General features: G+C 69.3%; 52 protein-coding genes and 2 pseudogenes (2 of these 54 cut by a window edge). 33 read left to right on the top strand and 21 right to left on the bottom strand.

The features are described from left to right. Both OG407_RS09240 and OG407_RS09245 read right to left on the bottom strand, forming a co-directional pair. A protein-coding gene (locus OG407_RS09240) for a response regulator (protein ID WP_405856781.1) crosses the window boundary here: on the bottom strand, positions 1-629 show its 5' portion. 79 nt of this gene lie to the left of the window's left edge; only the first 629 of its 708 coding nucleotides appear in the window; it begins with the start codon at positions 627-629; its stop codon lies beyond the left edge, outside the window. Next, positions 626-1,930 carry a sensor histidine kinase gene (locus OG407_RS09245; RefSeq protein WP_405856783.1) on the bottom strand — a complete coding sequence of 435 codons (1,305 nt, stop codon included), beginning with the start codon at positions 1,928-1,930 and terminating at the stop codon, positions 626-628. Before OG407_RS09245 ends, OG407_RS09240 begins: the two co-directional genes overlap by 4 nt. A gap of 199 nt (positions 1,931-2,129) precedes the next feature. On the opposite strand from OG407_RS09245, the gene OG407_RS09250 reads away from it, so the two are divergent. The 4 genes from OG407_RS09250 to OG407_RS09265 all read left to right on the top strand — a co-directional run bounded on the left by OG407_RS09250 (position 2,130) and on the right by OG407_RS09265 (position 6,995). Further along, the gene (locus OG407_RS09250) at positions 2,130-2,867 is read left to right on the top strand and encodes an ABC transporter ATP-binding protein (protein WP_405856785.1); all 738 of its coding nucleotides are present in this window, start codon (positions 2,130-2,132) and stop codon (positions 2,865-2,867) included. Continuing rightward, the gene (locus OG407_RS09255) at positions 2,864-5,215 is read left to right on the top strand and encodes an FtsX-like permease family protein (protein ID WP_405856787.1); all 2,352 of its coding nucleotides are present in this window, start codon (positions 2,864-2,866) and stop codon (positions 5,213-5,215) included. The genes OG407_RS09250 and OG407_RS09255 overlap by 4 nt, the downstream gene beginning before the upstream one ends. A 106-nt stretch (positions 5,216-5,321) precedes the next feature. After that, positions 5,322-5,681, top strand: a complete 360-nt coding sequence (locus OG407_RS09260) for a DUF779 domain-containing protein (RefSeq protein ID WP_405856789.1) — start codon at positions 5,322-5,324, stop codon at positions 5,679-5,681. Positions 5,682-5,843: 162 nt separating this feature from the next. Beyond that, positions 5,844-6,995 carry a phosphodiester glycosidase family protein gene (locus OG407_RS09265; RefSeq protein ID WP_405856791.1) on the top strand — a complete coding sequence of 384 codons (1,152 nt, stop codon included), beginning with the start codon at positions 5,844-5,846 and terminating at the stop codon, positions 6,993-6,995. A gap of 38 nt (positions 6,996-7,033) precedes the next feature. Here OG407_RS09265 and OG407_RS09270 read toward each other — a convergent pair whose 3' ends face one another. From OG407_RS09270 to OG407_RS09295, 6 genes are all read right to left on the bottom strand, one after another. Further along, complete coding sequence (locus OG407_RS09270; protein WP_405856793.1) at positions 7,034-7,228, bottom strand: hypothetical protein; 195 nt, start codon at positions 7,226-7,228, stop codon at positions 7,034-7,036. Positions 7,229-7,368: 140 nt separating this feature from the next. Continuing rightward, on the bottom strand, positions 7,369-8,232 hold the full coding sequence (locus OG407_RS09275; RefSeq protein WP_405856795.1) for a phosphatidylinositol-specific phospholipase C/glycerophosphodiester phosphodiesterase family protein: 864 nt from the start codon (positions 8,230-8,232) through the stop codon (positions 7,369-7,371). 179 nt (positions 8,233-8,411) lie between these two features. Then, positions 8,412-9,485 carry an acyl-CoA dehydrogenase family protein gene (locus OG407_RS09280; RefSeq protein WP_405856797.1) on the bottom strand — a complete coding sequence of 358 codons (1,074 nt, stop codon included), beginning with the start codon at positions 9,483-9,485 and terminating at the stop codon, positions 8,412-8,414. After that, the gene (locus OG407_RS09285; RefSeq protein WP_405856799.1) at positions 9,482-10,687 is read right to left on the bottom strand and encodes an acyl-CoA dehydrogenase family protein; all 1,206 of its coding nucleotides are present in this window, start codon (positions 10,685-10,687) and stop codon (positions 9,482-9,484) included. The genes OG407_RS09280 and OG407_RS09285 overlap by 4 nt, the downstream gene beginning before the upstream one ends. Further along, positions 10,684-11,661, bottom strand: a complete 978-nt coding sequence (locus OG407_RS09290; RefSeq protein ID WP_405856801.1) for an NADPH:quinone oxidoreductase family protein — start codon at positions 11,659-11,661, stop codon at positions 10,684-10,686. Before OG407_RS09290 ends, OG407_RS09285 begins: the two co-directional genes overlap by 4 nt. Positions 11,662-11,834: 173 nt before the next feature. Next, positions 11,835-12,416 carry a helix-turn-helix domain-containing protein gene (locus tag OG407_RS09295; RefSeq protein WP_405856803.1) on the bottom strand — a complete coding sequence of 194 codons (582 nt, stop codon included), beginning with the start codon at positions 12,414-12,416 and terminating at the stop codon, positions 11,835-11,837. 46 nt (positions 12,417-12,462) lie between these two features. On the opposite strand from OG407_RS09295, the gene OG407_RS09300 reads away from it, so the two are divergent. The 9 genes from OG407_RS09300 to OG407_RS09340 all read left to right on the top strand — a co-directional run bounded on the left by OG407_RS09300 (position 12,463) and on the right by OG407_RS09340 (position 20,664). Next, positions 12,463-13,458 (top strand): NAD(P)/FAD-dependent oxidoreductase, encoded by a 996-nt coding sequence (locus OG407_RS09300; RefSeq protein WP_405856805.1) that lies wholly within the window; start codon positions 12,463-12,465, stop codon positions 13,456-13,458. Positions 13,459-13,487: 29 nt separating this feature from the next. Beyond that, positions 13,488-15,026 carry an ATP-dependent DNA ligase gene (locus tag OG407_RS09305; protein ID WP_405856807.1) on the top strand — a complete coding sequence of 513 codons (1,539 nt, stop codon included), beginning with the start codon at positions 13,488-13,490 and terminating at the stop codon, positions 15,024-15,026. Further along, positions 15,023-15,499: an NUDIX domain-containing protein gene (locus OG407_RS09310; protein ID WP_405856809.1), complete on the top strand. Its 477-nt coding sequence runs from the start codon at positions 15,023-15,025 to the stop codon at positions 15,497-15,499. Before OG407_RS09305 ends, OG407_RS09310 begins: the two co-directional genes overlap by 4 nt. A gap of 79 nt (positions 15,500-15,578) precedes the next feature. Next, positions 15,579-16,964, top strand: a complete 1,386-nt coding sequence (locus tag OG407_RS09315; RefSeq protein ID WP_405856811.1) for an NADP-dependent succinic semialdehyde dehydrogenase — start codon at positions 15,579-15,581, stop codon at positions 16,962-16,964. 25 nt (positions 16,965-16,989) lie between these two features. Continuing rightward, positions 16,990-17,226 carry a DUF6213 family protein gene (locus tag OG407_RS09320; RefSeq protein WP_317880821.1) on the top strand — a complete coding sequence of 79 codons (237 nt, stop codon included), beginning with the start codon at positions 16,990-16,992 and terminating at the stop codon, positions 17,224-17,226. 141 nt (positions 17,227-17,367) lie between these two features. Further along, positions 17,368-17,727, top strand: coding sequence for a hypothetical protein (locus OG407_RS09325; RefSeq protein WP_405856812.1), 360 nt, complete (start codon positions 17,368-17,370; stop codon positions 17,725-17,727). Between the two features lie 124 nt (positions 17,728-17,851). Next, the gene (locus OG407_RS09330; RefSeq protein ID WP_365307291.1) at positions 17,852-18,916 is read left to right on the top strand and encodes a type III polyketide synthase; all 1,065 of its coding nucleotides are present in this window, start codon (positions 17,852-17,854) and stop codon (positions 18,914-18,916) included. A gap of 4 nt (positions 18,917-18,920) precedes the next feature. Next, the gene (locus OG407_RS09335; RefSeq protein ID WP_405856813.1) at positions 18,921-20,135 is read left to right on the top strand and encodes a cytochrome P450; all 1,215 of its coding nucleotides are present in this window, start codon (positions 18,921-18,923) and stop codon (positions 20,133-20,135) included. Positions 20,136-20,142: 7 nt separating this feature from the next. Then, complete coding sequence (locus tag OG407_RS09340) at positions 20,143-20,664, top strand: cupin domain-containing protein (protein WP_405856815.1); 522 nt, start codon at positions 20,143-20,145, stop codon at positions 20,662-20,664. Positions 20,665-20,802: 138 nt separating this feature from the next. Here the strand turns inward: OG407_RS09340 and OG407_RS09345 are convergent, their stop codons facing one another. Further along, positions 20,803-22,032, bottom strand: coding sequence for an acyl-CoA dehydrogenase family protein (locus OG407_RS09345; RefSeq protein ID WP_405856817.1), 1,230 nt, complete (start codon positions 22,030-22,032; stop codon positions 20,803-20,805). Positions 22,033-22,203: 171 nt separating this feature from the next. Between OG407_RS09345 and OG407_RS09350 the strand changes: the two genes are divergently transcribed. Continuing rightward, on the top strand, positions 22,204-22,848 hold the full coding sequence (locus tag OG407_RS09350; protein WP_019070916.1) for a TetR family transcriptional regulator: 645 nt from the start codon (positions 22,204-22,206) through the stop codon (positions 22,846-22,848). 275 nt (positions 22,849-23,123) lie between these two features. Here the strand turns inward: OG407_RS09350 and def are convergent, their stop codons facing one another. Continuing rightward, entirely contained in the window at positions 23,124-23,663 is a 540-nt protein-coding gene (gene def / locus OG407_RS09355) for a peptide deformylase (protein ID WP_405856818.1), read from the bottom strand. 154 nt (positions 23,664-23,817) lie between these two features. Between def and OG407_RS09360 the strand changes: the two genes are divergently transcribed. From OG407_RS09360 to OG407_RS09390, 7 genes are all read left to right on the top strand, one after another. Next, complete coding sequence (locus OG407_RS09360; protein WP_403593624.1) at positions 23,818-25,056, top strand: MurT ligase domain-containing protein; 1,239 nt, start codon at positions 23,818-23,820, stop codon at positions 25,054-25,056. Between the two features lie 21 nt (positions 25,057-25,077). Further along, positions 25,078-25,806: a type 1 glutamine amidotransferase gene (locus tag OG407_RS09365; RefSeq protein ID WP_405856820.1), complete on the top strand. Its 729-nt coding sequence runs from the start codon at positions 25,078-25,080 to the stop codon at positions 25,804-25,806. 202 nt (positions 25,807-26,008) lie between these two features. Continuing rightward, positions 26,009-27,034 carry a 6-phosphofructokinase gene (locus tag OG407_RS09370; RefSeq protein ID WP_328684801.1) on the top strand — a complete coding sequence of 342 codons (1,026 nt, stop codon included), beginning with the start codon at positions 26,009-26,011 and terminating at the stop codon, positions 27,032-27,034. 104 nt (positions 27,035-27,138) lie between these two features. Then, entirely contained in the window at positions 27,139-28,089 is a 951-nt protein-coding gene (locus tag OG407_RS09375; protein WP_405856822.1) for a cytochrome c oxidase assembly protein, read from the top strand. A 368-nt stretch (positions 28,090-28,457) separates the two neighbouring features. Beyond that, complete coding sequence (locus tag OG407_RS09380; RefSeq protein WP_405856824.1) at positions 28,458-29,444, top strand: DUF6777 domain-containing protein; 987 nt, start codon at positions 28,458-28,460, stop codon at positions 29,442-29,444. A gap of 25 nt (positions 29,445-29,469) precedes the next feature. Continuing rightward, positions 29,470-31,314 (top strand): protein kinase domain-containing protein, encoded by a 1,845-nt coding sequence (locus OG407_RS09385; protein ID WP_405856826.1) that lies wholly within the window; start codon positions 29,470-29,472, stop codon positions 31,312-31,314. Positions 31,315-31,327: 13 nt separating this feature from the next. Beyond that, a complete protein-coding gene (locus tag OG407_RS09390; protein WP_019070924.1) occupies positions 31,328-31,486 on the top strand; it encodes a hypothetical protein in 159 nt (52 codons plus the stop codon). 6 nt (positions 31,487-31,492) lie between these two features. On the opposite strand, the gene OG407_RS09395 is transcribed toward OG407_RS09390, so the two are convergent. From OG407_RS09395 to OG407_RS09410, 4 genes are all read right to left on the bottom strand, one after another. Continuing rightward, the gene (locus OG407_RS09395; protein WP_405856827.1) at positions 31,493-32,698 is read right to left on the bottom strand and encodes a sensor histidine kinase; all 1,206 of its coding nucleotides are present in this window, start codon (positions 32,696-32,698) and stop codon (positions 31,493-31,495) included. Between the two features lie 67 nt (positions 32,699-32,765). Then, positions 32,766-34,484: a cation acetate symporter gene (locus OG407_RS09400; protein WP_405856829.1), complete on the bottom strand. Its 1,719-nt coding sequence runs from the start codon at positions 34,482-34,484 to the stop codon at positions 32,766-32,768. A 5-nt stretch (positions 34,485-34,489) separates the two neighbouring features. Next, positions 34,490-34,849: a hypothetical protein gene (locus OG407_RS09405; RefSeq protein ID WP_365307303.1), complete on the bottom strand. Its 360-nt coding sequence runs from the start codon at positions 34,847-34,849 to the stop codon at positions 34,490-34,492. 2 nt (positions 34,850-34,851) lie between these two features. Next, positions 34,852-35,601, bottom strand: a complete 750-nt coding sequence (locus tag OG407_RS09410; RefSeq protein WP_405856831.1) for a LytR/AlgR family response regulator transcription factor — start codon at positions 35,599-35,601, stop codon at positions 34,852-34,854. A gap of 77 nt (positions 35,602-35,678) precedes the next feature. Between OG407_RS09410 and OG407_RS09415 the strand changes: the two genes are divergently transcribed. From OG407_RS09415 to rocD, 3 genes are all read left to right on the top strand, one after another. Continuing rightward, positions 35,679-36,182 (top strand): Lrp/AsnC family transcriptional regulator, encoded by a 504-nt coding sequence (locus tag OG407_RS09415; protein WP_327405706.1) that lies wholly within the window; start codon positions 35,679-35,681, stop codon positions 36,180-36,182. Between the two features lie 123 nt (positions 36,183-36,305). Beyond that, positions 36,306-37,118, top strand: coding sequence for a dimethylargininase (gene ddaH / locus OG407_RS09420; RefSeq protein ID WP_393753720.1), 813 nt, complete (start codon positions 36,306-36,308; stop codon positions 37,116-37,118). Next, positions 37,115-38,341 carry an ornithine--oxo-acid transaminase gene (gene rocD, locus OG407_RS09425; protein ID WP_405856833.1) on the top strand — a complete coding sequence of 409 codons (1,227 nt, stop codon included), beginning with the start codon at positions 37,115-37,117 and terminating at the stop codon, positions 38,339-38,341. The genes ddaH and rocD overlap by 4 nt, the downstream gene beginning before the upstream one ends. 266 nt (positions 38,342-38,607) lie before the next feature. Here rocD and OG407_RS09430 read toward each other — a convergent pair whose 3' ends face one another. Further along, positions 38,608-38,841 (bottom strand): hypothetical protein, encoded by a 234-nt coding sequence (locus OG407_RS09430; RefSeq protein WP_405856835.1) that lies wholly within the window; start codon positions 38,839-38,841, stop codon positions 38,608-38,610. 779 nt (positions 38,842-39,620) lie between these two features. Between OG407_RS09430 and OG407_RS09435 the strand changes: the two genes are divergently transcribed. From OG407_RS09435 to OG407_RS09470, 8 genes are all read left to right on the top strand, one after another. Continuing rightward, positions 39,621-40,910, top strand: coding sequence for an EfeM/EfeO family lipoprotein (locus OG407_RS09435; RefSeq protein ID WP_405856837.1), 1,290 nt, complete (start codon positions 39,621-39,623; stop codon positions 40,908-40,910). Continuing rightward, a complete protein-coding gene (gene efeB, locus OG407_RS09440; RefSeq protein ID WP_405856839.1) occupies positions 40,907-42,127 on the top strand; it encodes an iron uptake transporter deferrochelatase/peroxidase subunit in 1,221 nt (406 codons plus the stop codon). The genes OG407_RS09435 and efeB overlap by 4 nt, the downstream gene beginning before the upstream one ends. 205 nt (positions 42,128-42,332) lie before the next feature. After that, the gene (locus OG407_RS09445) at positions 42,333-44,222 is read left to right on the top strand and encodes a phospholipase C (RefSeq protein WP_405856841.1); all 1,890 of its coding nucleotides are present in this window, start codon (positions 42,333-42,335) and stop codon (positions 44,220-44,222) included. 612 nt (positions 44,223-44,834) lie between these two features. Continuing rightward, positions 44,835-46,355, top strand: a complete 1,521-nt coding sequence (locus OG407_RS09450) for a transcriptional regulator (protein ID WP_405856843.1) — start codon at positions 44,835-44,837, stop codon at positions 46,353-46,355. After that, positions 46,352-46,921, top strand: coding sequence for a helix-turn-helix domain-containing protein (locus OG407_RS09455; RefSeq protein WP_405856845.1), 570 nt, complete (start codon positions 46,352-46,354; stop codon positions 46,919-46,921). Before OG407_RS09450 ends, OG407_RS09455 begins: the two co-directional genes overlap by 4 nt. 187 nt (positions 46,922-47,108) lie before the next feature. Further along, on the top strand, positions 47,109-47,822 hold the full coding sequence (locus OG407_RS09460) for a ParA family protein (protein WP_405856847.1): 714 nt from the start codon (positions 47,109-47,111) through the stop codon (positions 47,820-47,822). 494 nt (positions 47,823-48,316) lie between these two features. Beyond that, positions 48,317-48,658 (top strand): hypothetical protein, encoded by a 342-nt coding sequence (locus OG407_RS09465; RefSeq protein WP_405856849.1) that lies wholly within the window; start codon positions 48,317-48,319, stop codon positions 48,656-48,658. 174 nt (positions 48,659-48,832) lie between these two features. After that, the gene (locus tag OG407_RS09470) at positions 48,833-49,117 is read left to right on the top strand and encodes a hypothetical protein (RefSeq protein WP_405856851.1); all 285 of its coding nucleotides are present in this window, start codon (positions 48,833-48,835) and stop codon (positions 49,115-49,117) included. Positions 49,118-49,187: 70 nt separating this feature from the next. Here the strand turns inward: OG407_RS09470 and OG407_RS09475 are convergent, their stop codons facing one another. From OG407_RS09475 to OG407_RS09490, 4 genes are all read right to left on the bottom strand, one after another. Then, a complete protein-coding gene (locus tag OG407_RS09475) occupies positions 49,188-49,889 on the bottom strand; it encodes a site-specific integrase (protein WP_405856853.1) in 702 nt (233 codons plus the stop codon). Positions 49,890-50,598: 709 nt separating this feature from the next. Beyond that, a complete protein-coding gene (gene istB, locus OG407_RS09480; protein ID WP_405856855.1) occupies positions 50,599-51,426 on the bottom strand; it encodes an IS21-like element helper ATPase IstB in 828 nt (275 codons plus the stop codon). Then, on the bottom strand, positions 51,427-52,707 hold the full coding sequence (gene istA / locus OG407_RS09485; RefSeq protein WP_405856857.1) for an IS21 family transposase: 1,281 nt from the start codon (positions 52,705-52,707) through the stop codon (positions 51,427-51,429). Positions 52,708-53,102: 395 nt separating this feature from the next. Further along, positions 53,103-53,876, bottom strand: a complete 774-nt coding sequence (locus tag OG407_RS09490) for a tyrosine-type recombinase/integrase (protein ID WP_405856859.1) — start codon at positions 53,874-53,876, stop codon at positions 53,103-53,105. Between the two features lie 806 nt (positions 53,877-54,682). On the opposite strand from OG407_RS09490, the gene OG407_RS09495 reads away from it, so the two are divergent. Beyond that, positions 54,683-54,898: a transposase family protein gene (locus OG407_RS09495; protein WP_405856861.1), complete on the top strand. Its 216-nt coding sequence runs from the start codon at positions 54,683-54,685 to the stop codon at positions 54,896-54,898. Positions 54,899-55,177: 279 nt separating this feature from the next. On the opposite strand, the pseudogene OG407_RS09500 reads toward OG407_RS09495, so the two are convergent. Further along, positions 55,178-56,587 (bottom strand): annotated as a pseudogene (locus OG407_RS09500) (SpoIIE family protein phosphatase); the annotation flags it as partial. A gap of 384 nt (positions 56,588-56,971) precedes the next feature. After that, positions 56,972-57,362, bottom strand: a pseudogene (locus tag OG407_RS09505) (SAV_2336 N-terminal domain-related protein); its annotated part runs 986 nt beyond the window's last position; the annotation flags it as partial.

Below are 57,362 nucleotides of genomic sequence, written 5' to 3' on the forward strand. Positions count from 1 at the left end.
ACCGCCTGGGCCCGGTCGCGCAGGGAGAGCTTGGCGAGGATGTGGGAGACGTGGGTCTTGACCGTGGCCTCGGAGAGGTGGAGCCCGGTGGCCAGTTCGGCGTTGCTCAGGCCCTGGGCGAGCAGGCGCAGGACGTCGAGTTCGCGAGGCGTGAGGGCGGCCAGGTCGCGGTGGAGGGAGGCCGTTTCCGGGGCCCGGCGGGCGAACCGCTCGACCAGTCGGCGCGTGATGGCGGGGGCGAGCAGCGCGTCACCGGTGCGGACCGTGCGGACGGCGGCGACGAGGTGTTCCGGGGTGACGTCCTTGAGGAGGAAGCCGCTGGCTCCGGCGGCCAGCGCCGCGTAGACGTAGTGGTCGAGGTCGAACGTGGTCAGCATGACCACGCGCGGCGCGTCCGCGGCGCCAACATCCTTGAGAATGCGCCGTGTTGCCTCCAGGCCGTCCATGTCCGGCATGCGGATGTCCATCAGCACCACGTCGGGCCGGGTGCGCCGGACCGCGTCGACGGCTTCGGCGCCGTCGGTCGCCTCGGCGACCACCTCGATGCCGTGGGCGTCGAGGATCAGCCGGAAGCCGGTACGTACGAGAGCCTGGTCGTCGGCGACCACGACGCGCGGGGCGCGGTTCACAGGTCCTCCAGGGGGATCAGGGCCCGCACGCGGTAGCCGCCGAGCGGGCGGGGGCCGGTGCACAGGGTGCCGCCGTAGACGGCGAGGCGTTCACGCAGGCCGATCAGTCCGCGGCCGTTCCCGGTGACCGCGACGGGGCCGGGCCTGCCGCCGGTGTCGGTGACCTCGACCTGCAACTCACCTTCGCCGTAAGACACTTGGACGCTCGCGTCGGCGCCGGACGCGTGTTTGACGGTGTTGGTCAGGGCTTCCTGGACCACGCGGTAGGCGGCCAGTTCGATGCTGGCGGGGAGGGGGCGGGGCGTTCCGGAGACGGTCAGTTCGACCGGCACACCGGCACCGCGCATGCGGCCGATCAGCGCCTCCAGCCGGTCGAGTCCCGGTTGCGGATCCAGGGCCGAGATCGCCAACTCATCGGCGTCCTCGCCCAGTTCCATGGTCAGCAGGCCCATCACGTCGCGCAGCTCCCCCATCGCCGCCCGGCCGCCCGCCTCGACGGCGAGGAGTGCCTCGCGGGCCCGCTCCGGGGACTTGTCCATGATCGAGCGGGCGGCGCCGGCCTGGATGACCATCACGCTGACGTTGTGCGTGACGACGTCGTGCAACTCCCGCGCTATCCGGGCCCGTTCGTGTTCCACGGCCCGACGCAGCTCCTCGGCCCGGGCGCTCTCCACCGCGGTGAGCCGGGTGCGGGTCTCGGCGGCCCGGAGTTTCCAGGTGCGCAGTCCGATGGCGGCCACGACCATCGGCACCGAGATGAACAGGGGCACGTACTGGGTGGGCACGGTCGGGGCGACGTAGAAGTACGGGTTGACCGGGCCGACTTGGCCTGTTCTGCTGATCACGGCGACCGCCACGGCGAGGCTCGCCAGGGTCGGCAGGCGGTGCGGGCTGTAGGCCGCCGCGCTGTAGGCGGCGATGACGCAGGCGTAGAAGGTGAGCCGGGCGACGTCGTCCGGGGTCAGCGCCGTCGCGACCGTCACGAGCCACAGGACGGCGAGGGGGTAACGGCGTCGCCACGCCAGCGAGGCCGAGGCGAGGAACACCAGGATCACCAGGTCGGTCATGCGGTGCAGGTGGGCCTCGTCGTAGCCGTCGCCCCACGCGTACTGCACCGACACGAAGGTGAGAACGAGCGCGAGCGCGGCGTCGACGAGCCGCTGTTGCCCTGTGGGGCGCGGCAGTTGGCCCCCGGGGCGCAGCAACGAGCCGACCGCCCGGCGCAGCCGGACCGGGACCAGCCGAGCCGGAAACGGCCGAGCGTGGACTGGTCGAGCCGGAGCTTCCTCTCCCACCGTCACCGGCCCATTCTCTCGGGTACCGACGGCGCCCGGAATCCCTCCGGCGGACGGGCCGCCTACATCCGTCGGCTACATCTCAAGGATGACGTCGTGGCCCATCACCCCAGTGCGGTACGGCATTTGGTCCCGCCGACCGGCGCGCCCGGGACGGTCGCCCTCCTAGCGTCGGGACATCCGATCCAGAAGGGCCACCACGCCGATGCCGACACCCCTGTCCGTGCAACCACCCCCACCACCATCAGTCATCGAACTCCTCGATGTGAGTCGCCGCTACGGCGGCGGGCCGCCCGCGTTGGAGGACGCGTCGCTGAGCGTGCGGGCCGGTGAGGCCGTCGCGGTCCTCGGGCCGTCGGGCAGCGGCAAGTCGACCCTGCTGAACCTCATCGCCGGTCTGGACCGGCCGGACTCCGGGTCCGTCACCGTGGACGGGGTGCGGGTCGACCGGTTGGGCGAAGCCGGGGCGGCACGTTACCGGCGGGCGAAGATCGGCATGGTCTTCCAGTTCTTCCATCTGCTGGACGATCTCTCGGTCGCCGACAACGTGGCGCTGCCCGCACGACTGGCGGGCCTCGGACGACGCGAGGCCCAGAACCGGGCGGCCGAGTTGCTGGAGTCACTCGGCATCGCCCGGCACGCCGGCGCTGGTCCGAACCGGCTGTCCGGCGGCGAACGCCAACGGGTCGCCGTAGCAAGGGCGTTGATGAACCGCCCCCAGCTCCTCCTCGCCGACGAGCCGACCGGCGCGCTGGACTCCGCGTCCGGCGAGGAAGTAAGCCGCCTGCTGAGGGAGTTGAACGCCGACGGCCAGACGATCGTCGTCGTCACACACGACACGGAACTGGCACGGTCATGCACCCGCCGCACGATCCGGCTCGTCGACGGCCGGATCACGTCCGACGCCACCACCCCCGTCGCGGATCCGGAGTCCGTCCGATGAGCGCGCTGGGCCGGGTGATCCGCTCGGGCATGGCCCGTCGCCGAGTGCAGACGCTGGTGATCGGGCTGGCCACGATGCTGGCGGTGACGGCGTCCGTGCTGGGCGGTGCGCTGCTCGTGTCGTCCGAGGCACCGTTCGACAAGGCCTTCGACCGGCAGAACGGGGCGCAGTTGACGGCACAGTTCGACGCGAGGATGACCACGGTCACCCAACTCGCCCACTCCGCAAGGGCGTTGGGTGTCACGGAAACGGCAGGCCCGTTCCCGACCGTGACCGTCACACCGGGGTTCAACGGGCACAGCGGAGCGCCACTCTCGGTGGTCGGCCGTTCCACGCCCGGCGGCAAGATCGACAAGATGACGATGACCAGGGGCCGTTGGGTCAAGGGTCCCGGCGAGATCGTCGTATCGGCGGACACCGGACCCGAGGGACGGCTCGGCCGGAAACTGGAGTTCCCGGACCTGCCCGGCAGCCCGACGCTGACGGTGGTCGGAGTGGCCCGCTCGGTCAGCCGTACGGCCGACGCATGGGTACTGCCGTCGCAGACAGCCGAGTTGACCCCGTCCGGCAAGGTCACCGGCTACCAGATGCTCTACCGCTTCACCCACGCCGACAGCTCGGCCTGGATGTCCCGGGACCGCGAGGCGATCACGGCGACGGCACCCGCGAAGTCACTCACAGGGGCCCAATCCTGGCTCGGCGTAAGGAAGGTCGCCACACGGGAGACCGCCCTGTTCGTACCCTTCCTGGTCGCGTTCGGGGTGCTGGGCCTGGTCATGTCGGTACTGATCGTCGGCAACGTGGTCGCCGGGGCGGTCGCGACCAGCCGGCGCCGGATCGGCATCCTCAAGGCCGTCGGCTGCACACCGGGCCAGGTCGTCCGGGCATGCGCGGGACAGGCCTTGATCCCGGCTGCGGCAGGGGCGGCTCTCGGTACGGCCGCCGGGCACCTGCTCGCCACCCCTGTCCTCTCCGACACCGCGGACGCCTACGGCACGGCCGGGCTCGGGGTCGAGTTGTGGGTCGATGTCGCGGTGATCGGCGGGGTGTTGGGCCTGGTCACTCTCACCGCGTGCGCGAGCGCTTGGCGGGCGGGGCGGCTGCGTACGGTTGACGCATTGGCGGTTGGGCGGACTCCGGTGGCGGTGCGGTGGCGGTGGGCAGCCCGACTCGCCGCCCGGCTGCCGGTGTCGCGGGCCGTGGGGCTGGGTCTGGCTCGGCCGTTCGCGCGGCCCGGGCGTACCGTCGCGATGGTCGTCGCCGTGTTGTTCGGGGTCGCGGCCGTCACCTTCGCCGTCGGGTTGTCCTCGTCGTTGGGTGAGGTGATCGCGTCCAAGAACCACAACGCGGCCGACGTCACCGTTGCCACGTCGAGTGGGCCCGGCAGGGCGGTCCGCCAGGGACAGCCGACCGCCGCCGATCCCGCCACCGTCGCCTCGATCACCGTCGCCATCACCGCCCGACCCGGCACTCGTGCCTACTACGGCAGCGCGACCACAGACGCGACCGTCTCGGGGATGAGCGGAACCGTCACCGTGACCGCGTTCGACGGTGACGCCTCCTGGGGTGGGTTCACGATGGTGAGCGGGCGGTGGTTCAAAGGGGCGGGCGAGGCCGTCGCGCCCAGCACCGTCCTCACCGCCACCGGATCGAAGGTCGGGGACACCATCACACTCACCGTGCGGGGCAAGCCAGTTGAGGTCCGTATCGTCGGTGAAGTATTCGACACCGGCAACGACGGCAGGACGGTCCTCACCGACGCCGCCACGCTCCAGCCCGCCGTACCCGGCCTCAACTCCACCACCCAGTACGTCGATCTGAAACCCGGCACGGACACGCACGCGTATCTCACCGCGCTCAACGCCGAGTTGAAGCCCCTGGGGGTCACCGCGAGCACCGGCAAGTCCTCGAACGGCAGCGACACCGTCACCGTCCTCGACTCGCTCACCGCGCTGCTCACCCTGATGCTGGTGTGCGTCGCGGGGCTCGGTGTGCTGGGCGGGGTCGTCCTCGACACCCATGAGCGCGTGCACGACCTCGGCATCCACAAGGCGCTCGGCATGACACCCCGGCAGACCGTCACGATGGTCGTCAGCTCGGTCGTCCTGCCCGGACTGGCCGGCGGCGCCCTCGGCGTGCCGCTGGGCCTGGCCGTGCACGGCGCGGTGATCCCCGCGATGGGCCACGCGGCGGGCCTACGGCTGCCCCGCGCCGTCATCGATGTCTACGACGCCCAGGACCTGGTCCTGCTCGGGCTCGCCGGGGTCGCGGTCGCCGTACTCGGCTCCCTGCTGCCGGCGGGCTGGGCGGCACGCATCCGCACGGCGACCGCGCTCCGCGCCGAGTAGAGCCCCATAGACGCGCCGCGAGGGCACGCAACCCTCTCGCAACCTTGCCCGTGATGCGCTGGGCCACCCGCACCCCTCCCCCACCCGCCTCCCTGGGACGGCTGACATGGACGACAACACCCCGCGCGTCGAACTCACCCCCGCCGCAGCCGATCTGCTGCGCCAACTCCACTCCCAGCACGGCCCGTTGATGTTCCACCAGTCCGGCGGCTGCTGCGACGGCAGTGCGCCCATGTGCTTCCCGGAGGGCGAGTTCCGCACCGGTGGTTCGGACGTGCTGCTCGCCGAGCTGGTGGTCGAGGGCGTGCCGGAGCCCGTGACGTTCTGGATCTCGCGCAGCCAGAACGAGGTCTGGAGCCATACGCGGCTGATCGTGGACGTCGTAGCAGGGCGCGGCAGCGGTTTCTCGTTGGAAGCACCCGAGGGGGTGCGTTTTCTCACTCGTTCCCGTGTAGTCGGCGCCTAGCAGCCCCGCCGGTCATCGTCATCTGCTGCACTTCCCCTGAGACTTGAGAGAGTTGACGAGACATCAGGGGCTACTGTGACGCACCGTCAAAAACGTTTAAGAACAGGCAGATTCGTACTCGCACAACTCACGGCATTCGGCGCGCTGGCCGGTGCGGCCCTGGTGGGGGCGGCACCGGCCGACGCCGTCCCGGGCACCACGCAGCTCGCGCCGGGTGTCACCTACCGGCAGTTCGACATCACGGCGGCCAAGGGTGTGACCCACGCCCATGTGGTCGTCGTGGACCTGCGCAACGCCCATGTGCGCGTCAACCTGCTGTACCCGGGTGCGGTGGCGGCCCGGGAGCCCGTCTCCCGGCTGGCCGACTCGGCGGGTGCCGTCGCGGGCGTCAACGGCGACTTCTTCAACATCTCCGAGACCCAGCACCCGGGCGTCGAGGCCACCGGCTCCACCGACGGACCGGCGATCGCGAGCGGCATCGCGCTGAAGGCCGCGGTGCCGGACGGCCAACGCTTCGGGCCCGAGCTGCCGCCCGGCACGAACACCCGGAACGTGCTCGGTGTGGGGGTCGACCGGGTGGCCCGGCTGGACAGTCTCGCCCTCAGCGGGTCGGTCCACACCCCGCACGGGCGGCTGACGCTCGGCGGGTTCAATCAGTACGCGTTGCCGGAGAACTCCATCGGCGCGTTCACCACACAGTGGGGCAGCGTCTCCCGGGTGCGTGCCACATGTGGCACGGACACGAACCGGGCCGGCGCCTGTAGTGGCGACACCTATGAGGTGACGGTGCGCGGGGGCCGCGTCGTGTCGGCGTCCAACACCCCCGGCAGCGGTGCCATCGCCGCGGGTACCACCGTTCTCGTCGGCCGTGAGGCGGGTGCGCGGCGACTGCGGAAGCTGGACACCGGCGAGCGGGTTCAGGTGAAGCACCGTCTCGTGGCGTCGAGGTCCGGAGTTCCGTACCGCTTCGCCCTCGGCGGCTACCCCGTCCTGCGTAACGGCCGGCCGCTGGCCGGTCTCGACAACACGGCCTCGGCCGTCCGCACCGCTGTGGGGATCGCGAACGGCGGCCACCGTCTGCTGCTGTTCGCGACGGACGGTGCGGTCGCCTACCGCAGCGGCCTCACGATCGACGAAGTCGCCACGCAGATGCGGGAGTTGGGTTCGGTCGACGCCTTCAGTCTGGACGGCGGCGGCTCGACGACCCTGGTCGCCCGCGCACCCGGCGCGAGCGCCGTCACGGTACGGAACCACCCCAGCGGCGGCGCCGAGCGTCCCGTACCGAACGGTGTCGGAGTCTTCTCGACCGACTGATCAACCGGCTGATCAGTCAACTGGTCGACCGGCTGGTCTCACGGATGCAGTCCGCTCACCAGATCCGCGGTGGCCGCCAGGCCGCTGTGGATCGTGGGCGCCATGCTGGTGCTGGCCATGAAGAACCCGAGCAGTGCGCAGACCAGCGCGTGGGAGAGCTTCAGCCCGCCGCTGCGCATGAAGATCACCGCAAGGATCAGGAGCAGCAGCACCACAGAGATGGAAATGGCCATCGTCACCCTCCTCCGCCACGCCGCCATGTCTGGTTCACGGCGTTCGGCCGCAAGTGTGGCGTAGCGGAGGGTTCGTCCGGGCTACTGACGTGTCCCCCGAACGTGTGGTGTCAGCACGTGTGCCGTCACCACATGCGATGTCACACCGTGCGGCGCGCGTCCAGGAACGCTTCCAGCCCGGCCAGGTCGTCGGTGTTGAGGAAGTCCACACCGGCGGCGAACAGTTCGTCCCACAGCGCGTCACGGGCCGGGCCCGCCACGTCCGGGGTGTTCCAGAACCGCACGGTCTGCTCGTGGGCATGCGCCTGCGCGACGATCGAGCGCAGCTTCCGCCGCTCGGCGTCGGGGAAGGCGCCGGTGCCGAGCCAGGTGAAGTTGGCCTGCCAGTCGTCGCTGATGAGCGAGATGAAGGAGGCGGGCGCCGAACTGCCGAGGTCGGCGAGCCGGCCGTCGTAGAAGGCGCGTCGTACGGTCTGTGCCTCCATGGGGATTCGGGCCGCGCGGTCGCCGGAGATGACGTTGGTGACGGCGCCCGGGTGGACGCGTCCGTGGGCGTAGGTCGTGAACAGGTGCTTGTAGCGCTGGAGATGGCGGTCGAGTTCGAGGTACGTCGAGGAGCCCTCGGTCTTGATGTCGATCAGGAGTTGCAGCGGATGACGCCAACCCCGGTACACCGAGCCGTGATTGGCCTTCACGAGGGCGGCGAGCGGGTCGAGGTAGAGGGATTCGAGCGTGCGGCTCGGATCGAGTTCGGACGCGGAGTGACCGATGAGGAGTTGGTCGCCGACGAGGAAGATGTCGGCCTCGACGCTGCCGAAACGGTGGTCGAGGGCGTCGAAGAGCGGGCGCGGGTGCTCGTAGTCGTTGTGGGCGTGGGCGCGCCACAACGGCCGCTTGCGGTGGCCTTGTTCGCCGGCGAAGGCGCTGCCCGCGGGCGGGGCGAGGACTGCCGCGAGGGTGGCGCCGAGCCCGGTGAGAGCTCTGCGACGGGTGATGAGGGCCATGGTGTTCCTCCGTGTGGGGCGGGCTAGAACCACAGGGAGTATGAGGCGGTGAGCACCCTAACGAACCTGCACATGACAGGAGTTGGCCGGACTGCCCTCGCGTGTTCACTCCTTCGGCGGGGGCGCACGGAAAAGCCCGCCCCAGGTGGGACGGGCTTCACCGAAGGGGCTACCGGCGGTCAGGGAGCGCGCAGATCGACCAGTTCCGCCAGCGCCTCGCGGTGGGCGCCCGCCGTGCCGTAGGCGATCGAGTCGGCCTTGGCCCGCTTCAGGTAGAGGTGGGCCGGGTGCTCCCACGTCATGCCGATGCCGCCGTGCAACTGGACGGCCTCCTCGGCCGCGTGGACGGCGACGGACGCCGCGTAGGCCTGCGCGACGGCGACCGCCACATCGGTGTCGTCACCGGTCGTGAGGGCGTCGGCCGCGTTGCGCGCGGCGGCCCGCAGGCTGACGACCTCCAGCCACAGCTGCGCCAGCCGGTGCTTCAGCGCCTGGAACCCGCCGACGGGCCGGTTGAACTGCTTGCGCTCCTTCAGATACCGGACCGTCTCCGTCAACGTCCAGTCGGCGAGCCCGAGTTGCTCGGACGCGAGCAGCCCGGCCCCGGCCCGCAGAGCACGCCGTACGGCGGGTTCGGCGTCCCCGATCCGACGCCCTGCGGCCCCGTCGAACATCACGCGCGCCAGCGGCCGGGTCAGGTCCAGGGACACCTGCGGTACGACGGTCACGGCGCCCGCGTCGACGGCGTACAGCCCGCCGTCCGCACCCGGCACCAGCAGCACATCGGCGGCGGCCGCGTCCGCGATGCCGGTCAACTCCCCGTACAGAGAGCCGTTTTCCTGCCGTACGGCCTTGTGGGCGCCGCCCGGTGCGACGCTCAGGGAGACGGCGAGGACGCCGATCTTCCGGCCCGAAGCCAGGTCCGCGAGCAGGTCGTCCGCATCGCACGCGAGGAGTGCCTCGGTGGCGACGACCGCGCTCGTGAGATACGGGACGGGGGCGACCGCGCGGCCCAACTCCTCCAGCACGACGGCGACTTCGCGGTGCGTGGCACCCTGGCCGCCCCGCTCCTCGGGCACCAGGAGGCCGGCGAGGCCCATACCGTCGGCGAGGGACTTCCAGAGGGACAGGTCGTGCGGGGCGTCCGACTCGGTGCGCACGATGACGCCGGCCGCGTCGCAGTGGTCGGTGAGCAGGTCCCGGACGGCGGCGCGCAGCGCCTCTTCCTCCTCCGAGTAGAGAAGATCTGTCATCGGGAGAGGTCCTTCCACGCGACGTTCTTGTCGGTGCGCGGCTCGGCCGGGAGGCCCAGGACGCGCTCGGCGACGATGTTCAGCAAGACCTCGCTGGTCCCGCCCTCGATGCTGTTGCCCTTGGAGCGGAGGTAGCGGTAGCCGGCGTCGCGGCCGGTGAAGTCCACCAGTTCCGGGCGCCGCATGGTCCAGTCGTCGTACAACAGGCCTTCCTCGCCCCGGAGTTCGACCTCCAGGCCGCTGATCTCCTGGTTGAGGCGGGCGAAGGCGAGCTTCATGCCGGAGCCTTCGTGGCCGGGCTGGCCCGCGACGAGCTGCTGGCGCAGCCGCTCGCCGGAGAGGCGGGCGACCTCGGCCTCCACCCAGAGCTTGAGGAGGCGCTGGTGGAGGTCGTGCGTGCGCAACTCCGGGCGTTCGCGCCAGGTTTGGCTGACCGGGCCGATCATGCCGCCCTCGCGCGGGATGCGCATGCCGCCGATGGAGACGCGCTCGTTCATCAGCGTGGTCTGCGCGACCCGCCAGCCGTCGCCGATCTCGCCGAGGCGATGGGCGTCCGGGATACGGACGTTGGTGAGGAAGACCTCGTTGAACTCGGCCTCGCCGGTGATCTGGCGCAGCGGCCTGACCTCGACGCCTGGGTCGGTCATGTCGCAGATGAAGTAGGTGATGCCCGCGTGCTTGGGCACGTCCGGGTCGGTGCGCGCGATGAGGATGGCCCAGCGGGCGAGATGGGCGCTGGACGTCCACACCTTCTGCCCGTTGACGACCCACTCGTCGCCCTCACGCACCGCGCGCGTGCCGAGCGCGGCCAGGTCGGACCCGGCGCCCGGCTCGCTGAAGAGCTGACACCAGACCTCCTCGCCGACCCAGAGCGGCCTGAGGAAGCGCTGCTTCTGCTCCTCGGTGCCGAAGCGGAGGACCGTCGGGGCGGCCATGCCGAGGCCGATTCCGATCCGGCGCGGGTCGTTGTCGGGGGCGCCCGCGGCCTCCAACTCGGCGTCCACGACGGCCTGGAGAGAACGCGGGGCACCCAGCCCGCCGAGCCCCTCGGGGTAGTGCACCCACGCGAGTCCCGCGTCGAAACGGGCCTTGAGGAAGTCGAGCTGGCCGGTCTCCAGCGGTGGGTGCGCGGCCAGCAACTCCTGGGCGCGGCGGCGCAGTTCGGCCGCGCTCGCGGCCGCTCCCGTGGTCTCTTCGCTCATACGGCGGCTCCGTTCTCCAACGACGGTACGACGACGACCCGGCCGGTGGTCACACCGTCGCCGACCCGCTGCACGGCGGCGGCCGCACCGGCCAGCGGCACGCGCTCGCTCACCAGCGGCTTGATGGCGCCTCGCGCGGCCAGGTCGGTCAACCGCTCGTGGCAGTCGAGGATCAGCTTCGGGTTCTTGACGGCGTACAGGCCCCAATGCAGGCCCAGGATCGAGTAGTTCTTCACCAGCGCGTGGTTGAGGCCGGGGCTCGGGATCGTGCCGCTCGCGAAGCCCACGACCACGATCCGGCCCTCGAAGGCGACGGCCTTCGTGGACTGCGTGTAGGCGTCGCCGCCGACCGGGTCGAAGATCACGTCGGCACCGCGCCCGCCGGTGGCCTCCTTGACGGCCGCGACGACGTCCTCGGTACGCCGGTCGATCACGACGTCGCAGCCCAACTCCCGTGCCACGACGGCCTTTTCGGCACCGCCGACGACACCGATGACGGTGGCACCGGCTGCCTTGCCGAGCTGTACGGCCGCACTGCCGACCCCGCCGGCGGCGGCGTGCACGAGCAGGGTCTCGCCCGCCTCCAGGTGAGCGCGCTGGTGGAGGGCGAACCAGCCCGTCTGGTAGCCGATGTGGAGTGCGGCGGCCTCGGCGTCGTCCAGCGAGTCGGGGGCGGGCAGCAGACCGGCGGCGTCCGCGACCGCGTACTCGGCGAAACCGCCGTACGGCAGCGCGGGGTTGGCGATCACGCGGCGGCCGACCTCGGTCTCGCCGCAGATCTCGACGCCCGGGGTGAACGGGAGCGGAGGCTTGACCTGGTAGTGGCCTCGGCACATCAGGACGTCCGGGAAGTTGATGTTCGCGGCGCGCACCTTCAGCAGGACCTGGCCCGCACCGGGGGTCGGCTGCCGCACCTCCTCCAGGCGCATCGCCTCACTCGGCTCGCCGTTCTGGTGCACTTGCCATGCCTGCATGCGGGGCCTCCACGGGACTGCTCTGGCTGACCGGGGTCGATTGCATACTAAGCGGTTGCTTGCCGATCAGGGAACCGTCGGGTTCGTCACGGTCGGGTGGGTGCGGGTAGTTCCTTGACCGCAAGCCGGTGGGGGCTGGTCGCGCAGTTCCCCGCGCCCCTTCAGGGCGCGCTTTACCGGGCCTTCTTAGGGCGTGCTCGGACATGCATCCGCTCCCCCTGCGGGCCGAACAGGCTCAGGAACTCCGCGGGGCCCTCCCCCGTCGACCCGAACCAGTGCGGTACCCGCGTGTCGAACTCGACGGCCTCCCCCGTCGCGAGCACCACGTCGTGTTCGGCGAGCACGAGGCGGAGCCGGCCGGACATCACGTACAGCCACTCGTAGCCCTCGTGCGTCCGCAGGTCGGGTTCCTCCTTGCGCTGCGGGACCAGCACCTTGAAGGCCTGGACTCCGCCCGGCTGACGGGTGAGCGGCCAGTAGGTGCGGCCGTGCCGCTGGATCGGCTCGGCCCGCACCCGGGGATCGCTCACAGCCGACGTCCCCACCAGCTCGTCCAACGGCACCTGATGGGCCCGCGCGATCGGCAGCAGCAGCTCCAGGCTGGGCTTGCGGAGGCCGGACTCCAGGCGGGACAGCGTGCTCACCGAGATGCCGGTCGTCTCCGAGAGCCCGGCGAGGGTCGCGCCCCGCTCCTTCCGGATCCGCCGCAGTCGCGGGCCGACCTCCGCCAGGACCTCGTCCGTGTCGTCGTTCATGACCGATATTGCAGTTTCGGCAAACACGTTTGTCAATACGGCAGCGATGGGGCGACCTTCGGGGGTGGAGGTGGTCACCGTGACCGAGACACGTACCGGAACCTACGAAGTGGTCGTCATCGGCGGCGGAGCGGCGGGGCTCTCCGCCGCGCTGGTCCTGGGCCGGTCCCGGCGCCGCACGCTGGTCGTCGACGCCGGCGAGCCGCGCAACACGCCCGCCGCGCACATGCAGGGCTACCTGTCCCGGGACGGCATGTCACCCGCCGAGTTCCTCACCCTGGGCCGCGAGGAGATCGCGCGCTACGGCGTCGACCTCGTCCGGGACCGCGCGGTGGACGTCACGAAGAGCGAGGGCGAGGACTTCGCCGTAGCGCTGGCCGGTGGGGAGACCGTGCACGCGCGGCGGATCGTCGTCGCCACCGGGCTCAAGGACGAGTTGCCCGCCGTCCCCGGAGTCGCCGAGCGCTTCGGGCGGGACGTGATCCACTGCCCGTACTGCCACGGCTGGGAGGTCCGTGACCAGGCCTTCGGGGTGCTCGCGACAACGCCGATGAGCGTGCACCAAGCGCTGATCGTGTCGCAGTGGTCCAAGGACGTGACCCTGTTCCTGCACACCGTCGCCGAGTCCGAGCTGACGGACGACGACCTGCGCAGGCTGGCCGCGGCCGGGGTCTCCGTGGTCCCCGGCGAGGTCGCGGAACTGGTCGTCGAGGACGACCGGCTCACCGGCGTCCGCCTTACTGGGGCCCCCTCCGGGCGAGGCACCACGCACCCCCGCGAGGCCCTGTTCGTGGCGCCTCGGGCCGTTCCGCAGACCAGCCTCCTGGAGAAGCTGGGCGCCGAGTTGCAGGAGACTCCGTTCGGCGCGTACCCCGTGGTCGACCCGACGGGGCTGACGACCGTGCCCGGGGTGTGGGCCGTCGGCAACGCGATGGGCTTCGCGGAGCAGGTCGTGAACGCGGCCTCCGCCGGGTACCGGGCGGGCGCCACGATCAACGGCGAGCTGCTCATGAGCGATCTCGACGCGGCCGTCCGGGTGTAGACCGCCCGGCTCCGTTGCACGATGGCTGCATGCTGCTGACCCGGCTCGCGCATGTGTCCCAGGAGGTCGCCGCCACCTCGGCGCGGTCCCGGAAGATCGCCCTGCTCGCGGAGCTCTTCCGGGACGCGGCGCCGGACGACGTCCCGATCGTCATCCCCTATCTGGCGGGCCGCCTGCCACAGGGGCGGCTCGGCATCGGCTGGAAGGTGCTCAGCCAGCAGGTCGACCCGGCCACCGAACCCACTCTCACCGTGCGAGAGGTCGACGCCCGGCTCACCGACCTCGGCAAGGTGTCGGGAGCCGGTTCGCAGACCGAACGCGCCCGTCTGGTGGGCGAGTTGATGGGGGCGGCCACCGCCGACGAGCAGCGTTTCCTGTTCGGCCTGATCACCGGCGAGGTCCGGCAGGGCGCCCTGGACGCGGTCGCCGTGGAGGGGCTGGCCGAGGCAACTGGCGCGCCCGCGACGGACGTTCGGCGGGCCGTGATGCTGGCCGGTTCGCTCCGGACGGTGGCCGAGGCCCTGCTCGCGGACGGGCCCGCCTCCCTCGACCGCTTCCGGCTGACCGTGGGGCGCCCGGTCCTGCCGATGCTCGCGCACAGCGCCGCCTCCGTAGCGGAAGCGGTAGAGAAGCTGGGCGGTTGCGCGGTCGAGGAGAAACTCGACGGCATCCGCGTCCAGGTCCACCGCGACGGCGAGGTCGTACGGCTCTACACCCGCACCCTCGACGACATCACCGACCGCCTGCCCGAACTCACCGCCGCCGCACTGGAGTTGAGCGGCGAGCGATTCATCCTGGACGGTGAGGTCATCTCCTTCGACGAGGACGGGCGGCCCCGTTCCTTCCAGGAGACGGCGGGCCGGGTGGGTTCGCGGGTGGACGTGGCGACGGCCGCCGCGACGGTCCCCGTCTCCCCCGTGTTCTTCGACGTACTGTCCGTCGACGGCCGCGATCTGCTCGACCTGCCGTTCGCCGAACGGCACGCGGAACTGGCCCAGTTGGTGCCTGAGCCGATGCGCGTCCGCCGAACGCTCGTGTCCGGCCCCGAGGATGTCCCGGCAGCCGAGGCCTTCCTCGCCGAGACCTTGAGGCGCGGCCACGAGGGGGTCGTAGTCAAAGGCCTCGACGCCCCCTACAACGCGGGCCGCAGGGGCGCCTCTTGGCTGAAGGTGAAACCCGTCCACACGCTGGACCTGGTCGTCCTGGCCGCCGAGTGGGGGCACGGCCGCCGCACCGGAAAACTCTCCAACCTCCATCTGGGCGCCCGGAGTTCGGACGGTTCCTTCGCGATGCTCGGCAAGACCTTCAAGGGGATGACCGACGCCCTGCTGACCTGGCAGACCGAGCGTCTCCAGGAGCTGGCCGTGGAGAGCGACGGCCACGTGGTGACCGTACGGCCCGAACTCGTCGTAGAAATCGCGTATGACGGACTGCAGAAGTCGACCCGCTATCCGGCCGGTGTCACGCTGCGCTTCGCGCGGGTCGTGCGGTATCGGGAGGACAAGCGGGCGGAGGAGGCGGACTCGGTGGAGACGTTGTTGGCGGCACATCCGGAGGTGAAGCCGTGAGTGGGGACGCGCGGGGGAAGCGGAGCGCCGGGCTGTTGTTGTTCCGGCACACCGAACGTGGGCTGGAGGTGTTGCTCGGCCATATGGGTGGCCCGTTCTTCGCGCGCCGGGACGCGGGGGCGTGGAGTGTGCCGAAGGGCGAGTACGAGCCCGACGAGGCCGCCTGGGACGCGGCCCGGCGTGAGTTCCGGGAGGAGCTGGGGCTCGCGCCGCCCGAGGGTGAGGCGATCGAGCTGGGTGAGGTGCGGCAGAGCAACGGGAAGGTCGTCACCGCGTGGGCGATCGAGGCGGATCTGGACCCGGCGGCCATGGTTCCCGGCACCTTCCGGATGGAGTGGCCGCCGAAGTCGGGGCAGGTCCAGGAGTTCCCGGAGCTGGACCGGGTGGAGTGGCTGAGCCTCGAACGGGCGCGGGAGGTCGTCGTCACCGCACAGGCCACGTTTCTCGACCGGCTGACGGAGCACTCGGACTGAGCGCGCGACATGTGTACGCGTTGCGGTCACCCGTGCCACGCGGGAAGGTCGAAGCACAGCCCGCTCCAGGAGGTCAGCCATGCCCATCGCGACGGTCAACCCGGCGAACGGCGAGACGCTCAAGACGTACGAGGCCATGGGTGCCGAGGAGATCGAGCGCCGGCTCCAGCTCGCGGAGGCCACGTTCCGCACGTACCGCACGTCCGCCTTCGCCGAGCGCGCCCGGCTCATGCACCGGGCCGCCGATCTGCTCGACGAGGACCAGCAGGACATCGGCCGGATCATGACCACGGAGATGGGCAAGCCGGTCAAGCAGGCCCGCGCGGAGGCGGCCAAGTGCGCGAAGTCGATGCGCTGGTACGCCGACCACGCCGAGGAACTCCTCGCCGACGAACAGCCCGCCGCGGCCGACGTCAAGGACTCCGGCGGTTCACGGGCCCTGGTGCGCTACCGGCCGCTGGGCCCCGTCCTCGCGGTGATGCCGTGGAACTTCCCGTTGTGGCAGGTGATCCGCTTCGCCGCGCCCGCGCTGATGGCCGGCAACGTCGGTCTGCTCAAGCACGCGTCGAACGTTCCGCAGACCGCCCTCTACCTGGAGGACCTGTTCCACCGCGCGGGCTTCCCGGCGGGCGCCTTCCAGACCCTGCTGGTCGGTTCCGGCGCGATCGAGGAGATCCTGCGCGACGAGCGGGTCAAGGCCGCCACCCTCACCGGCAGCGAACCCGCCGGGCGCGCGGTCGCGTCCGTCGCCGGCGACATGGTCAAGAAGACGGTGCTGGAACTGGGCGGCAGCGACCCGTACGTCGTCATGCCGTCCGCCGACATCGACCGGGCCGCGCAGATCGCGGTGACCGCGCGGGTGCAGAACAACGGGCAGTCGTGCATCGCCGCCAAGCGGTTCATCGTGCACGCGGATGTCTTCGACGCGTTCGCCGAACGGTTCGTGGCGGGCATGAAGGCGCTCACGGTCGGTGATCCGCTGGAGGAGGAGACCGAGGTCGGGCCGGTCGCGAGTGAGCAGGGCCGCAGCGATCTGGAGGAACTCGTCGACGACGCGGTGGAGAGCGGGGCGACCGTGCTGTGCGGTGGTGAGCGGCCGGACGGGCCCGGCTGGTTCTACTCGCCGACCGTCCTCACCGACATCACCCGCGAGATGCGGATCCACCGCGAGGAGACGTTCGGGCCCGTCGCCACGCTGTACCGGGTCGGCGGCCTCGACGAGGCCGTCCTCCTCGCCAACGACACGCCGTTCGGGCTGAGTTCCAACGTGTGGACGCGGGACGAGGCGGAGGTCGAGCGGTTCGTACGGGACCTGGAGGCGGGCGGGGTGTTCTTCAACGGGATGACCGCGTCGCATCCGGCGTTCCCGTTCGGCGGGGTGAAGCGGTCCGGGTACGGGCGGGAGCTGTCGGGGCACGGAATCCGCGAGTTCTGCAACATCACCACGGTATGGCACGGAGCGTGAGCGTTCCGCGGCTACGATCCCCTCTGTGAACCGCGAAGTGACTCTGCCTCTGATCGTCGACGACCGCGGGACCTTGCAGGTGGCTGCCGCGGATGTCAGCAAGCTTTTGCGTACCGTGGGTGGGCGGTGGCTGCATCTTGTCGAGGCCGGTGAAGAGGGGCTCGACGAGGACACGGTGGCTGCGTTGACGATCGAGCTGGCGAAGCTGGCGGACCGTATTGACGTGGCCTGCATCGCCCATAGCAGTGGGGGGTCGTCGTAGTTCGCTGAGTGCGGGTGCGCCGTGGCTTGTCGCGCCCACGCGGCGGAGCCGCAAATAGATACAGCCCCGCGCCCCTGGGGATCTTCCCCCCAGCGTGTTCCAGAACATTGCCTCGTAGTACTTGAGGCTGCGGCTGTATCCGTGGACCAGTTCCGGCGCTGGCTCGGCGAAGAAATCGAAGAAACCGCAGGCCTCGTCCGTGAAGGCGTAGTGCTCGCGCAGCGCGGCGGCGATTTTCGCGCAATAGCCGCCCCATTCCGTTCCCTCCGCCAGGAACTCGAAGAGAACCGATGCCTCCGGGGTCGTCTCCGGGCGTTGCGCCAGATGCGGGAAAGCGCGGCGGTCTGCCGGGATCACCCGGTGTTGTTCCAGGGCCAGGGTTGCGAGGATTTCTCGGGGGCGGCACCGGTCTCGATCCGGGCTGCCAAAGGGTTGGTGGTCATCGCGTCCTTCTTCGGCCGGGGTCCGGATACTGATCCGACCTTTACACAGGGTCCCTGAATTGGAGTAGTCCACCGAGAGATCGTCGCCCTCAAGGGTGATCGTGGGTGCACCACCCTCTGAGGTGAACCACCTTCTGACCGGCGGGCGAAGGCCTTCCGGAAGGCGAAAGCAGGGACGGTTCATGGCGACTTTGTGCAAGCCCTCGGTGTCGGTTCCCGAGCACGTGATCACGATGGAGGAGACGCTGGAGCTGGCGCGCTCCCGTCACGCGGACCACCCCAACCTGCCGCTGGCCCTCCGGCTGATCGAGAACACCGGTGTGCGCACCCGGCACATCGTGCAGCCCATCGAGGAGACCCTGAAGCACCCCGGGTTCGAGGACCGCAACCGGATCTACACGGCCGAGGCGAAGGCCCGCGTCCCGTCGGTCGTGCAGCGCGCGCTCGACGAGGCGGAGCTGCTCACCACCGACATCGACGTGATCATCTACGTCTCGTGCACGGGCTTCATGATGCCGTCGCTCACGGCCTGGCTGATCAACGAGATGGCGTTCGACGCCACCACCCGCCAGATCCCGATCGCCCAGCTGGGCTGCGCGGCCGGCGGCGCGGCCATCAACCGGGCGCACGACTTCTGCACGGCCTACCCGGACGCCAACGCGCTCATCGTCGCCTGCGAGTTCTGCTCGCTGTGCTACCAGCCGACCGACCTCGGCATCGGCTCCCTGCTCTCCAACGGCCTGTTCGGCGACGGCATCGCCGCCGCGGTGGTGCGCGGGCGCGGCGGCACGGGCATCCAGCTGGAGCGCAACGGGTCGTACCTGATCCCCAAGACCGAAGAGTGGATCATGTACGACGTCCGGGCCACCGGCTTCCACTTCCTGCTGGACAAGCGGGTGCCGGCCACCATGGAGCCCCTCGCGCCGGCGCTCCAGGACCTCGCGGGACTGCACGGCTGGGACGCGGCCGACCTGGACTTCTACATAGTCCACGCGGGCGGGCCCCGAATACTCGACGACCTGAGCAAGTTCCTGCAGGTCGACCCGCACGCGTTCCGGTTCAGCCGGGCCACCCTCACCGAGTACGGCAACATCGCCAGCGCCGTCGTCCTGGACGCGCTGCGCCGGCTGTTCGACGAGGGCGGCGCCGAGGACCGGGCGCGTGGACTGCTCGCCGGGTTCGGACCCGGTATCACCGCCGAGATGGCCCTGGGCCGCTGGCACAGCGACGACCGAGAGACGGCGTGAGTACGTGACTGAAGAGACGCTCACCGAGACCCTGCCCCCGGTCCGGCCCTGGCCGGCCCTCGATCTGACCGGGGTGGACTTCGACCCGGTCCTCGCCAAGCTGATGCGGGAGGGTCCGGTCAACCGGATCAAGCTGCCCAACGGCGAGGGCTGGGCCTGGCTGGTCACCCGGCACGACGACGTGCGGATGGTCACCAACGATCCCCGGTTCAGCCGCGAGGCGGTGATGGACCAGCCGGTGACCCGGCTCGCCCCGCACTTCATCCCCGCCCGCGGCGCGGTCGGCTTCCTCGACCCGCCGGACCACACCCGGCTACGGCGCTCGGTCGCCCCGGCGTTCACGGCGCGCGGGGTGGAGCGGGTGCGGGAGCAATCCCGGCTGCTGCTGGACGAGTTGATCGACGACGTGCTCCAGCACGGACCGCCGGCCGATCTCACCGAGGCGGTGCTGAGCCCCTTCCCCATCGCGGTGATCTGCGAGCTGATGGGCGTCCCGGCCGCCGACCGGCACGGCATGCACACCTGGACCCAGCTCATCCTGTCCTCCTCGCACGGCGCCAAGGTCAGCGAGAAGGCGAAGCAGGAGATGGGCGCGTACTTCGGCGATCTCATCGGTCTGCGGGAGGGCGGCGACGGCGAGGACGTCGCCTCGCTGCTCGGTGCCGCCGTGGGCCGGGAGGAGATCACCCTGGAGGAGGCGGTCGGGCTCGCGGTGCTGCTGCAGATCGGCGGCGAGGCGGTCACCAACAACAGCGGGCAGATGTTCTACCTGCTGCTGACCCGCCCGGATCTCGTCGAACGGCTGCGCACCGAACCGGAGTTGAGGCCCCAGGCCATCGACGAACTGCTGCGCTACATCCCGCACCGCAACGCGGTCGGACTGTCCCGGATCGCCATGGAGGACGTGGAGATCCGCGGGGTACGGATGCGCGCGGGCGACCCGGTCTACGTGTCGTACCTGGCCGCGAACCGGGACCCGGACGTGTTCCCGGACCCGGACCGGATCGACTTCACGCGCAGCCCGAACCCGCACGTCTCCTTCGGCTTCGGACCGCACTTCTGCCCCGGCAACATGCTGGCGCGGCTGGAGTCCGAACTGCTGGTGGACGCCCTGCTGGACCGGCTGCCGGGGTTGCGGCTCGCGGTCCCGGCCGATGAAGTGCCGTTCAAGAAGGGCGCGTTGATCCGCGGGCCCGAGGCACTGCCGGTGACGTGGTGAGGTGCCGATGACGGCGACGGAGGGGCTGCTGGTGCCGCCGGGTCACGGCCGGGTCGTCCAGACACCGGCGCAGCACGTGACGTTCAAGGTGACCGGCTCGCACTCGCGGACCGCGTCGACCTTCGAGGTGGTGGTGCCGCCGGGGTTCGATGTCGGGGCCCATGTGCACACCCGTAGCGAGGAGTTGTTCTACGTGCTCGAAGGCGAGCTGGATGTCCTCGCCTTCGAGCCGCGGATCCGGACCCCTGACAACTGGCAGCGGTGGGAGTCGAGTTCGGGCACGCGGGTCGTACGGGCGACTCCGGGGACGGTGGTCGTCGTACCGCCCGGGTGTCCGCACGCGTTCTCGAACCCCACGGAGACGGCGGCGAAGATGTTTTTCCAGGCGTCTCCGCCGCCGGATCATGAGCGGTATTTCGAGGAGCTGTTGGAGATTCTCGGGGGTGGGGGGCCGCCGGATCATGCGGCTATCGAGGAGTTGCGGGGCCGGTACGACATCGAGCAGCTGACGCCGTTGAAACACCGGTGAGTTTCGTCGGTTCTTTGTCTGCGGCCCGGTGGGGGCTGAGCGCGCAGTTCCCCGCGCCCCTAAAACCGCTTAGGCACCCGTGTTTTTAAGGGGCGCGGGGAACTGCGCGCTCAGCCCCCACCGGGCCGCACTCGAATCTCAACGAATCGGCATCCCGGACAACGTCCGCGCGATCACCAGCCGCTGAATCTCACTGGTGCCCTCGAAGATCGTGTAGATCGCCGCGTCCCGGTGCATCCGCTCCACCGGATACTCACGGGTGTAGCCATTCCCGCCGAGGATCTGAATCGCCTGCCCGGTCACCTTCTTCGCCGTCTCGCTCGCGAACAGCTTCGACATCGACCCCTCGGCCGCCGTGAACTGCTTGCCGTTGACGGCCATCCAGGACGCCCGCCACACGAGCAGCCGCGCCGCGTCGATGGACGTACGCATGTCGGCGAGCTGGAAGGCGACACCCTGGTTGTCGATGATCGGGCGGCCGAACTGCTCGCGGGTCATCGCGTAGTCGAGGGCGACCTCGTACGCGGCACGGGCCGTGCCCACCGCCATCGCGCCGACGGCCGGGCGGGACGCCTCGAACGTGGCCATCGCCGCGTTCTTCACCCGCTCGCCGCCGCCGGCCTTCGCGCGCTCACGGGCGCGGGCGAGGCGCTCGTCGAGCTTCTCCTTGCCGCCGAGCAGGCAGGAACCGGGGATGCGTACGTCCTCCAGGACGACCTCGGCAGTGTGCGAGGCGCGGATGCCGTGCTTCTTGAACTTCTGCCCCTGGGACAGGCCCGGCGTGCCCGACGGGACGATGAAGGAGGCGTGGCCCTTGGAGCCGAGGTCCGCGTCGACGACCGCGACGACGACGTGGACGTTGGCGATACCACCGTTGGTCGCCCAGGTCTTGGTGCCGTTGAGCACCCACTCGCCCTTGGCCTCGTCGTACACGGCACGCGTGCGCATGGAGGCCACGTCGGATCCGGCGTCGGGCTCGGAGGAGCAGAAGGCGGCGACCTTCACGTCATTGGCGTCGCCGTACATCTGGGGGATCCAGGTGCCGATCTGCTCCTCGGTGCCGTTGGCGAGGACGCCGACCGCGGCGAGACCGGTGCCGACTATGGAGAGGGCTATGCCCGCGTCGCCCCAGAACAGTTCCTCCATGGCCATCGGGATGCCGAGGCCGGTGGGGTCGAAGTACTGCTGGGCGTAGAAGTCCAGGGAGTAGATGCCTACCTTCGCGGCCTCCTGGATGACCGGCCAGGGAGTCTCCTCACGCTCGTCCCATTCGGCGGCGGCGGGGCGGATGACGTCGGCGGCGAAGCCGTGCAGCCAGTCCCGCACCTCCTTCTGTTCGTCGTTGAGTTCCATGGTGAACTCGGCCATGACTCCTCCAGCAGCGCACTAGCATGTTACTTGCGGTAACGACAGAGTCTGTTACCGACGGGTAGGAAAAGTCAACTCCCGATGACCACTCGGCAGCCCGTTCGAGGCGTTGGGGCCATTGAGTGTTAGTTTGCGCAGGCGTCACCGATTCAGCACGGGTGGGGAGAGATCATGGACACCACGCAGCGGACCGATCAACAGCGGTCCGCCGACCGCCGACGGCGCGAGTTGTTGGAGGCCGCGGACAGAGTGGTGCTGCGTGATGGTCCGCAGGCCTCGATGAACGCGATCGCCGCGGAAGCGGGTATTACGAAGCCGATTCTGTACCGGCACTTCGGGGACAAGGGTGGACTCTACGCGGCTCTTGCCAAGCGGCATACGGATGCCCTGTTGTCTTCGTTGCGGGCGGCGTTGGATGCGCCCGCTGAGCGTCGGGAGCGGGTTGAGGCCACGCTCGACACCTACCTCGCCGCGATCGAGGCGCTGCCCCAGGTGTACCGGTTCCTGATGCATCCCGTGGAGGGTGGGCAGACCGCGGATCAGGGGTTCGACACGGGGAATCACTCTGTTCCGCTGCTCCGGCGTATGGGCGAGGAGTTGGCTCAGGTCATCGAGGAGCGGGTGGATCTCGGGCCCAACAGTCAGCAACTGGCTCGGGTGTGGGGGCATGGGATCGTCGGGATGATGCACGCGGCGGGTGACTGGTGGCTGGGTGAACGGCCTTGTTCCCGGGCTGAGTTGGTGCGGAGTTTGGCTGATCTGCTGTGGGGGCGGTTGGCTGCCGCCGGGGACAAGGTCGGTGGGCCGGGGTTTTAGCCGGTTGTATTTCGGGTGCGCGTCCGGTGGGGGCTGGTCGCGCAGTTCCCCGCGCCCCTAAAAAACCTCGCTCACCGGTGTTGAGGACTGGTCGCGCCCACGCGGCGAAGCCGCACATCGGCACAGCCCCGCACCCCTAAAAAAACCTCGCTCACCGGTGTTGAGAACTGGTCGCGCCCACGCGGCGAAGCCGCACATCGGCACAGCCCCGCGCCCCTAAAAAGACCTCGGTCACCGGTGTTGAGAGTTGGCCGCAACCCCTAGAGGCATCAGCCTCACCGGTGCCATGTCGCTCGGGCCACCTGTCGCATCAAGCGTTTGTGGCGCCAGCCCGTCAAGTGGTCCGCGTATACCCGGCCTTCCACGTGGTCGTACTCGTGCTGCAAGCACCTTGCGAACCAACCCGTGCCGTGGACGGTGATCGGGTCGCCGGTCATCGTGAAGCCCTCGATGACCGCGTGGTCGTAGCGCTCGGTTCCCGCCTCAAGGCCCGGCAACGAGAGGCAGCCCTCCGGGCCTCTCAGCACCACACCGTCCGTCTCCACCAGGCGTGGGTTCACCACATGGCCCAGGTGGCGGGTGTCCTCGTCGTCGGGGCAGTCGTAGACGAACACCCGCAGGGACTCGCCTACTTGGTTCGCGGCGAGGCCCACCCCCTGGGCCGCGTACATCGTCGCGAACAAGTCCTCTACGAGGCAGGCGAGTTCCGGGCCGAAGTCTGTTACCTCGGTGCACTGGGTATGGAGCAGGGGGTCGCCGAGCAGGGTGAGGGGACGGACTCGCCCGTGGGCGCCCGGGATGGAGCCGTATCGCATGGGCGCAAGGGTACGGTTCTCTACGGCGCACGCCCGCCGCGAGGGGTTCGCGGTGCCGCGGTTCGGGCACCGATAAGGATCTCGATAGGCTGAGGTCCACACCACGTTGCCGGAGGCAGAGGCGCGGCGCGTACGCAAGGAGGATCGAGAACTGATGGCAGGCAACTCGGACCCGCTCACGCCGCGGGCCAAGCTGGCCGTGACGGCGGGCAAGGCGGTCGCGGCGGCATCGCGTGCCGCGGGGCGGGGCAGCGGATCGGTGATCGGCGGCCGAGTGGCACTCAAACTCGACCCCGACCTGCTCGCCCGGCTCGCACAGAACCTGGACGTGACGCTCGTCTCGGCCACCAACGGCAAGACCACGACGACGCGTTTGATCGCCGAGGCCCTCGGGGCCGCCGGCGAGGTCGTCTCGAACGCGCTCGGCGCCAACATGCCCGCCGGCATCACCTCGGCGCTGGCCGGTGGCTCGGCCGCCAAGTTCGGTGTCATCGAGGTCGACGAGAAGTACCTCGCCGGCGTCGCCCGCGACACCGACCCCAAGTGCATCGCTCTGCTCAACCTCTCCCGCGACCAGTTGGACCGCGCGGCCGAGACCCGCATGCTCGCGGAGAACTGGCGTGAGGGGCTGTCGGGTTCCAAGGCCGTCGTCGTCGCCAATGCCGACGACCCGTTGGTCGTGTGGGCCGCTTCCTCCTCCCCGAACGTGATCTGGGTCGCCGCCGGGCAGATGTGGAAGGACGACGCCTGGTCCTGCCCGTCCTGCGGTGGCGTGATGCAGCGGCCCGGCGACGACTGGTTCTGCGGCGAGTGCGGATTCCGTCGGCCGACGCCGAGTTGGTCACTGTCCGGGGACCATGTTCTCGATCCGCACGGCTCCGCCTGGCCCATTCACCTCCAGCTGCCGGGGCGCGCCAACAAGGCCAACGCCGCGTCCTCCGCCGCGGTCGCCGCCGTCTTCGGGGTGCCGCCGCAGGTCGCCCTGGAGCGCATGTACCGGGTGCAGGCCGTCGCCGGACGTTATGACGTCGTCCAGTTCATGCAGCGCGACCTGCGTCTGCTGCTGGCGAAGAACCCGGCGGGCTGGCTCGAAACGTTCAGCCTGATCGATCCGCCGCCGACCCCGGTGATCCTCTCGGTGAACGCGCGCGGCGCCGACGGCACCGACACCTCGTGGCTCTGGGACGTCGACTACACCCGACTGACCGGCCACCCCATCTTCGTCGTGGGCGACCGCAAGCTGGACCTCGCGGTCCGCCTGGAAGTGGCGAACCAGCACTTCCAGGTCTGCGACAACCTCGACCAGGCCGTGCAGCAGGCGCCGCCCGGCCGGATCGAGGTCATCGCGAACTACACCGCGTTCCAGGACCTGCGCCGCCGCGTCGGCAACTGAGACTCAGAGGACGAATTGACCATGAGCGACAACCAGCTGCGTCTGGTGTGGATCTACCCGGACCTGCTGAGCACCTACGGCGACCAGGGCAACGCCCTTGTCGTGGAACGCCGGGCACGGCAGCGCGGCCTCGACGTGGCCCGGCTGGACGTGCGCAGCGACCAGCCCATCCCGACCTCGGGCGACATCTACCTGATCGGCGGCGGCGAGGACCGCCCGCAGCGCCTCGCGGCGGAGCGCCTGCGCCGTGACGGCGGCCTGCACCGGGCCGTCGGCAACGGCGCGATCGTCTTCTCGGTGTGCGCCGGCTACCAGATCCTCGGCCACGAGTTCATCAACGACCTCGGCCAGCGCGAGCCCGGCCTCGGCCTGCTCGACGTGGTGTCGACGCGCGGCGAGGGCGAGCGGTGCGTCGGTGACGTCCTCGGCGACATCGACGCCCGCCTGGGCCTGCCCCAGCTGACCGGCTTCGAGAACCACCAGGGCATCACCCATCTCGGCCCCACCGCCCGCCCGTTCGCGCAGGTGCGGCTGGGCAAGGGCAACGGCACGGGCGACGGCACGGAGGGCGCGTACAACGACACGGTGTTCGGGACCTACATGCACGGGCCCGTGCTCGCCCGCAACCCGCTGATCGCGGACCTGCTGCTGAAGCTGGCCCTCGATGTGAACGCGCTGCCGCCGATCGACGACCGCTGGTACGAGGCGCTCCGCAACGAGCGCATCGGCGCAGCTCAGCAGCCTGCCTGAACCAGGTCCGAGGGCGGGTGTCCATCTCCGCTTCGGATACCGGCAACCAGCCCGTCTGACGGCTCGTCCGCGCAGGTGAGCGGGGTCGTCCAGCAGGCGGACGCACGCTACGACCCCGCCCCCTTCTGCCGCTAGGGTGGCGGGGTTCATACCGGACAACGCGGTCCGGTCCCGGTCCACGTCGAGAAGGTTCTTTCGGGCTATGCGCATTGGTGTCCTCACGTCCGGCGGCGACTGCCCCGGCCTGAACGCCGTCATCCGGTCCGTCGTGCACCGCGCCGTCGTCGACCACGGCGACGAGGTCATCGGCTTCCGTGACGGCTGGAAAGGCCTCCTGGAGTGCGACTACCTCAAGCTCGACCTCGACGCGGTGAGCGGCATCCTCGCTCGCGGCGGCACCATCCTCGGCTCCTCCCGCGTCCAGCCCTCCCAGCTCCGGGACGGTGTCGAGCGGGCCCGAGGACATGTCGAGGAACTCGGCCTCGACGCGATCATCCCGATCGGCGGCGAGGGCACGCTCAAGGCCGCCAAGCTGATGTACGACGCCGGTCTCCCGGTCGTCGGCGTCCCCAAGACCATCGACAACGACATCGCGGTCACGGACGTCACCTTCGGCTTCGACACGGCGGTCGGTGTCGCGACCGAGGCGCTCGACCGGCTCAAGACCACCGCCGAGTCCCACCAGCGCGTCCTCGTCGTGGAGGTCATGGGCCGCCACACCGGTTGGATCGCGCTCCACTCCGGCATGGCGGCCGGCGCGCACGCCATCGTCGTACCTGAACGGCCCTTCGACATCGAGGAGTTGGCGGCGCGGGTCGGCGAACGCTTCGCAGCGGGCAAGAGGTTCGCGATAGTGGTCGCGGCGGAGGGCGCGAAGCCGCGGGCGGGGTCCATGGACTTCGACGAGGGCAAGAAGGACGTCTACGGTCACGAGCGCTTCGCCGGGATCGCTCGGCAGCTCTCCATCGAGCTGGAGGAACGGCTCGGCAAGGAAGCGCGGCCGGTGATTCTCGGGCATGTGCAGCGGGGTGGTACGCCGACCGCGTACGACCGTGTGCTTGCCACCCGGTTCGGGTGGCATGCGGTGGAGGCCGCGCATCGGGGGGAGTTCGGGAAGATGACCGCGCTTCGGGGGACCGACATCGTGATGGTGTCGTTGGCGGACGCGGTGGAGACGTTGAAGACCGTGCCTGCTGATCGGTATGAAGAGGCCGAGTGCGTGCTGTAGCTCGTGCGTGAGCGAAACTGCCCCCGGTCACGATCGTGACCGGGGGCAGTTCTAGTCTGTGTGCGGACAGACTTGCACAACCCCCACGAATCAGGAGCCGTTCGATGGATCACGGCGGGCACGGTATGACCATGGATCTGCCGCCGTTTACCTTTGCGCGCGGGCTTGAGTGGTCGGCCGACCCGTTCTTCCTGACCGCCTGCCTGCTCGGGCTCGGGCTGTACGGCTGGGGGGTCGTGCGGTTGCGGCGGCGGGGGGACGCATGGCCTGTGGGGCGGACGATCTCTTTCGTCATCGGTGTGCTGACCATCGGGCTGGTGATGTGCACCAAGCTCAACGACTACGGCATGGTCATGTTCAGCGTGCACATGGTGCAGCACATGGTCATCAGCATGCTGACGCCGATCCTGTTGCTGCTCGGTGCCCCGGTCACCCTGGCGTTGCGCGCGCTGCCTCCGGCGGCCCGGGGTCACAAGGGGCCCCGCGAGCTGCTGTTGATGTTTCTGCACAGCCGGTACATGAAGATCATCACGCATCCCGCGTTCACGATCCCGCTGTTCATCGCGAGCCTCTACGCGCTGTACTTCACGCCGATCTTCGATTTCCTGATGGGGTCGAAGACCGGGCACATCGCGATGATGGTGCACTTCCTGGCCGTCGGTGTGGTGTTCTTCTGGCCGATCATGGGTGTGGACCCGGGGCCGAGCCGGCCCGGCTATCTGATGCGGATGCTGGAGCTGTTCGCCGGGATGCCGTTCCACGCGTTCTTCGGCATCGCGTTGATGATGGCGTCGGAGCCGATGGTCGAGACGTTCAAGAACCCGCCCGCCTCGCTCGGCATCGACGCGCTCTCCGATCAGAACGCGGCCGGCGGTATCGCCTGGGCGTTCAGCGAGGTCCCGTCCGTACTGGTGCTGATCGCCCTGCTGTTCCAGTGGTACAGCTCGGAACAGCGGCAGGCCAAGCGCCAGGACCGGGCCGCCGACCGGGACGGCGACAAGGAACTTGAGGCGTACAACGCCTATTTGGCCTCATTGAACACACGAAGCAATTGAACACATGCGGCAACTGAACGGAAATTTAGTTCAGTAGCATAAGCGCGATGGGGGAACCGCCACCGGGGGGAGCGGTCATGACATTTCGCGCTGTTCTGCAAAGGACCGGAATTTCGATCGTCCGCAGGATCGCCGTGCTGCTCGGCTGCGTGCTGGTCGTGAGCGGACTGAGCGGATGCGGCGGGGGCGCACATTTGTTCGCCGTGCAGGCGGTCGCCGCACGAGTTCCGTCACTCGCGCCTTTCTTCGACGAGAAACAGGGACTGGGGCAGGACGCCGCAGTGCGTTCGATGCCCGTGCGGGGCAGCTTGCAGCAGGGGGACACGCCTGGGCTGTACGGGGGCACCAAGAAGCCGACCGTCTGTGACGTGGCTAAGCTCAAGAGGTTTCTGACCGATCCCGCGAATCGTCCGAAGGCCGTTGCCTGGTCGGGCGTACTGGGGATCACCACGGATCAGATACCGGCCTATCTGGATCGGCTCACACCCGTACTCCTGCGTCACGACACTCTCGTACAGAACCACGACTACAAAAAGGAAAAGGCCACGCCCTACAACTCCCTTCTCCAGGCGGGAATCGCGATTCTCGTCGACGAGCAGGGAGAACCCGCCGCGAAGTGCTCGTGCGGAAATCCACTGCGCCCCTTCAAGGGCGACGCGAGCCGTATTTCCGTCAAGTTCGCGGACGGCAACGAGAAGTGGAACGGATATCACGCGTCCTCGGTCGTGGCCGTGCGTCCGGCGCCGCGGAAGATGGAGGGACTCGCGCTCGTCGACGTCGACGATCCCGACACCGGCATCACGCGTCCGGTCGGTACGACGGGCAGGCACGACACCACCTTCGACGCCCGGCAGCAGCACGCTGTGCCCGACCTCGCGGGGGCGACGTTCGGGGACGCACGGCGGCAACTGGTGAGCAGGGGGCTGGCCGTCGGGTACGGCGGGAGTGCGGTGCCGTCCGACGATGCGCAGGTCACTGCTACCGATCCGCCGGCCGGGACCGAGCTGCGGTTCGGGGAGTACGTGCTGCTGAACGTGGCCGGTGGGACGAGTGGGGGCGCTGCTTCCACTCCCCCGGGTCCGACGACCTCCGGGCCGACGCTTGCTCCGCCGACGTCCACGGCACCGCCCTCGACGTCCGCACCAGCACCGCCCACGTCCTCGTCGCCGCCACCGTCCTCCCCCACGAACGACCCGCCACCGTCCAGCGGTTCGTCTACGACCGGTTCGCCCTCGGTGGTGTCCCACTCACCCCCGCCGAGCGCCCCGGTCATCAGCAGCGCGCCCGTCACCGCCGGCGCCTCCATGACGACCGGCACGCCCACCGCCACCACCGCCACCACGACCGAGACGTGACGCGGACCCGGAAGGAGGAGTCCGGATGCCACAGGGATCGCCGACCTCGGGAGTGGGCCGGGTCATCGCCGGCCGCTATCTCCTGTTGAACCGGCTGGGCAGTGGCGGGATGGGACATGTGTGGCTCGCACATGACCAGCGGCTGGCCTGTGAAGTCGCGCTCAAGGAGATCGTGTTCAGCAACCCGGCCTACGCCGACGCCGAACGGGAGGCCCGGGTCGCGCGGGCCCGGGCCGAGGCACGGAACGCGGCGGGGTTGCGCGGGCACCCCCATGTGGTGACCGTCCATGACGTGCTGGAGCACGAGGGGCTGCCCTGGATCGTCATGGAGTACGTGGCGGACGCCGTGGACCTGCGCGACATGGTCGGCCGGTACGGCTCCCTGGCCCCGGCGGAGTGCGCCCGCATCGGGCTCGCCGTACTCGACGCGCTGACCGCCGGGCACCAGCGGGGCGTGATGCACCGGGACGTGAAACCGGCGAACATCCTGCTCGCGCCGGACCGCACCGGTTCGCCGTATGCCCGCGTCCTGCTCACCGACTACGGGATCTCCGTGCAGCCGGACGCCGGGGAGACGCGGTACACGCTGACGTCCGTGCTCGTCGGTACGGCGGGTTATCTGGCGCCGGAGCGGGCCACGGGCGGGCCGCCGACCGCCGCGGCCGACCTGTTCTCGCTGGGCTGCACGCTGTACCACGCCGTCGAGGGCCACGGCCCCTTCGTCCGCGAGACCCCGCTCGCGGAGATCACCGCGGTGGTCATGGAGGACCCGCTGCCCCCGGTCCACGCGGGCGCCCTGTCCCCGCTGCTCCACGCGATGCTGGAGAAGGATCCGCTACGGCGGATTCCGGCGCCGGAGGCCGAGGCGGCGCTGGCGCGGATCGTGACGCCGCAGACGGACCCGGGGGCGGGGGCGGGATCGTATGCCCGGACCCAGACCGACCTCGGCTCGCCATCACCCTGGGAGGGGCAGGCGGTGCCCTTCACGGCAGGGCAGCCACCTCCCTCGTCCTCCCCCGGCGGCCGGCGCCGTCGCCCGCGTCCCCGGCTCCTCCAGGCCGTCCTCGCGGGCCTGCTCGGGCTCGCCCTCGCCCTGGGCGGCGTCTGGTACGCCATGGCCCACCAGTCGTCCGGCGACAACACGAGCGCGAAGAAGGACAGTTCGCCGTACGGCAGCACCGTCGGGCTCTCCGCGCCGCTCAAGAACGGCGACTGTGTCACCGCCGACTGGCCCGGTGGGAAGCCCTTCCAGGGGACGCCGAGGCTCGCCGTCGACCCCACCTGCCGGAACTCCGTGCCCGACGGGCAGGTGATGGCTTTGGTCTCCACCGCGTCCGCGGGAGAGGCGCGCGAGGTCGGGGCGGACCGGTGTGCGGAGCGGACGCGGGAGGTGCGGGAGAAGCTCGCGGACGTGCGGGGCTTCGCCGTCGTACCGACCGACGCGGGTTTCGAGGCCGCCGGGCATCGCACCGCGTGTCTGGTGCTGGGCGCGCACGGGCCGGTCTACGGGCCGCTGGGCAGCCGTCGCGCCCTAGGGTCGGCGTTCGCGGACACGTCGACGATGCAGAAGCGGGACTGTCTGGCCGTGCCCTCGGACCGGGCCGCGAGCCTGGTCGCCTGCACCGGCAAGCATGATCAGGAAGTGCTCGGGTTCACCCGGTTGGGCGCCGGCGTCACGCTGGCCCAGGCGCGTACGGAATCGGACGCCGCGTGTGCCCGGGATGTCCCGCCGGCCGACTACGGCTTCGATCCGTCGGTCTACGAGGCGGCCTCCTGGACGAGTCAGGGACCGTGGAAGTCGGGTACACATTTCGTCGTGTGCGCCGTTCGGAGGCAGAACGGGGGCACCATGGAGGGGGACGAATCTTGAGGAGGGTGTTGCGATGCCCGGTTCCACGAAGACCATGGGGGTGATCACCGTCGGCGGTCTGGTGGTGGTGACGGCCTACACGGTGGCGCTCGGGAGTAACGGCTGGCTGTGGTTCGGCTGGGTCGTGCTCGGGCTGATCACCCTCGGGATGGTGGCCACGCGCAGCACCTGACCCCCGCTACGGCTCACTCCGCCGGCTCGCCGAGTGCACGCCCGGCTGGTACTTCGGCAGCCGGGCGGTGATCTTCATGCCCGCTCCCACGGCGGTCTCGATGACGAGGCCGTAGTCGTCGCCGTAGACCTGGCGGAGCCGGTCGTCGACGTTGGACAGGCCGATGCCGCCCGAGGGGCTGACCTCGCCCGCCAGGATGCGGCGGAGCAGGTCGGGGTCCATGCCGGCGCCGTCGTCCTCGATGACGACAAGTGCCTCGGCGCCCGCGTCCTGCGCGGTGATGCTGATCCGGCTCTTGTCGGCCTTGCCTTCGAGGCCGTGCTTCACGGCGTTCTCGACGAGCGGTTGCAGGCAGAGGAACGGGAGCGCTACCGGCAGTACCTCGGGCGCGATCTGCAGGGTGACGGAGAGCCGTTCGCCGAAGCGGGCGCGGACGAGCGCCAAGTAGTGGTCGATGGCGTGGAGTTCGTCGGCGAGGGTGGTGAAGTCGCCGTGCCTGCGGAACGAGTAGCGGGTGAAGTCGGCGAATTCCAGGAGCAGTTCGCGGGCGCGTTCGGGGTCGGTGCGGACGAAGGACGCGATCACCGCGAGCGAGTTGAAGATGAAGTGCGGGGAGATCTGGGCCCGAAGTGCCTTGATCTCGGCCTCGATCAGACGGGTACGGGACTGGTCCAGATCCGCCAACTCCAGTTGTACGGAGACCCAGCGGGCCACCTCTCCAGCGGCTCGGACGAGGACAGCCGACTCGCGCGGTGCGCAGGCGACCAGTGCGCCGTGGACCCGGTCGTCGACGGTGAGCGGGGCGACCACGGCCCAGCGCAACGGGCAATCGGGGGCGTCGCAGTTGAGCCGGAACGCCTCGCCCCGGCCGGTCTCCAGGGGGCCCGCGAGCCGTTCCATGATCTCGGTCCGGTGATGGTCGCCGACGCCCTCCCAGGCGAGGACCTGCTTCTGGTCGGTCAGGCACAGCGCGTCGGTGCCGAGGAGTGTGCGCAGTCTCCGGGCGGAGCGGCGGGCCGTCTCCCCGGTGAGCCCGGCACGCAGCGGGGGCGCGGCGAGGGACGCGGTGTGCAGGGTCTGGAAGGTGGCGTGCTCGACCGGGGTGCCGAGCCCGCCGAGGCTCTCGGGGCGTGCGGTGCGTCGGCCGAGCCAGAACCCGGCGGCCAGCAGCGGGAGTACGGCGACGCAGAGGCCGGCCAGGAATCCGCTCATGTGGCCTCCTCCGCAAGGCAGTTGGGCGATCCGCCCGCGGCGGCGCCGAAGCCGCGCCCGGACTCCGTCACGCCTTCACCTCCGCCCGCAGCTCCTCCGGCAGATGGAACCGCGCCAGGATCGCCGCCGTGCCCGTCGGCACCCGGCCCGGCGTGGCCAGGGACACCAGCACCATGGTGAGGAACCCCAGCGGCACCGACCAGAGCGCGGGCCAGGCGAGCAGGGCGTGCAGGGGTCCGGTGCCGGGGAAGCCCGCCATGGTCGCGGCCACCGCGACGAACGCCGACCCGCCGCCCACCAGCATCCCGGCCGCCGCACCGGGCGGGGTGAGCCGCGTCCACCAGATGCCGAGGACCAGCAACGGGCAGAAGGAGGACGCCGACACGGCGAACGCCAGTCCCACGGCGTCGGCGACGGGCAGCCCGCCGACGAGGACGCTCGCCGCCAGCGGTACGGCCATGGCGAGAACCGTGCCGAGCCTGAAGTGCCGTACTCCGCGCGACGGGAGGACGTCCTGGGTGAGGACCCCGGCGACGGCCATGGTCAGCCCGGAGGCGGTGGACAGGAACGCGGCGAAGGCGCCGCCCGCGACCAGCGCGCCGAGCAGGTCTCCGCCGACGCCGCCGATCATGCGGTCGGGCAGCAGGAGGACGGCCGCGTCGGCGTCGCCGGTGAGGGTGAGTTCGGGGGTGTACAGGCGGCCGAGGGCGCCGTAGACGGGCGGGAGGAGGTAGAAGGCGCCGATCAGGCCGAGGACGGCGACCGTGGTGCGGCGGGCGGCTACGCCGTGCGGGCTGGTGTAGAAGCGGACGACGACGTGGGGCAGGCCCATGGTGCCGAGGAAGGTGGCGAGGATGAGGCCGTACGTCGCGTACAGCGGGCGTTCCTCGCGGCTGGCGGCCAGCGAGGTCGACATGCCGCCGTTGGTGCCGCGGTCGGCGACGGGGACGGGGACGGGGGCGCCCTTGGCGAAGGTGAGGCGGGTGCCGCGCTCGATGTGGTGGGTGCCGGCGGGGAGTTGGAGCTTGGCGGCGTCGTGGGTGTGGCCGTCGACCTTGCCGGTCACCGTGACCGTGAGGGGGCGGTCGAGCCTGAGGTCGAGTGTCTCGTCGACCCGAACTGCCCTTTGTTCGCGGAACGTTGCCGGTTCCTCGAAGGCGTGCCGGGGTGCTCCGTCGCTCTGCCAGGCGAGGATCAGGAAGAGGGCGGGGACGAGCAGCGCGGTGAGCTTCAGCCAGTACTGGAAGGCCTGCACGAAGGTGATGCTGCGCATGCCTCCGGCCGCGACGGTGGCGACCACGACGACGGCCACGATCAGTCCGCCGAGCGAGTCGGGCGCGCCGGTGAGGACGGTCAACGTGAGCCCCGCGCCCTGGAGTTGAGGCAGCAGATACAGCCAGCCGACGCCGACGACGAAGGCGCCCGCGAGGCGTCGTACGGCGTGCGAGGCGAGGCGGGCCTCGGCGAAGTCGGGGAGGGTGTAGGCGCCGGAGCGGCGCAGGGGGGCGGCGACGAACAGCAGGAGGACCAGGTATCCGGCCGTGTAGCCGACCGGGTACCAGAGCATGTCGGGGCCCTGGACGAGGACCAGGCCTGCGATGCCCAGGAACGAGGCCGCGGAGAGGTATTCGCCGCTGATGGCGGCCGCGTTGAGGCGGGGGCCGACGGTGCGGGAGGCGACGTAGAAGTCGGAGGTGGTGCGGGAGATGCGCAGGCCGAAGGCGCCGACGAGGACCGTCACCACGACGACGAGGGCGACCGCCGGTACCGCGTAACTGGAGTTCACCCGGCTCAGCGGTCCTCGACGAGGCGGACGAAGTCGCGTTCGTTGCGTTCGGCTCGGCGCACGTACCAGAGGGCGAGGAGGACGAGCGGGGCGTAGAGGCAGAAGCCGAGGATCAGCCATTCGAGGCGGTGGGAGTCCGGGGTCGCCGCGAAGACGAGGGGCAGCGGGCCGACCAGGAGGACGAGGACCGCGAACACCGTGAGGGCGGCGCGGAGTTGGGTGCGCATGAGGGAGCGGACATAGGTGTGGCCGAGGGTGGTCTGTTCGTCGATCTCGGTGCGGGGGCGGGAGTAGCCGGAGGCGCGGCGGGTGCGGCGGGGCGGTCCGGTGACAACGACCCTGCGTTCGGTGGGGTCTTGAGGCACCGTCAGGACCTCCGCATCAGCAGGTCGCGCAGTTCGCGGGTGTGGCGGCGGCTGACCGGGAGTTCCTCGTCGCCCACGAGAACGCTCACCGTGCCCGCGTCCAGGCGGAGTTCGCCGATGTGGCGCAGGGCGACGAGGTGGCGGCGGTGGATGCGGACGAAGCCGCGGGCGCGCCAGCGGTCCTCCAGGGTGGACACCGGGATGCGGACGAGGTGGCTGCCCCGGTCGGTGTGCAAACGGGCGTAGTCGCCCTGCGCCTCCACGTGGGTGATGTCGTCGACGGCCACGAAGCGGGTGACGCCGCCGAGTTCGACGGCGATGTGGTCGAGGTCGGGTTCGTGCACGGGTATCCGCGGTGCGGAGCCGCCGAGTTCGGCCGCCCGGCGCACCGCCTCGGCGAGCCGTTCCTTGCGGACGGGTTTCAGCACGTAGTCAACTGCCTTGAGATCGAAGGCCTGTACGGCGAAGTCCTCGTGCGCGGTGACGAACACGACGAGCGGCGGCTGCGCGAAACCCGTCAGCAGCCGTGCCATGTCGAGCCCGTCGAGGCCGGGCATCTGGATGTCGAGGAACACGACATCGATCGCCTCCGGGCCGTCCGGGCCTGATTCCAGGGCCCTGTTGATACGGCGCAGCGCCTCGGTCGCGTCGCCCGCGCCCTCCGCGCTGCCGATGCGTGGATCGGCGTTGAGCAGGTAGAGCAACTCCTCCAGCGAGGGGCGTTCGTCGTCGACGGCGAGGGCGCGCAGCATGAAGGTGGAGTGTAGGAGTAATTCGTACGGCTGGACATGTACCGGGCGTGGACGTTCGCGCTGGATACAGTGCCGACATGAACAGCAGGACCACCCCGTTCGACGAACTCGACCGGAAGATCATCACCGCGTTGATGGCGAACGCCAGGACCAGTTTCGCCGAGATCGGCGGGGCGATCGGGCTGTCCGCGACGGCGGTGAAGCGGCGCGTGGACCGGCTGCGGGAGACGGGGGTGATCACCGGGTTCACGGCGACGGTGCAGCCGTCCGCGCTCGGCTGGCGCACGGAGGCGTACGTGGAGGTGTACTGCGAGGGCGCCGCGCCCCCCAGGCGGCTCGCGGAGGTGGTGCGCAACCATCCGGAGATCACCGCGGCGATGACGGTGACGGGTGGTGCGGACGCGCTGCTGCATGTGCGGGCGACCGATGTCGTGCACTTCGAGGCGGTGCTGGAGCGCATCCGGCAGGAGCCGTTCATCCGGAAGACGATCAGCGTGATGGTGCTGTCCCATCTCCTCCCGGAAAGCCCGGAGGCGGGCGCGACCCATCCCGCACCGGACGACGCATCAGACCTGCGCTGACGCCGTCAAAGACGCAGCATTCCTGCGCGGACACGCAGCCTTCATCGCTTGTCGCGCGTATTGGTCTCTTTCTACCGTGGTGTCAACCCCAGTCGTCATCACAGGAAGCGGAGGGACCCCTCTGTGCCTGACACCCGTGTGCGGCGCCGGCGGCGCTTTCTCGTCTGCGAACCCAGACACTTCGCCGTGCAGTACGCGATCAACCCCTGGATGCATCCGGACACCCAGGTGGACGTCGATCTCGCCCAGGAGCAGTGGCGGACGCTGATCGACACCTACCGCTCGCACGGCCACACCGTCGACACGGTGGCGCCGGTGGCCGGTCTCCCGGACATGGTCTTCGCCGCGAACTCGGCGGTCGTCGTCGACGGCCGCGTCTTCGGCTCCCTCTTCCACGCGCCGGAGCGGCGCCCCGAGTCCGACCACTACGACATGTGGTTCAAGGCGGCGGGCTACGACGTCCACCGCCCCGAGTCGGTGAGCGAGGGCGAGGGCGACCTGATCCCGACCGGCCGTTACGTCCTGGCCGGCACCGGGTTCCGTACGACCCGCGAGGCCCATCGCGAGGTGCAGGAGTTCTTCGGCGTCCCGGTGATCAGCCTGACGCTGGTGGACCCGTACTTCTACCACCTGGACACGGCGCTGTTCGTCCTGGACGACGACAACATCGCGTACTACCCGGAGGCGTTCTCGCCGGGCAGCCGCGAGGTGCTCGCGCGGCTGTACCCGGACGCGGTGCTCGCGACCCGCGAGGACGCGATGACGTTCGGCCTCAACTCGGTCTCCGACGGCCGTCATGTCTTCATCTCCCCCCGGTCCGAGGCGCTCGCCTCGCGCCTCGCCGACCACGGTTACGTCCCCGTCCCCGTCGACCTGTCGGAGTTCCACAAGGCCGGCGGCGGCATCAAGTGCTGCACCCAGGAGATCCGCTCATGACCGCACCCGCCAGTGCCCGTACGTCCGCCGACCTCATCCGCGCCGAGGAGCCGGTCCTCGCGCACAACTACCACCCGCTGCCCGTGGTCGTCGCCCGCGCCGAGGGCACCTGGGTGGAGGACGTCGAGGGCCGCCGTTACCTCGACATGCTCGCGGGCTACTCGGCCCTCAACTTCGGTCACCGCCACCCGGTGTTGATCGAGGCCGCCCACCGCCAGCTCGACCAGCTCACCCTCACCTCCCGCGCCTTCCACAACGACAAGCTGGCCGAATTCGCCGAGCGGCTCGCGGAGTTGACCGGCCTCGACATGGTGCTGCCGATGAACACCGGCGCGGAGGCGGTCGAGAGCGGCATCAAGGTCGCCCGCAAATGGGCCTACGACGTGAAGGGCGTCCCCGCCGACCGGGCGACCATCGTCGTCGCGGCGGAGAACTTCCACGGCCGTACGACGACGATCGTCAGCTTCTCCACGGACGAGACCGCGCGGGCGGGCTTCGGTCCCTTCACGCCGGGCTTCCGGATCGTGCCGTACAACGACCTCGCCGCGCTGGAGGCGGCCGTCGACGAGACCACGGCGGCGGTCCTGATCGAGCCCATCCAGGGCGAGGCCGGGGTCATCATCCCGGACGCGGGTTACCTGGCCGGCGTACGTGAACTCACCCTCCGCAAGGGCTGCTTGTTCATCGCGGACGAGATCCAGTCGGGGCTGGGCCGCACGGGCCGCACGCTGGCGGTGGACCACGAGGGTGTCGTCCCGGACGTGCTGCTGCTCGGCAAGGCGCTCGGCGGCGGGATCGTGCCGGTGTCTGCGGTCGTCGCGCGCCGGGAGGTGCTGGGGGTACTGCACCCCGGCGAGCACGGTTCGACGTTCGGCGGCAACCCGCTCGCCGCGGCGGTCGGCACGGCGGTCGTCGAACTGCTGGAGACCGGCGAATTCCAGCGCAGGGCGACGGAGTTGGGCGTAGTCCTGCGGGACGGCCTGACCGAGCTGGTCGGCAAGGGCGTGGTCGGCTTCCGCGCGCGGGGCCTGTGGGCGGGCGTCGACGTCGACCCGGCGATCGGCACGGGGCGCGAGATCAGCGAACGCCTCATGCGCGAGGGCGTGTTGGCCAAGGACACGCATGGCTCAACGATTCGGCTGGCGCCGCCGCTGACCATTACGGCGGATGAACTTCGGTCTGCTGTGGGGGCGTTGGAGAGGGTGCTGACGCAGGGGGCGTAGGCCTGCGGGAGTTGTGGGGGCTGGCTGGATCGGCCGAGGGGGGTGGTGGTCGGTCCAGCCAGACCCGTGGGCGGTCCAGCCAGGCCCGTGGGGAGGTGGGTAACTCCCTTGCGGTAGCGGCAACTTGCCCGTCGCGCCGCGCTCCGCTCCGCATGACAGGAGGGCGCTGCCGCGAGGAGCGTGAGGCGCGCGGTCGGTTGGGCGGAGGCACGAGAGTTGGCCTAGTCAGAGCAGGCAGGGATACACGCAACTCCGGGCAGCAGAGGCTACTTTTCCACCGCGCTCTGTTCCACGGGAGTGCCGGTTCCGCTGTCGGCCAGGGCTGCCTGGGCGAGGAGACGGCGGGCCAGGTCGCGGGCCTCGGCCACGGTGAGGGAGGCCCAGAGTCCGGGCTCGCCGCGCACGACCGGACCCACGTCCAGGGTGACCCGGCTGATCGGGCGTTCCGGGATCGCCAACAGCAGTCGCCTTACCGCGACCTGTCGCCCGCAGGTGGTCACCAACGGCGCTTCACCTGACGGCGGGAGCGGCTCCTGCCCTGACCGATTCATCTCCTCCACGACCTTCCCTGAGTACCCGGCGAGGTATCAGGAGCAGCGCCGAACGGGCCCGGGTTGTTCCCGGGGACCGGTGCCGCCACCCGTTCGGATCGGCGGGAGGGACGGCTGCTTCTCGTCGGTGGGGTCCGGCCCATGGCGAGGCGTGCCGCAGCGAGGCGTGGTCGTACCGCTGGTTTGCCGGGCGTCGCAGCGTTCCACCGGCCACGGTCCTGAATCCGGGCGAGTTCGCGGCCAGGGACACGGCAGCGAGCCGCGTGACCACGCCCGTGCAGCACCTGCAACAGCACCGGCCCCGTCTCATGGCGATGTCCCCGGCCGGTTGCCCCAGCGCGCGGCGCAGCCCGTTCGGCCACGCCCGCATCACACCCTCTTCCCCCTCTACCGGGAACCCCCTATCGCGCGCCCACCGGAAACCCTCGCCCCGCCGATCGGTCCCTCCGGCCTCGCGCACGCCCCCAACAGCAGCGGCCGGCCCCCGGTGCGAACGCCGCCCACCGCAGCCCCCGACCGGTGTCGACCCACACCCTCCAGCCCCGTAGCCCACCGTGCACCCCCACCCACCCCACCGTGGCGGTCACGAACCGTCCGGTGAACCCCGGGCGAATTCTCGCCCGCCCTCCGGTCAGAACAGGGTCAAGGGACGCGGTGGGGGCCGTAGCGCACTCATAAGATCGCTGGCACCGCCATCTTTCGTACGACTCCCCACTGGAGGGCCCGGCGTGTCCGAAACCGCGCGCGGCGCCGATGCCGATGCCGAGCCTGGTCCGGCGCCGGCCTCGGTGCTGACCTCGCCCACGCCCGAACCCCGTAGGGACCACCGTCGCCGCACCGTGCTGCTCGCGGCCGGTGCGCTGGTCGCCGTGGCGGCCGTGGGAGCCGGAGTGCTCACCGCTCGCGGGTCCGGATCGGACGGTAAGGACGCCACTGCCGCCGGCGGGCTCCCGCACACCACCGTCGAGGTCGCGACCTCCGGATGCGGCAGCGGCTGGACACATCCGCAGGCCGGTCACCAGGTCTTCGAACTGCACAACACGTCCAGTACGGCGGCCGAGGTCTATCTGACCGATCCGACAACCGGCGCCGTTTACGGCGAGGTCGAAGGGTTGGCTCCGGGTACCGTCCGGCCGCTCGGAGTCACCCTCGGGAACGGCTCGTACGCCTTCAAGTGTCTGCCCGACGACGCCGATGCCGTGACCGGGCCCACCGTGCGGATCACCGGTTCGAAGGTGAAGAGCGGGCCCGCGGCCACACCCATCACTCAGCAGGAACTCATCCCGCCGACACTCGCCTACCAGAAGTGGATTCAGGCCCGGACCGTCGAACTCGCCCAGAAGACCGACGTGTTGCGGGCCGCCGTCGATCGTGGTGACCTCGCCGCCGCCCGTAAGGCCTGGCTGCCCGCGCATCTCGTGTACGAGCGGATGGGCGCCGCCTACGGCACGTTCGGTGACTCCGACGGGGCGATCAACGGCACCACGGCCGGGCTCGCGGGCGGGGTGCACGACGCCGGGTTCACCGGGTTCCACCGGGTCGAGTACGGGCTGTGGCACGGCGAGTCGGCGAGCGGGCTGCGTGGTCCCGCCGATCAACTCGCCAAGGACGTGCACGCGTTGGAGAGCAGTTGGCCCTCCCAGCGGATCGATCCGGCCGACACCGGGCTGCGTGCGCACGAGATCCTGGAGAACACCGTGCAGTTCGAGCTGACCGGCCGCACCGACTACGGCAGCGGCACCAACCTCGCCACCGCCCGCGCCAACCTCGACGGCACCCGCGTACTGCTCGGGTATCTGCGGCCGCTGTTGAAGACCCGGGACGCGGGGTTCGCCGAACTGGGCGACTGGATGGACCGGGCCCAGCACGCCCTGGACGGCCTCGACCACTCCGGGACGTGGACACCGCTCTCCCAACTCTCGCGTCCGCAGCGGGAGAAGGTCGACGCCGACCTCGGTGGACTGGTCGAGCGGCTGGCCGACGTGGCCGCCCTCACGGACGTACGGAGGACCGCGTGAAGCGCCTGAACGAGGTGGGCCGCCGGGGTTTCCTGGCGAGTGCGGCGGCCGTGGCCGGTGGCGGTCTTGTCGCCGCCGACCGTGGTGCCGCCGCGGCTGCCGCGCAGACGCCGGTCGCCACCGTGCCCTTCCACGGGGTCCATCAGGCCGGGATCGTCACCCCGGCGCAGCGCGCCACGGCGTTCGTCTCCTTCGACACCACCGCCGAGGACCGGACCGAACTCACCGACCTGCTCCGGACGTTGACCGACCGGGCCCGCTTCCTCACCAGCGGCGGCAGCCCGGAAGACCTCGGCATCACCGCCCCGCCCTCCGACTCGGGCACGCTCGGCCCAGACCTCCCGGCCGACCGGCTGAGCGTCACCGTCGGCGTCGGGGCGTCCCTCTTCGACGACCGCTACGGGCTCGCGAAGCTCACGCCCCGCCGGCTGACCGCGATGCCGTCGTTCCCGGACGACGATCTCAACTCCGCCTGGTGTCACGGCGATCTGAGCGTGCAGTTCTGCGCGGACAGCGCGGACACCGTGCTGCACGCGCTGCGCGATGTCACCCGGCACACGCGCGGCGGGCTCCAAGTCCGGTGGCGGACGGACGGGTTCATCAGTCCGCCGCGTCCCTCGGGCACCCCGCGCAACCACCTCGGGTTCAAGGACGGCATCGCCAACCCGGAGGTGACCGACGCCCGCGCGATGAACGACCTTGTGTGGGTGGGCGGTAGCGGCGGCGAGCCGGACTGGGCGACCGGCGGCAGCTATCAAGTCGTACGGCTCATACGGATGTTGGTGGAGTTCTGGGACCGCGTCTCCATCACCGAGCAGGAGCGGATGTTCGGCCGCGCCCGGGACACCGGCGCCCCGTTGGACGGGCGGCACGAGAAGGACACGCCCAATTTCGCGCAGGATCCGCAGGGCGATGTGATCCCGCTCGACAGTCATATCCGGCTCGCCAACCCGCGCACCACGCAGAGCGCCGATCAGCGCATCCTGCGCCGGGGTTACAACTACGACCGGGGCGTGGACAGCAACGGCAACCTCGACATGGGCCTGCTGTTCTGCTGCTACCAGCAGGACCTCGCCCGGCAGTTCGAGAACGTGCAGAAGCGGCTGGCCGGTGAACCGCTGGTCGACTACATCTCGCCGTACGGTGGCGGCTACTTCTTCGCGCTGCCCGGGGTGCGGGACACGTCCGACTGGCTGGGCCGCACCCTGCTGACCTGAGGCACCTCAGACCTGAGACATCGCCGATCCGAGACACGAGTCAAGAACAGGCCAACAGACCATGAGAATTTCCTGACCCGGCGTTCGCTCTCACGTCATTGCCGCTCCCCCGCCCCGCCGTCACCATTGCCCAGGCTACGGCGGTAGATGCCACGGCCATGGACGGTGTGGCAGCAGAACCACTGCTCCCGGAAGGCGAGACAGCATGATCGGCAAAGGAAGAAACCCCGGTGCACGGCGCCGGTTGACGCGCGTGGGCGCTTTGCTCGGCGCCGCGGCCCTGGCCACCGCGGGCGGGGCCGTGCCCGCGTCGGCGGCCTCGCACGGCCACCAGCCCTCGGGCAGCACGCACACGTCGACGCCGATCAAGCACGTGGTCGTGATCTACGACGAGAACATCTCGTTCGACCACTACTTCGCCACCTACCCGCAGGCCGCGAACACCGACGGCACCAAGTTCAAGGCCGCAGCGCACACACCGAAGGCCGACAACCTGCTCAACGCCGGGCTGCTGAAGAAGAACTCGAACCTCTACACGCCGACGCGGCTGAGCAGTTCGCAGGTGATGACCTGCGACCAGAACCACTCCTACGGCCCCGAGCAGTACGCGGCCGACGGCGGCAAGGCCGACAAGTACGTCGAGAACACCGAGGTCAACAAGTGCACCGGCCTCTTCGGTGAGCCCGGTCTGGTGATGGACTACTACGACGGCAACACCGTCACGGGCATGTGGAACTACGCCCAGCAGTACGCCCTCAACGACCATTCGTTCAGCTCGAATTACGGCCCCTCGACGCCCGGTGCCCTGAACCTGATATCGGGTCAGACGCACGGCGTGGTCTCCGTCGACCCGGCCTCGGGCACCGAGAACCCGAAGCAGACGTCGACGCCGGACTCGTACGCCGTGGTCTCCCCGAACGCGAAGGGTGTCGGCACGGTCATCAACGACCCCGACCCGGCCTTCGACGACTGCTCGGACAAGGACCACACCGCGACCAGCGCGCTCGCGGAGATGCAGGGCAAGAACATCGGCGACCTGCTCAACTCCAAGAACGTGAGCTGGGGTTGGTTCCAGGGCGGCTTCCGGCCCAGCACCGCTTGGGACGGCAAGAGCGGCGACTACGCGCAGTGCGCCGGCGCCACCCACACCAACGTCGGCGGCGCAGCATCCGAGGACTACAGCCCGCACCACTCGCCGTTCCAGTACTACAAGTCGACGTCCAACCCGCACCACCTGGCCCCGAAGTCCGTCGCCGAGATCGGGCACAACGGCCGGGCGAACCACAACTACGACCTGACCGACTTCGACGCCGCGCTGAAGGCCAACAACCTTCCCGCCGTGAGCTTCCTGAAGGCGGCCGAGTACCAGGACGGGCACGCCGGCTACTCGGACCCGGCCGACGAGCAGAACTTCCTGATCAAGGAGATCAACGCCCTGCAGAAGTCGCCCGAGTGGAAGTCGACGGCGGTCGTGCTCGCCTACGACGACTCCGACGGCTGGTACGACCACGTCTCCTCGAAGGTGCTGAACGGCTCGATGGACTCGACCGTCGGCTCCAACAGCAAGGCCACGGACAGCCCGGCCTGCCAGTCCGGTCCGGCCGCGAAGGGCGGCTACGCGGACCGCTGCGGTCCCGGTACCCGGCAGCCACTGCTGGTCATCTCGCCGTACAGCAAGGTCAACAAGATCGACCACACGGCCACCGAGCAGGCGTCGATCACGCAGTTCATCGAGGACAACTGGCACACGGGCCGCATCGGTGACGCGTCCTTCGACCAGCGGGCGGGCACCCTCGGCGGCATGTTCGACTTCCGGCACCCCAACGACAAGCAGGTGCTGCTGAATTCGAATGGTTCCGTGAAGTCGGTGAAGCGGATCCCGCACTACACGCAGACGTCGTCGACGGCCACGAAGGCCCCGTACCCGGCGTACGTCCAGGACCTGAGGGCGCAGAACGTCGCGGACAGCAGCACGTCCGCCACGGCCCTGCCGGTCGCCGCAGGAGCCGGCCTGGTCACGGCGGTTGGCGCGACCACGGCCTTCGCCCTGTACCGGCGCCGGTCGCGCGCCAGGGGCGTGACCGCGTCCATGTGACCCTGTTTTACTGAGCGTTGGAGGGCGGCGAGGAGATCTCGCCGCCCTCCGTCGTGCCCGGCGGCGGCCTGATCTCCACCGGTTCCACGCGGCGACACCTGCCCCTACACTGGCAGCTCACGAGGTACCGGGTGACCTGCGAGAACAGGTCGGTCGAGCCGACCCGCCGGAGTGAGGAGCGACCCCCCTTGTTCTACTACCTCCTGTAATTTTCCCGCATCCTTCTGACCTGGACTTATGGCGGCCGAAACGGCTGTGACCTGCTAGGACGGGTTACAGAGGCGATCGGAGGCAGTCAGAGGAAAACGCTCTGATTCGACCCCGGTTCGACCCGGGTCGCTCGGAGGCAGTCAGAGGCGATCCCTCTGATTTTGGCTCCGGGTGGACCCGAGTTGGCCGGCTCGATCAGGGCACCAACCTCGACACACTCCGCTTCGCCCCGGTCGAGCCGCGATGGGGACGCCTGCCTCCCATCGGAGCCAGACATACGAAAGCCTCCAGGACTGCAATCCTGGAGGCTTCGTCTGGCACCGATTGGAGGTCGGTTCCGGGCACCACCCGTGGTTTTAGCGGGCCTGGGTGGCGTCCACGTCTTTGCGAGACGTCTCCAGAATGCCATACGACATACCGGCTCCGCACTACTCGCAGCATGCTTCACCCCAGTCAGAGGCAGTCACAGGCACCTACACCTCGCGGCAGGGGCTCGCCAACCTCCCGCCAGCGGCGGCTGATCTGGTCCTTGTCGGAGACCTCACCGGCCGCTACGCGGCGGGGAGTTACAGCCGGCTCGATCGTGAGGGACAGGTAGTCCCGCGTCAGGTCCGGACGGGCCTGGCGGAGCACGGTCACCGCATCACCGCGGCGATCGCCTGCCATGTGGCCCGGCACGGGGGCAGCGTCAGCCAGTTGACGCACCTCCTCCTGCACCCGGATCACGAGGGCGGCAGGCACGCCCGGCACATCGCCCTGCGCTCCGGCCAGGCCCGCGCTCTCGCCTACATCGAGCGCGTGTGGAGGAACGCCAGCGCCACGGTCACCAGCACCGTGGGGGTCGCGTCGCGACAGGACGTGTACGAAGACCTCGCGGCTCTCCGGGACCGCATCGAGGTCACGCCCTGGCGTGGGGAGCGGGGACGCACCGCGCTGCGGGTGCTGCGGGCGCATCTCAACTTTGCGGAGGCAGCCGGCGGTCGGCTGCACGCCGCGAGCGAGCGGCAGGCCGCGGAGGAAGCAGGGATCTCCCGGCAGACGCTCCGCCACGCCTACGAGAGGGTCCTGAAGCCTGGTGGGTGGCTGCGCCGGCTGAAGGTCGGGCGCGGCAAGGAGGGCTCTTACTGGTATCTCGGCGACGGTCTCAACGGCACGGCAGTCGACTGGACTTCTCACACACGGACCACTCAGTTCCCCCCCTCCCCGGCACTTGAGGAGTGGACGGTTCCTGAGACAGCCCTCTCGGCGGATATCGACTCCACCGTCATCTCCCGCCTGATGGCCCACGACGCCTTCGCCCACGGCGCGCTGGGCAGTTCCGCCCTCATGATCATCGCGGCCTTGCACGCCCGCCCGGCCCAGACCGCGGGTGAACTCGTGATCACCTCGTCCGTCTCCCGCGCCACCGTCTACCGGAGTCTCGACCGCCTCGCCCGCCACGGCCTGGTGCACCGCATCGGCGGGACCTGGGTCCTGGCTCCTCAAGCTCTCGAAGGCTTCGGTAGCAGCCTCCCGGAAGCTGTCACCGCCCCACACCTCGTTGCTTCCCGCGGCTGGGACACGGTCGCTGCTGATCACGGGACCGCAGGCCTGGCTGTACGCCGACGGACCCTGCACGCGGCCGAGCGGACGTCATACCGGGCGGCGCTGGAGCGGCTGGCCGGGCATCCCAGCACAGCTGTGGTGATCGTCCGCGACGGCCGCCAGGTCCTCGTTCCGGTCCCGCGGCCCGACGAGGTCCCGTCCACCGTGCAGACCCGCAACGGATGCGTCCTCGATCCGGTCACCGGACAGCCCGCTGCGGACTGGCGGATCGCGACCGACGGCCGCCTGATCCTCATCACCCCTGCCGACCAGCGCAGTTACGACGAACTGGCCGCCGCCCATGCCGAAGCCATTAGCCAATGGGAGTCCGCAGCATGAACCCACACCCCCCGAGCGCGCCCGCAGACGGTGAAACACCCGGTCCTCAGGCTCTGCGCCAGCGGTACGAGTCCGGTGCCACCGTCGAGGAACTCATGGCGGTCAGCGGCCTGTCGTACGGCACGCTCCTCAACCGGCTACGCGAGGCCGGGACCGTGATGCGCACCTCGTGGCAGACCCGCCGCATGCGCGCAGACCCCGAAGCGCGCCGGCGTCTCGCCGCCCATCTGCGCACCCTCTACGAAAAGCACGGCGCGACCCTCACCGAACTCGCCTCAGCCGCAGGAGAGACGAGGACCGTCGCCCGAGGCCTGCTCGTCGAGGCCGGCGGCACCGTGCGCACGACGCAGCAGACGCTGCAGATCCGCTTCGCAGCGCGCGCCGCCGAGCGGCAGAAGCTCGCGCAGTCCTTGCGGACGAAGTACGAGGCGGGTGCCACGGTCCCGGAACTCGCCCAGGAGTGCAGGTACTCCGTCGGCACGGTCTACCGGCTTCTGCACCAGGCGGGCACCCGTATGCGGGCCAAGCACCGCCACGGACCCTCTGGCCGGGTGAAGAAGCGGTGATCCACGCCTGCCCTCTCGCGGATCCCCGCCGGGGAGCGATTCGCCTCATGGGTTCCCCCGCCCACGATCCCGGCCTCGGCTCCGCGCCAAGGGCCCCTCCTTCGGCAGCGCCCCGGGCACGTGCCGACACCGTCGGCTGCCCGCACAAGATCAATGCCCTTTTCCATTTTGAGGAGATCAAGCACACGTGAACGAGAACACCCGTCAAAAGAACTTGGCGGCCACCACAGCTGCCGTCTGGGACGCGTTCGTCATCGTCGTCGGCATGCTCAAGGGCGGTACCGGCAAGACCACTTCCGCCTGGTTCATCGCCCTCTACTACGCCGTCGTCCTCGGACTGCCCACCCTGCTGCTGGACGCCGACGCGACCAGCCAGTCCGCCTACGACTGGTTCAAGGTCGCGCAGGCCGCAGGCTTCGAGATCCCAGCCAACCTGGTGATCGAGCGCTACCCGTTCGACGACCTCGCCGAATACATACGCGCCAAGCGCTCGGAGTTCGGCGCGATCGTCGTCGACGCCGGTGGCGGCAGCGCCAAGTTGTTCCACGAGGCTGTTACCGAGGCCGACCGGCTGATCGTGCCGGTTGCCCCCACCAAGATCGAGCGCCGCAAGCTCGTAGCCACCTTCGACGAGGCCGAGCGCGCCGCAGCCCGCAACACCCGCGGCGTCGCCGCCCACGTGGTGCTGGTCAAAGCCGACGACCGCACCAGTCTCCCCAGCACCGCCAAGGACAAGCTCCTGAACCCCGCCATCGGCGAGGGAATCGGACCGGATCGGGACGAGGCGTTCCCGCTCGCCGACACCGTCATCCACTCCTGGGTGCACTACATGGAGGCCTTCGGCGAGATCCCCACCGACCTGAGCGAATACACCGCGCTGATGAAGGAGCTGACAGCATGACCGATCGCCCCAAGCCCCCTACCCGCCGGACCGGCCGGACCCTCAACTCCGCCGACAAGACGACTTCTCCTCCCCCGCCGCCCCCGGCCGCCGAGCTCACTCGGGAGCAGCTTGCTGCCGAACAAGCCGGCGTCCAGGGGGTAATCGCGCCTGCTGCGCACGAGCGGCAAGCCCAGCCTGTGCCCTCCACGGTCTCCGTCGACGGGCCTGCGCAAGGCCGGAGCGAGCAGGTGGCCGAGGCGGGGCAGGTTTCCGTCACGCCGAGCGTTCAGGGCCCGCTGCCCGGCCCAGGGCAGGAACCGGTACCCGACCAGTCGGCCCTCGCTGCCGTCGGTTCCGACACGCGGCAGGAATCCGCCGGTGAACAGGCGCAACGGCAGGTTCGGCCTGCTGCGTCCGCAGTGCCTGAGGTTCAGGCCGGCCAGTTGGCTGGGGACGTACCGCAGGACGGACCAGCTCACAACTCACACGCGCCCCAGGGTGCCGAGGTAGCCGTGCGCTCGACGGTCCTTCCGGCCGCTGGTGCTTCCGCGTTCCCGGTGAAGAGCGAGATACCGGTGTCCCAGCGGGAGCAGGACGTCCGTTCCGAAGCCGTGCCGAGTGAGGGGGCGCCTTGGGCACAGGGTCCCGGCCGGCCTGCGGACATTCCTGAGGCTGCTGTCGTTCTCAACCAGCGTGTCATCGCGCGCGAGAGCCTCGACTCGTCGGTCCCCGCAGCGCTGCGGCTGAAGCGGCGGATCAAATACTTCGCGCTGCACAACGAACTCGACCATCTGCCGATCGGCGACATCGTCTCCGTCGCGATGGACGAGTGGCTCACCACCCGCGGGTTCTGACTCGCGGTACGGCGTCCGGGTGGCCGCGAGCGCCCGCCTCGTTCGCGGCCACCCGACCCCAGGCGACTATTCCGCTATTCCAATATTCCAATAGGCGGATCACTATTCGGCTAGCGGAACCGACCGGAGCAACCTATGCCCGATCTCTCTCACCACGTCCGTCAGCTGCGTGACATGGCCGACGCTCTGGAAGCCCAAGCCCAAGCCCAAGCCCAAGCGCCTGGCGACCTGCTGATCCCCCACCCGGACACTCTGGAGGTCATCAACGGCCGCCGTACCAGACGCGGCCAACTCAACTACGCCGTCCCCAACGCGCTCCAGCTCCAACAGCGTGTGCGTCGCTACAACGCCGTCACAGACATAGCGCACGGCGATATCGTTGCACTCGCGCTCGACATTTTCCTGCGGGCCAAGGGTTATCCGCCCGACCTCAGCTCTCCCAAGAGCGACGGGCCGTGAACCCGGCCAGCCGCAGTGTCAGCGACACGACTCCTGTGACCAGCTCCTCCAGCGCACGATGATTGAAGTGCTAGTTCTGTTGAGTAAAGGCGGCAGTGAACGTGCTCACTCCTTTCCCTTCTGGGTCGTCAATGGGACTGATGTACTTGAGAGTTGACTCGATGCAGCCGTGGCGGGCCAGGAACTGGATAGTAGTGAGGCTGTACCGGCCTGATGCTGCGAGCATCGAGATGTAGTAGTGCCGGAGCGAGTGGAACGGAATTTTCGGTGGGAGATTCGACAAAGATCGCGCCTTGGTCCATCGGTGGAGGAAGTTCGCACCGGTGAGAGGGGCATTGTTGGCGTTGACCATGATCCATCCGGGTGATGGTGAGTCACTGCCCGCCACCTTGTCCTCATGCCCAACCACGGGTGGAAACGCGTGCTTGTGCGCCCGTAGTTTGTCCGTCAGGAACGGGTCGATGGGCAAAGTTGCGCGGCTGGATTGTGTTTTGAGGGGTCGAATCTCCCGCTTGAAAAGTTGCTGGGTGACAGAGAGCCGGTTGCGGTTCATATCGACGTTGCCCCAGGTCATCCCCAAGACCTCTCCCATACGCAGACCGGCGCAGGCTGCCAACCAGATGGCGATCTCATACTGCGGAGCCACAGCGCGTATGGCAGCAGCGGCCTCAGCGACGGTCTCAGTGGTGAACTCGCACTCATGGGCGCTCTGTCGGGGAGTACCGATGCGCCTCAGGATGTTCGGTGGCAGCGGCACTTCTTCGTCGTGCATGTGTCGCACCAAGGTGCCCCAGGTTCTGAGAACACCCAGGATGGAGTTGGGAGATCGAAGGCGGGACTGCGACCGGAGCCATTCCAGCAGTGATACGGAATCTGCCCGGCTAAGGGCTGTTGCTTGCTTCGATCCCAGGAGCGGGATGACGTACAGCCGCAGGTGACTCTCCTGGCATCCCAGTGTTGTGCTGCGGTAGCCGAGTCGTCGCCTGCGTTCGAGCATTTGCAGGGCGTAGAAGGCGACTGTTCGAGGGTCTTCTGGGCCACTGCTGAGCTTCATTGGGGATCCGGGAGTTGCGACTGCCATGCAGGTGAGGGCCTCATGCCACGTTGCAAAGGATCGTCTGCGGACGTGGCCGCTTGCGTCCAGATATCTGGCTTGCCACCGGTTGCCGGCAGTGTGCCTCTGCGTGGGGTAGAGCGGGCGCTGCCAGGTTCCGCAGGCGCAAGGCGTCTGTCCCTTTGCGGGGCGGGCTCGGTGCCAGCGGTCATAGGGAGCATCAAGAGTGGCCACGTTGTGCCTCCGAATGGGTGGTGGCCGTCGGCGTGGATGCGGGTGCTTGCGCAGCGATCCGGCGTTGACGGCGTGTGTATAGCGGCGACTCGTTGAGATAGCCCGCTTCCCGGTGACGTTGTCGGCGGCGGTTGAACGCGGACCCACTCTGGTCGGTTGAATCGTGACCCGTGTGGCTTGTGGTTGGTGGTGTTCAGTCGGTTTCTGTTGTGGCGGTGGGGACGCGTCCGAGTTGCCGTCCGCGCATCCGGTAGGAATCGCCTTTGAGGGAATGGACCTCGGCGTGGTGGACGAGGCGGTCGATCATGGCGGCGGCCACGGTCTCGTCGCCGAAGACCTCTCCCCAGCGTCCGAAGGGCTTGTTGCTCGTGACGATCACGGACGCGCGTTCGTATCGGTTCGAGATGAGCTGGAAGAACAGGTTCGCGGCCTCGGATTCGAAGGGGATGTAGCCGACCTCGTCGACGACGATCAGCGGATAGCGGGACAGTTTGGTGAGCTCGGCCTGGAGGTGTCCGGCGTGGTGGGCGGCGGCCAGGCGGTCGACCCATTCGGCGGCGGTGGCGAACGCGACCCGGTGGCCGGCCTGGCAGGCGCGGACCGCGAGTCCGATCGCCAGGTGTGTCTTCCCGGTCCCGGGCGGTCCCAGAAAAACGGCGTTCTCCTTGCCGGTGATGAAGTCCAACGTGCCCAGATGCGCGAGCTGTTGGCGCGTTATGCCGCGCAGATGGGTGACGTCGAGTTCCTCGATCGTCTTGATCGCGGGGAAACGGGCGCCGCGGATGCGGGCCTCGCCGCCGTGGCTCTCACGGGCGGCGACTTCGCGCTGCAGGCAGGCGACCAGGAACTCGGCGTGGGTCCAGGATTCGGTGCGGGCCCGCTCGGCGAGGCGCTCGGCGGCGTCCAGCAGGGCCGGGGCCTTCATCGCGCGGGAGTAGAAGGCCAGGTCGGACGCGGTCTGCTCGCCGGTCCGGCCGCTGCCCGTCTTCGTAGTGACCGGTTTGATGGCGGTGCGGGCCATTCAGGACACCCCGTCCCCGGTCTCGTCGCGGCCGGCGTCGCCCTCGATGAGGGTGAACACCCGGTCGTAGTCGGTCAGTTCGCGTTGCTCGACGTCGACCAGGCGGTCGGCGGCGGCCGTGGCGCGGAGTCGGGCCGCCTGGGCCGCGGTGTGGTGGCGGTACTCACCGCGCAGGGCAGCGGCGGTGCGGGCGTGATCGGGATCGGTGATGGTCTGGTGCTTGGCCCAGCAGCGGGCATGGCGGGCCACGACGGCCCCGCCGGGAGTGAGGATGGCGATGACCTCCTCGATGCTGGTGGTGACCTGGACTTTCTTGCCGATCGCCAGGGGGTGCACGGAGTAGTCGCAGGTGTCGACGCGGATGTAGTGGTCGCGTCCGATGCGGGTGAAGAAGCGCGACCAGCGGGGCGGATCGACGGGCGGGAGGGCGAGCATGCCGGCCCGGTCGGCCTCCCACCGCTCGATGGGACGGGTGTCCAGGGTGCGGTGGATGCGCCGGTTGGCGACGTGCAGCCACTGTTCGAGCTGGGTGTTGAAGTCGCCGGGTCCGCTGAAGGTGCGGCCGGGCAGAAAGCTCGTCTCGAGGTAGCCATTGGCCCTCTCGACCAGCCCCTTCGCTTCTGGATCACGGGGCCGGCAGAGGAAGATCTTGACCGCGAGGAGTCCGGCGAAGGCGGCGAAGTCGACGGTGACCCTGCCCTGGCCGATACCGGCCTCGTTGTCCCAGACCAGCATTTTCGGCACCGCATTCCAGCCGGTCAGCAGCTGCCAGTGACCGTCGATCAGATCGCCTGTCATCCGGCTCGGCAGCATCCGTGCAGCGATGATCCTCGAGTAGCCCGAGACCATCACCAGCACCGGTGGCCGCCCGGACTGGCCATAGCCGAGCGGGATGTCCACCGGCGGGAACCACAGGTCGCACTGAGCCAGTTCGCCGGGCTGATACGTCGTGCGCGAGACCGGATCCACAGGGAGGTAGGCGGGCCGCAGCTCGCGGACGCGGTCCTTGAGAATCGTCATCCCGCGGTCCCAGCCGATCCGCTCCGCGATCACCGTCGCCGGCATCGTCGGGGTCTGTTTCAGCAGCTCACGGATCTGCGGTTCGACCGCGTCGACCGCCGAGCCCTTCAGCGGCCGGGAGTACACCGGCGGCCGGTCCGTGGCCAGCGCCCGTTTCACCGTGTTCTTCGAGATGCCCAGATGCCTTGCGATCGCCCTGATCGGCATCTCCTCGGCCCGGTGCAGCCTGCGGATCTCTGCCCAGTCCTCCACTTGGATCACCCTCTCCTCCCGATCTCCAATCAAGATCAGGTTGGTATGGATGCCACGAAGTGAGTCAGTTTTGATCCGCCGTCAGAGGGTCACCGTTCAGACGACGCCGACAGACGTTCCGCGGGCCTCCGGTGCGGCTTCGAAAGGTTGCGCCTGAGCTGCAGGCCGAAGGGGTCCCGGTGGATGAGAGGGCGGCAGGAGGGGTCTCTGCTGAGGGTGATCGAGGGAAGGACTGTGCCTTCCTGCAGGCCTCACGTCTCGGATTCATCCGGTACGGGGATCGTGGCCTTTGTCAGTCACAGTTGGTGCGCGCGCGTTGCTTGTATCGCCGTCAGGTAAGCCAGGGCCATGCCTGGTGACTTCCCCGGTTGATTTTGGGGCTGCCGGTCGTGCGTCAGGCATGGCTAGTCGCTGTCGTCGGCGAAAGCTGTTGTGAAATCGTCGACTCGGCTCATATCGTCTGCAAGGGGCGGGAGGACGTAGAGGTCCCAGGTGTGCGCCATTTGTGCATGACGCACAAGTCGTTGGACCTTCTTTGGGCTGTACCGGTTAGCGTTAGCCAGTGTCGAGGCGTAGAAAACCCTCAGGTCGGTGAGGCACGTACCTCTCGCGAGACCGGCTTCCTCCACCGCTCTGTACCACTGGCCGTCGAACATCCCGCGGGTGACGGGTTGATGGCCGTCACGTGTGAGCACATAGCTGGAGTGACGCCCTCCCAGAACAGGTGCCGGAAACTCGCGCAGATGTTCCGTCAGATGTCGGCGCAGGAAGTGGTCGATGGCCAGAGTGGCATAGCTTGCGCGGCATTTCAGAGGTGTGACCTTGCCGAACTGCAGTTGCTCTTGCACGGTCAGCAGTCCATGTTGCAGGTCGAGGTGCTCCCATCTGAGCCCGAAGATTTCCCCTTTCCGTAGCCCTGCACAGGCTCCAAGCCAGATTGCGATGGCGTAGCGAGGGTGCCTGCGTTGCATGGCAGTTGCCAGCGCCCGCACTTCGTGAGCTGTCAGGAGCTTGCGGTTGCGGGGAGGGAGCTCGGCCGGCTTGATGCGGTTGACGAGGTTCGGGGGAAGCGGAACGTCTTGATCGGCAACGTGGTGCATCAGGGTGGCCCACGACCGAAACGCCTGGTTGACGCTGCAGGGCGAGCGCAGTCGTGGATGTGTCAGAAGGTAGTCCATAACTGCGTGGCTGTCGGTCCTGCGCAGAGAACTGACGACTCGCTGACCGATGAAAGGGAGGATGTACAGACGGAGGCATCTCTCGTGCAGCGCGATGGTGTTCTCTCGGCGCCCTTGTTGGCGCATTCTCTCCAGCATGTGCAATGCGTAGAAGCTGACCGCCCCGGAGTTGTCGGATCCTTCACCCTCTGGCGTGACCCTGGACAAGTGATGCATGGCATCGCCCCAGGAGGCGAATGAGAATCGCTTCTCCTTTCCACTGCACACGAAGTAGCGAGCCTGCCAGCGAAGTCCCCTTCCGTGGTCAGACGTTGGGTACAGTTTTGCGGAGTTGGTGCCGCAGATGCACGGCAGGTCACCTCGGTTCGGCTTGGGGTATTTCTTGTGCCACCGGTCGAATGGAACGATCCCGTTGGGCAATTCTTCCCCGCTCTTACAAGTGGATCGATGCGTACGCGGCGATCTCGCTCACCATTCGTGGCGCCATCTAGTGCAACTGACGAAGCTCCCTTGCGGGGAGATCCTTTCCGCAACGGAGGGTGGTTACGCCAACAATTTCTAGTTTCTCGCTAAAGACTGATCTTCTTTCATCCTGTGCCGCAGGGGTGAAATGGCCTGGTCAGCGGGACGGTGGCACGGCGAAGCCCCTCGTCGTTGATGTGGTGATCTCACTCAACACACCATCGGTCGGGGGGCTTCGTTGGTTCCGTATCCTTCCATGCTCGACGATTCCGTACGAGCTCGTCGAGCATGTCTCATAGCTCATCTACGCCCGAAGGTATGAACTTCGCTCACGGTGGCGGAAGTTGGGCTGCTTCAAGCAGGCCCTCCTGGTCCTTGCGTATCTCCGGAAGAACGAGACACTCGCACAGGTGAGCTCCGGGTTCGGGGTCTCCGAGGCGACGGCATGGCGGTACGTGAACGAGACAATCGAGGTCATGGCCTCTTGGGCACCAGGGCGACAGGACGCACTCGTCGGGCTGTCGGCAGAGGCGACTTCGTCACCGTCGACGAGTCGCTGATCTCCGCCGACCGGGTCCGGGCCGACGAGCCAACGTCCGCCACTACAGCAGCGTCATCCCCCTCTGGTGCAGAATCTTGGCCTTCGCAGCGGTGCTGCCCCCTCCAGCGCGGGCGAGGAGGTCAAAGATCGTTCCGCCGGACTGCATCAACTCGACCACGCCCGAAGGCCATGTCCTCGATCAGGACTCTTCGGACTGTTCTACAACCCACCACTCCTCGGAACTGTCGTCAAGCTCGCCCGTGAGTGCATCAGCAGCCCCGTCCGTCTCCGAAGTTTCCGGCAAGGAGCATTCGAACCACACAACCTTGCCGGTACTTAGGCGTGTGGCTCCCCACCGACGGGCCAGCTTGTTGACCAGGTACAGGCCGAGGCCCTCCGCTTCGCCAAACCGCGGCTTCCGCATGCGGGGCAACTGACTTGAATCGTCACCAACCTCGCAGCGCAGCACATCAGTCCGCAGCAGCAGCAGCCGTAGCGTGAGGGGCCGCGACGCGTACCGCACGGCGTTGGTCACGACCTCGCTGACCAGCAGCTCCACGGAGTCGCTCATGTCCTCCATGCCCCAGCGGGCCAGCGCGCGCCGGGCCTTCTGGCGGGCTTGGCCGGGGGCCGAGTCCTCCGGGTCGAGGAACCAGTACGCCACGTCGCTGGGCGCGATCCCGTCGAAGCGGGCGGCGAGCAGTGCGATGTCGTCGTCCCGGTCGCCCGGGCCGAGCATGTCGAGCACCTCGTCGCAGAGAAATTCCAGGGGCGGCGGATGATCGGGTCCGGTGAGCTGCGCGACCGCGGCGAGCTTCTCGCGCAGCTGCTCTATCCCGGTCCACACGTCCCGCAGCCGCGACTCGACCAGCCCGTCCGTGTACAGGAGCAGCGTCGCGCCAGCGGGCGCGTCCAGTTCCACGGTCTCGAAGTCGACCCCGCCGACGCCGATCGGCGGGGCGGGCGGCACCCGCAGGACCTCGGCCCGGCCGCCCAGATGGAGCAGGATCGGCGGCGGATGCCCCGCGTTGGCGATGGTGATGCGGTGCGAGACCGGGTCGTAGACCGCATAGAGGCAGGTCGCCATGCGGTCGGTGCCCAGCCGCTGGGCCTGTTCGTCGAGGTGGTGCAGGACCTCCTGCGGGGGCAGGTCGAGACCCGCCAACGTCTGCGCGGTGGTGCGGAGTTGGCCCATGATCGCGGCCGAGGTCATGGAGTGGCCCATGACGTCGCCGACGACCAGGGCGACCCGGCTGCCGGGCAGCGGGATCGCGTCGTACCAGTCGCCGCCGGACCGGGCCCTTTCGGCGGCGGGGAGGTAACGGGACGCCAGCCGGACGCCGGTGGGGCGCGGCAGGGTCTCCGGGAGCATGGTGCTCTGCAACTCGTCGGCGATGTACGCCTCACGGCCGTAGAGGACCGCCTTGTCGATGCCGAGGGCGCTGTGCGTGGCGAGTTGGGCGGCGACCAGGAGGTCGTCGGCCTCGAACGCCATGCGCTCCGGGCGGCGCAGGAAGAGCGCGGCGCCGATCACCCGGCGCCGGCCGCGCAGCGGCGCGAGGATCGCCCGCTGACCGGCCGGGACGATCAACTCGCCGCCCTCACCGAGGAGTTCCGGCAGCGCGGCGCGCGCGGCGGGAGAGTCGGCGAAGACGGGACGGACGCCCCGCAGCACCTCGTTCAGCGAGCCGCCGGGCTGCACCTGACACACCGCCAGACCAATGTACGGGCCAGACTGGTGTCTTTGGCCGGAGCCCCACTGCCGCAACGTCAAGGGGCGGCCAGTGGGCCCCACGTCGACAGTCGTGACGGGGTCACGAAGATAGAGGACGAGGATGTCAGCGAAAGCAGGGACTGCGGTGTCGAAGAGGGCATGGACGATTTCGTCGATATCGATCCCACCGGCGATTCGAGCTGTCGCCGAGGCCAAGATGGACGCCATGCCGTCCGGCCCTGGTTCGCCGTTGCCGAGCGCTCTCAGTACATCGTGGATGGCCTGGCCGAACGGCCGTACTTCGGCAGAAAGGAGCTGGATTGCTTCGGGATTGTGCAGAACTGCGGGCACGCTCACCGTGCTGTCAACCCGGGCTCGGACATATGTCTCCAGCATTCCGCACAAGCGCCATGCCTCGTGCTGAGGAAGTAACTGCTTCAGTTCTTCTTCGACACCGTTGCGGAAGGTCACCACGAACACGCCGCTGTCCTGCGAGTGAAGTGACACGATGTCGCTTGTGATCAGCTCGGCGAGGTCGGCGACGGTGGCTTCGGGTACAAGCTCTCGCCGGATCAGCTGAAGCACGGGCAGGCTGATGCGTCCGACCACTGAGCACAGGACTGCGAGCTTGACCGTATCGGGCGAGGCTGTGCGGATGAATGCTTGGACTGGGTCGACTTGTGCGGCACGGGTGTGAGGCGAACTGCCGCGCTGGAGGCGGCCCGTTGAGGGGATGAGTACGGTGTCGCAGCCGCCGGGATCACCACGC

It is taken from the genome of Streptomyces sp. NBC_01515, from assembly GCF_045040345.1.
Taxonomy (GTDB): domain Bacteria; phylum Actinomycetota; class Actinomycetes; order Streptomycetales; family Streptomycetaceae; genus Streptomyces.

What these genes read in the sequence shown, in the direction of transcription:
- OG407_RS09250 (WP_405856785.1), top strand. Translation starts at nt 2,130, where the DNA reads ATGCCGACACCCCTGTCCGTGCAACCACCCCCACCACCATCAGTCATC.
- OG407_RS09255 (WP_405856787.1), top strand. Translation starts at nt 2,864, where the DNA reads ATGAGCGCGCTGGGCCGGGTGATCCGCTCGGGCATGGCCCGTCGCCGA.
- OG407_RS09260 (WP_405856789.1), top strand. Translation starts at nt 5,322, where the DNA reads ATGGACGACAACACCCCGCGCGTCGAACTCACCCCCGCCGCAGCCGAT.
- OG407_RS09270 (WP_405856793.1), bottom strand. Translation starts at nt 7,228, where the DNA reads ATGGCCATTTCCATCTCTGTGGTGCTGCTGCTCCTGATCCTTGCGGTG.
- OG407_RS09275 (WP_405856795.1), bottom strand. Translation starts at nt 8,232, where the DNA reads ATGGCCCTCATCACCCGTCGCAGAGCTCTCACCGGGCTCGGCGCCACC.
- OG407_RS09280 (WP_405856797.1), bottom strand. Translation starts at nt 9,485, where the DNA reads ATGACAGATCTTCTCTACTCGGAGGAGGAAGAGGCGCTGCGCGCCGCC.
- OG407_RS09285 (WP_405856799.1), bottom strand. Translation starts at nt 10,687, where the DNA reads ATGAGCGAAGAGACCACGGGAGCGGCCGCGAGCGCGGCCGAACTGCGC.
- OG407_RS09290 (WP_405856801.1), bottom strand. Translation starts at nt 11,661, where the DNA reads ATGCAGGCATGGCAAGTGCACCAGAACGGCGAGCCGAGTGAGGCGATG.
- OG407_RS09295 (WP_405856803.1), bottom strand. Translation starts at nt 12,416, where the DNA reads ATGAACGACGACACGGACGAGGTCCTGGCGGAGGTCGGCCCGCGACTG.
- OG407_RS09300 (WP_405856805.1), top strand. Translation starts at nt 12,463, where the DNA reads ATGGGGCGACCTTCGGGGGTGGAGGTGGTCACCGTGACCGAGACACGT.
- OG407_RS09305 (WP_405856807.1), top strand. Translation starts at nt 13,488, where the DNA reads ATGCTGCTGACCCGGCTCGCGCATGTGTCCCAGGAGGTCGCCGCCACC.
- OG407_RS09315 (WP_405856811.1), top strand. Translation starts at nt 15,579, where the DNA reads ATGCCCATCGCGACGGTCAACCCGGCGAACGGCGAGACGCTCAAGACG.
- OG407_RS09330 (WP_365307291.1), top strand. Translation starts at nt 17,852, where the DNA reads ATGGCGACTTTGTGCAAGCCCTCGGTGTCGGTTCCCGAGCACGTGATC.
- OG407_RS09340 (WP_405856815.1), top strand. Translation starts at nt 20,143, where the DNA reads ATGACGGCGACGGAGGGGCTGCTGGTGCCGCCGGGTCACGGCCGGGTC.
- OG407_RS09345 (WP_405856817.1), bottom strand. Translation starts at nt 22,032, where the DNA reads ATGGCCGAGTTCACCATGGAACTCAACGACGAACAGAAGGAGGTGCGG.
- OG407_RS09350 (WP_019070916.1), top strand. Translation starts at nt 22,204, where the DNA reads ATGGACACCACGCAGCGGACCGATCAACAGCGGTCCGCCGACCGCCGA.
- def (WP_405856818.1), bottom strand. Translation starts at nt 23,663, where the DNA reads ATGCGATACGGCTCCATCCCGGGCGCCCACGGGCGAGTCCGTCCCCTC.
- OG407_RS09360 (WP_403593624.1), top strand. Translation starts at nt 23,818, where the DNA reads ATGGCAGGCAACTCGGACCCGCTCACGCCGCGGGCCAAGCTGGCCGTG.
- OG407_RS09365 (WP_405856820.1), top strand. Translation starts at nt 25,078, where the DNA reads ATGAGCGACAACCAGCTGCGTCTGGTGTGGATCTACCCGGACCTGCTG.
- OG407_RS09370 (WP_328684801.1), top strand. Translation starts at nt 26,009, where the DNA reads ATGCGCATTGGTGTCCTCACGTCCGGCGGCGACTGCCCCGGCCTGAAC.
- OG407_RS09375 (WP_405856822.1), top strand. Translation starts at nt 27,139, where the DNA reads ATGGATCACGGCGGGCACGGTATGACCATGGATCTGCCGCCGTTTACC.
- OG407_RS09385 (WP_405856826.1), top strand. Translation starts at nt 29,470, where the DNA reads ATGCCACAGGGATCGCCGACCTCGGGAGTGGGCCGGGTCATCGCCGGC.
- OG407_RS09390 (WP_019070924.1), top strand. Translation starts at nt 31,328, where the DNA reads ATGCCCGGTTCCACGAAGACCATGGGGGTGATCACCGTCGGCGGTCTG.
- OG407_RS09395 (WP_405856827.1), bottom strand. Translation starts at nt 32,698, where the DNA reads ATGAGCGGATTCCTGGCCGGCCTCTGCGTCGCCGTACTCCCGCTGCTG.
- OG407_RS09410 (WP_405856831.1), bottom strand. Translation starts at nt 35,601, where the DNA reads ATGCTGCGCGCCCTCGCCGTCGACGACGAACGCCCCTCGCTGGAGGAG.
- OG407_RS09415 (WP_327405706.1), top strand. Translation starts at nt 35,679, where the DNA reads ATGAACAGCAGGACCACCCCGTTCGACGAACTCGACCGGAAGATCATC.
- rocD (WP_405856833.1), top strand. Translation starts at nt 37,115, where the DNA reads ATGACCGCACCCGCCAGTGCCCGTACGTCCGCCGACCTCATCCGCGCC.
- OG407_RS09445 (WP_405856841.1), top strand. Translation starts at nt 42,333, where the DNA reads ATGATCGGCAAAGGAAGAAACCCCGGTGCACGGCGCCGGTTGACGCGC.
- OG407_RS09450 (WP_405856843.1), top strand. Translation starts at nt 44,835, where the DNA reads ATGCCATACGACATACCGGCTCCGCACTACTCGCAGCATGCTTCACCC.
- OG407_RS09455 (WP_405856845.1), top strand. Translation starts at nt 46,352, where the DNA reads ATGAACCCACACCCCCCGAGCGCGCCCGCAGACGGTGAAACACCCGGT.
- OG407_RS09470 (WP_405856851.1), top strand. Translation starts at nt 48,833, where the DNA reads ATGGCCGACGCTCTGGAAGCCCAAGCCCAAGCCCAAGCCCAAGCGCCT.
- OG407_RS09475 (WP_405856853.1), bottom strand. Translation starts at nt 49,889, where the DNA reads ATGCACGACGAAGAAGTGCCGCTGCCACCGAACATCCTGAGGCGCATC.
- istB (WP_405856855.1), bottom strand. Translation starts at nt 51,426, where the DNA reads ATGGCCCGCACCGCCATCAAACCGGTCACTACGAAGACGGGCAGCGGC.
- OG407_RS09490 (WP_405856859.1), bottom strand. Translation starts at nt 53,876, where the DNA reads ATGGACTACCTTCTGACACATCCACGACTGCGCTCGCCCTGCAGCGTC.